We start from the raw sequence: 57,671 nt of genomic DNA on the forward strand, positions 1-57,671 counted from the left end.
GAAAAGCTAGAGTGAGCAAGGGGTTATCTGGGAATGAGCTAGGTTCAGTTATTCAGTTAAGCCAGCAACAAGTGTCTCGTTATGAGTTAGGAATTAACAAATTAAGTTTAGATAAATTAATTGAAATAGTCATTTTTCTAGATATCGATATTAATGAAATTACTAAATTGATCATAAAACAGGTTGAGTATGAAAAAAATGAGCTAATACCAAGTTAAAAATTTTTTATGATATTTCAATAAATTTCATGGTTAATCTGCTGTATTAAAAAGTGATTCTACCTACAAGGAACTGATTTCTCATTTATTACGTTGCCTAATAAAAATAAATTAATGGATTGTACTTACTGTTATAAGTATCGTTATGATGATAAATTCTTAAGAGTGAAAAATATTCAAGTCTATTTTGCACAACTGTAATTAATTGAATTAATATTTTTTCAAATTAAAGCGATTAATATCTTCTTAATAATTTTTTGTATTTTTATTTCATTTTTTAAGTGGGTAACAACAAGCGCCTATTAGTAAAAAATGGTGATTGATGAAAGTTTTTTTGTTTCATTCTGAACATAAAAAATGTATTGTAGTATGAAAAACAAGCTTACTTATTTTTTCTATAAGAGATAGAAGAGGGTAGGTAAGCTTTAAAAAAATGCACCTATGCTAATTTATTCTACCTACAATTTTTCTATTAAGTTCTACTATAGAAAAGCTGTACGGTTTCTATAGTGTTATCGATAACCTTGTGTTTAAATATGTAACACACTACAGGTAGGATAAGGTTAAAGTTTGATGTTGAAATATATAGGGATATTTTTCATTTTCTTACTTGTTGGGTGTACAGCTCCCACGTCAAATAATGGTTATTACGTCGATAAACGCTACCCTTCTCAAAATACCAGTGAACGCATCCAGTATGTTATTTTGCACTATACGGTGTCTGATGATAATCATTCTATTAAAATATTGACGAAAGGTAAGGTCAGTTCTCACTATCTAATTCCAAGTCATCCAGATACTAAAGAGGGTAAACCCATTGTATTGCAACTCGTTCCTGAAGAGTTAAAGGCTTGGCATGCAGGTGATAGCCGGTGGCTTTACCATACCAGCCTGAATGATTCTTCAATAGGGATTGAAATTGTGAATGCTGGCTTTCAGGGAGATAAAAAAGGGGACAAAAGCTGGCCTCCTTTTAATGAGTCACAGGTTACAGCCTTAATTCCGTTATTAAAAGATATTATGCAGAGGTATAACATTCCTCCCGAGAATATCATTGGTCATAGTGATATTGCACCGTTACGTAAGCAAGACCCTGGTAGAGCCTTTCCATGGCAACGCCTTTCACAACAAGGTATCGGGGCTTGGCCTGATCCTAAAACAGTGAGTAAGTACCTTGCAGAACGAAATGTGAATGAGCCTGCTAATATACTTCGTCTCCAGAAAGCGCTGAAGTTTTACGGGTATTCAGGTATTCCGTTATCAGGTCAGTTGGATGTACAAACGAAAAAAACCTTACGTGCATTTCAATTACACTTCAGACCGCGGGATATTGAGGGGTTAGCGGATGCAGAGACAGAAGCTATCGCCCTTGCATTGATTGAAAAATATCGCGATATATCAAAATTTAAAGCCTTTGAGAGAACGAGGCAGCTAGAACATGTTCCTACTACACAGCAAGGGGATTAGTTTTTTAAACACCCTTGGTTTTACAGTGTGTTACCAATAAAAGTGCGGGTTTCCCCGCATTTTATGTTTCTGAGATGCTGAAACTAGCGATTTGCCCCATACTCGCGGCTAATTTCTTTTGCCGCTTTGATGACCATCGCACCTAACTCTGTAATGCGGTCATCTGTGATTCGAGATAACGGCCCAGAGATAGATATCGCAGCAAAAGCCTCTTTGTGTTCATCATAAATACAGGCACCAATGCATCTTAAGCCTAAAGCATGCTCTTCATCATCATAAGAAAACCCTTGTTTCTTGGCTTGCTGTAAATTTTCTTTTAATGCAGAAGGGTTGGTTAAGGTAAAGGGGGTATAAGAATGTAACCCTTTACGGCTTAAAAGTGGAATGAGCTTATCTTCAGGTAAATTAGCGATAAACGCTTTACCTGCACCAGATGCATGTAAAGGGAGTTTGCCACCAATTGGCGCAGACATGCGCATTAATGCAGTACATTGTACTTGGTCGACAATAACGGCATCGTACTCAGTATGGTCAAGAATCGCTAAATTGACGGTTTCACCAGATTCATCCATTAAACGACGTAAAATAGGGTGAACTAACGCTAACAAATTCCGACTTTCTAAGAAACTACTACCAATAATAAAGGCGTTGGAGGCGATAACCCACAAACCTAAGTCACCCGTTTGGCGTACAAAGCCGTGCTGTTCTAAGGTCATTAATAGCCGGTGTGTTGTTGAGTTTGGTAAGCCCGCTTGTAATGCGAGATCAGTTAAAGCAATGCCCCCAGTAGATTCAGAAATATATTCCAACAGTGTGAGTCCACGGCTTAATGATTGAACTTGCCCTGCTGCGGTTGCACCACTTGCTGGCCCTTTTGCTTTTTTAAGTTTTTTTGTAATTGGTGCCGTTGCCATTAAGCCTCTCCTGACTGTAATGAAATTTGATTCTATTATGAACTAACTAAGCTGAAAATACTCATCGGATCAGTGAGGAAGTGATCGTCACATAACCTGAGAAACTCTCATCATAACAGTGAATTTCAAACACAAAAGTTATGGTAGGATGTTAAGTGTAAAAATTTGACTTATTTCTCAGTGTTTCCGATCAGGAGGGCAGTGCAGTGTCCGAAAAAGTGAATCAATTAGAACAAGAATTAAAAAAACGTATATTGGTATTAGATGGTGCGATGGGGACAATGATCCAGCAGCACAAACTAACAGAAGAACAATTTCGTGGTGAGCGTTTTGCGGATTGGCCAAGTGATTTAAAAGGCAACAATGACCTGTTAGTCCTCACTCAGCCTGAGATCATTCGAGAAATTCATAGTCAATATTTTGAAGCGGGCGCAGATATTGTTGAAACCAATACATTTAACTCCACATCTATTGCGATGGCGGATTATAAAATGGAAGCAATTTCCGCAGAAATTAATGAAGTCGCTGCACGTATTGCTCGTGAATGTGCAGATGAGTGGACACGGAAAACCCCTGAAAAGCCACGTTATGTTGCTGGGGTATTAGGGCCAACCAACCGAACTGCATCGATTTCTCCAGATGTGAACGACCCTGCTTTTCGTAATATCACCTTTGATCAATTAGTTGAGGCATATAGAGAATCAACTCGATCACTTGTAAAAGGTGGCGTTGATCTGATCATGATCGAAACTATTTTTGATACGTTGAATGCCAAAGCAGCTATTTTTGCAGTAGAAACTGAGCTTGAAGCGTTGGGCGTGTCATTGCCTATCATGATTTCAGGAACAATAACTGACGCTTCAGGCAGAACACTTTCAGGGCAAACAACAGAAGCTTTTTATAACTCATTGCGTCATGCGCAGCCGATATCATTTGGGCTGAATTGTGCATTAGGGCCAGATGAGTTGCGTCAATATATTGCAGAATTGTCACGAATTGCTGAATGTTATGTGAGTGCTCACCCTAATGCGGGGTTACCAAATGCTTTTGGTGAATATGACCTTGATGCACAAAACATGGCGCAGCAGATCCAAGAATGGGCAAAAGCAGGTTTCTTGAATATTGTTGGTGGGTGCTGTGGAACAACACCGCTGCATATTCGTAAAATGGCGGAAGCTGTAAAGGGGATATCGCCCCGTCAATTACCCAGTTTACCTGTTGAATGCCGCCTTTCAGGGTTAGAACCGTTAAACATTGGGGCAAAATCGTTGTTTGTGAATGTGGGGGAAAGAACCAATGTCACAGGATCAGCAAAATTTAAGCGTTTGATTAAAGAAGAAAACTACCAAGAAGCCTTAGATGTGGCTCGCCAGCAGGTGGAAAGTGGTGCCCAAATTATTGATATTAATATGGACGAGGGCATGTTGGATTCCCATGCGGCTATGGTGCGCTTTTTGAATTTGATCGCGGGAGAGCCCGATATTGCTCGAGTGCCAATTATGATTGACTCCTCGAAATGGGACGTTATCGAGGCAGGCCTTAAGTGCATACAAGGCAAAGGTATTGTGAATTCCATTTCAATGAAAGAGGGAGTTGAGGCCTTTGTTGAACACGCCAAATTATTGCGCAAATACGGTGCTGCTGTTGTCGTCATGGCATTTGATGAGGTAGGCCAGGCTGATACACGTGAACGGAAAATTGAAATTTGCCGCCGTGCCTACCAGATTTTGACGGAAGAAGTGGGCTTTCCCCCTGAAGATATCATTTTTGACCCTAATATTTTTGCTGTCGCGACAGGTATCGAAGAACATAATAATTATGCAGTTGATTTTATTGAGGTTTGTAAGGATATCAAAGAACAGCTTCCCCATGCGATGATTTCTGGTGGTGTTTCCAACGTTTCTTTCTCATTTAGGGGAAATGATCCTGTTCGAGAGGCGATCCACGCGGTGTTCTTGTATTACGCGATCCGTAATGGCATGGATATGGGGATCGTCAACGCGGGGCAATTAGCCATTTATGACGACCTGCCTACGGAGTTAAAAGATGCCGTCGAAGATGTGATTTTAAACCGCCGTGATGATAGTACGGAGCGTTTGTTGGAGCTGGCTGAAAAATATCGCGGTTCAGGCTCGGTTGAGCAGCAAGTTCAACAGGCGGAGTGGCGCAGTTGGGATGTGGAAAAGCGCTTAGAATATGCTTTAGTGAAAGGGATTACCGAATTTATTATTCAAGATACAGAAGAAACGCGCCAGCGTGCATCGAGCCCCATTGAAGTTATTGAAGGGCCATTAATGAACGGTATGAACGTGGTCGGAGACCTGTTTGGTGAAGGGAAAATGTTCTTACCCCAGGTGGTGAAATCGGCTCGTGTGATGAAACAAGCAGTGGCTTATTTAGAACCGTACATTCAAGAGCTTAAGCAGTCAGGTAGTAGTGCAGGGAAGGTATTACTCGCCACCGTAAAAGGCGATGTCCATGATATTGGCAAAAATATTGTTGGGGTAGTACTTCAGTGTAATAACTATGAAATCATTGATTTAGGTGTAATGGTACCATGTGAAACAATTTTAAAAACGGCGCGTGAGCAAAATGTCGATATTATTGGGTTGTCTGGTTTGATCACTCCATCTCTTGATGAAATGGTGCACGTCGCAAAAGAGATGGAAAGGCAAGGTTTCACATTGCCATTATTGATTGGCGGCGCAACAACCTCGAAAGCACATACTGCGGTAAAAATTGAGCCAAATTATACAGGGCCAACTACCTATGTACAGAATGCATCACGTACTGTTGGGGTTGTTGCTGCACTCTTATCTGAAACACAAAAAGAGGATTTTGTTGCGCGCACGCGTCGTGAGTATGACACTGTGCGTATACAACATGGGCGAAGAAGGCCGAAGACCCCACCCGTTACTCTGGATATCGCACGAGCGAATGCCGTGAATATTGACTGGCAAGCTTATCAGCCTCCTGTACCAAAATCGCTAGGCGTTCAAGAAGTTAGTGCCTCAATAGCGACCTTGCGAGAGTATATCGACTGGACGCCATTTTTTATGACATGGTCATTGGCAGGCAAATACCCGCGTATTTTAGAAGACGAAGTCGTCGGGTCTGAAGCTCGTAAGTTATTGAATGATGCCAATGAGATGTTAGATAGACTTGAAAAAGAGCATTTACTGATTCCCAAAGGTATTTTTGGCCTATTCCCTGCCAACCGTGTTGGTGACGATGTTGAAATTTATACGGATGAAACTCGTGCTAACGTTCAAGCGCGGAGTTTGAATCTACGCCAGCAAACCTTAAAAACGGATTTTCCGAATTATTGCTTATCAGATTTTGTGGCACCAAAAGATAGCGGTAAAGCAGATTATATTGGGGCATTTGCTGTTACAGGTGGCCTTGAAGAGGATGCGCTGGCGGATGAATACGAAAAACAGCATGATGACTATAATAAAATTATGGTCAAAGCGCTGGCGGATAGGCTCGCGGAAGCATTTGCAGAATATTTACATCAGCAGGTGCGTACCCAATATTGGGGCTATGCGGCGGATGAAAATTTGAGTAATGAAGAGCTAATCCGCGAAAATTACCAAGGTATTCGTCCTGCACCAGGGTATCCTGCTTGCCCTGAGCACACAGAAAAAGAGAAAATTTGGCAGTTATTAGACGTTGAAAACCAAGTGGGGATGAAATTGACAAGCTCCTATGCAATGTGGCCAGGGGCGGCGGTATCGGGCTGGTATTTTAGTCACCCAGACAGTAAATACTTTGCGGTGGCGCAGTTGCAAAAAGACCAAATAATGGACTATTCACAGCGTAAAGGGATGTCGGTAACGGAACTGGAGCGCTGGTTAGCCCCTAACTTAGGCTATGACCCTGAAGATTGATAAAACAGTGTATTGATTTTTCAGGTGTTTGGCACCATCTTATGGATAAAGACATTAAAGGGGTCCAATGATGAGCTATGAATTTATTATTGAAAATGAACTGCCACAATCTGTGGCATTTCCTTATCAGAGCCAAAACAGTGCGGCACCTGGCACTTTTCTGATGAGTGAAGATGCGGTTAGTGCCATGATGAGCATCTTACAAATTATGGATAAGCTCGATACAGATGAGTCCCTTGATGAGCACTGTTTTAACCAAATTTGGTTAAAAAGTGAGTTAACCCCCGCACGTGCAGAAGAAATTTATTTGTTTTTGGAAGAACGTTTAGCGGTAGAACCCTTGCCTTCGCAAGAAGAGATTGCGGCATTTCATCAGGCACAAGTGGATGAAAACAAGCTACTATCGCAAGAAAGTAGCAAAGAGGGCATGATCCCAGTCCATAAGTTCTCCACTAATGATGGTTGGTTAGTGACGACGAAAGAGTGCGAATGGATAGCAGAGGTATTCGCTCCCGAGTTGGTGAGTGAAAACCACTTTGTGGTGTCGCAAATTTCTGAGTTATGCAAAATTAGCCATCAAAAACTGGAGCATTTACTGATTGAATGGGGCAAATTTAATTTATTTGCTAGTAAACATGGTGGTTACCGTGTTAATTAAGTTTCTGATGGTTTAATCTTTGATTTAGGTGGTGGTCATTTTAGTCGTGAATGAACATCACCTAAGCTTTTCGACGAAATTACTTTCTAATCGTGTTTTTTCAGCTTGAATCCCTTATGAATTTTTTATTGGAGTGTTATGTTAGCAATATAACGCCAATGAATAGGTTGTGGTGATGAAATTACGGTATTTATTTTTAGTAGTTTGTTTGGGTATAACCTCTTTTGCTCAGGCGACTTCTGAAGCGCCTTCCACAAAAAATAAACCAGCAGAAACGACAGCGCAGAGTCGTGATGTGGTGCTTCCCGATGATTTTAAAGCTCAGTTAAGATCGGCTAAAGCAGGGGATGTTGATGCGATGGTGGATATTGGGCTTGCCTATATGGAAGGAACTGATTTTTTAAACATTGATGATAAAGAAGCTTATCGTTGGTTTAAAAAAGTGTCTGATTTGGGTAATACTGATGGGGATTATTATCTCGGTATGTTATTGCAAAATCAGGAAAAATATAAACAAGCTGAGCGTTGGTATCGGCGTGGTGCAGAAAAAGGGGATGCATATTGCCAATATGCGCTGGGCTACTTTTATGAGCATGGTTTAGGTGTTACGCAAAATTTCAAGCAAGCCAAAGCGTGGTATTCGGAAGCTGCAGAGCAAGAACATGCTAATGCACAATTTGCTATGGGGCTTTTTTACCATGATGGTCTTGGTGGGAATGTGGATTACCAAAAAGCTCGTGAATGGTATGAGCGAAGTGCCGTCAATAATATCGCCGCCGCCGTTAACAACCTTGCCGTGATGTATGAAAATGGTGAAGGTGTTGAAAAAAATGATGAAACCGCTATTTATCTCTATCGCCAAGCGGCCAATATGGGCTCTGCGATTGCGCAAAACAATATGGGTGACTTTTATCAGCAAGGCCATTTGCTCATCGAAAAAAATGGCTATCAAGCAATGTACTGGTATAAACGAGCCGCTCAGCAAAATAACGTTGATGCGCAACTGGCTATTGCAAGTGCCTATGAATCTGGAGATGGCGTCGGGAAAGATTTAGCCGAAGCATTTGTTTGGTACGAGCGTGCTGCACAAAATGAGTCACTGGATGCGGGTATGAAAGTGGCTGAATTTTATGAAAAAGGATTAGGTGGTATTGAGAAAAACCCAGCAAAAGCCATTGAGCTATACAAAGCGTTAGCCAAGAATGAGTCTGATGATGCGCAAATTAAATTAGCGAAGATGTATGTTGCTGGTGAAGTAAATGATGTGAATATCAAGGATGTCGTTAATTGGCTGCAGCTGGCGGAAAACGATAGCCTTGAAGCCAAAAACCAATTAGCGATTTTCTATTTAACGGGAACGGGTGTTGCGCAAAATACACAGAAAGCACGCCAACTATTGGAAAAAGTGGCTTTTAAGAAAAATAGTGATGCGCAAAATAACCTTGCGGTGATGTATGCCCGAGGTGAAGGCGGAGAGAAAAACATTTTTCGTTCTGTGATGTGGTTTGAGCGAGCAGCAGAGTTAGGGAATGAAACGGCAAAACGTAATTTATCGCTCTTGCAGAATAATAAAGAGGTTAAGGCCTCGATGCTGCGCTATACCGATAATATCAATCAATCGATGGAAAACTTGAAAAAGCGTTAAGTTTCCAATTAAAAGGCGATCATGAAGATCGCCTTATCGTTTTTTGATCGGATCGTGTGGATTATTCGAATAAGTTACTGTGTAATGTACGAACGATATCTTCCGCATCATCACCTGGAACTAACAAGCAAATATTGTGGCTGCTTGCTCCGTAGCTGATCATACGAATATTGAAGGACTCTAATGCACCGAAAATTTGTTTCCCGAGTCCATTCACTTGCGACAGTTCATTACCGATAATTGCCACTAACGCTAAGTTTTCTTCCACTTCAACACGGCATAATGCAGAAAGCTCTGTCATGAGAGCGTTGGTGAGTAAGCTGCCATTTGTCCCTGTTGAACCTGTGGTATCTAACGTTAATGCAACGCTCACCTCTGAAGTGGTAATTAAGTCCACGGAAATATTGTGGCGCAATAAGATAGTGAAAATTTCTGCTAAGAACCCACGCGCATGCAGCATTTTCAGGCTATGTAATGTTAATAATGTTTGTTTACGACGCAGTGCCAATGCCCTAAATTGCGGCGGATTCGTGGTTTTGTCACTGACAATTGTCCCACCCGCTTCTGGAGCTTTACTGGAGCCTACGAACACAGGGATACCTGAGCGTACCGCGGGTAGTAATGTGGCTGGATGCAGAATTTTTGCCCCAAAAGTTGCCATTTCTGCCGCTTCATCGAAGGCGATTTCATCAATACGCTGTGCATTTGCTACTACGCGCGGATCAGTGCTGTAGATACCAGGAACGTCTGTCCAAATATCGACACGAGATAAATTCAATACTTCAGCCAATAGGGCTGCGGTATAGTCGCTACCACCGCGTCCCAATGTGGTTGTTCGGCCTTTTTCATCGCGGCCAATAAAGCCTTGCGTAATCACGACTGACTCGCCTAAGCGAGTTTGTAAGTGTTGTTCTGAAAGGGCTTTTAACTGGTTGAGATCAGGCTCAGCACGTCCAAAACTGTCGTTGGTTCTCATGATCTTACGCACATCAAACCATTGTGAGTTGGCATTGCGTTGGCGTAGAACTTCAACAAAAAGCAGAGTCGACATCAATTCCCCATGGCTTACCATTTCATCTGTCAATGCATCTGAAGTGGCAAGAGATGCAGAATCTGCTAAATGGGCAATGTTATCAAGTAAGCGATTGATTTCTTCACGAATAACCTCTGCAGTCTGTAAGTTATCAATAATTGCATATTGAATATCTTTAACCTTTTGCAGTAGCGCATTGCGTTTATCAGCGTCACAACCTTCAGCCAATTCAATCAATAAGTTAGTAATGCCTGCGGAGGCGGAAAGTACCACAACGCGCACGTTGGGGTTGGAAAGAACAATATTTGCGCTGTTGTTCATTGCCTCAAAGTTCGCGACACTGGTGCCACCAAATTTTGCAATAACAAACTGATTGTTGTCTGACGAAGACGCTACGGTATTCATGGTGTCAATCCCTTTGGTTAAACCTAAACTTTATATAGATTTATCGGGTAAATAGAATCGCGTCAATCAAGAATCGAAGCAAATCAGTAATTCTAATGATGGGGGGGTTATTATCGGTTTTCGTCATACGCGTCATCCTTCAAGCTGCATGGGTGTTGACTACGTTCAGATAGCCGAATCACATACTTGTGTATGCTCATCGGTCTATCTTCACTTGTCGCCTACATGCAACTCGAATGATTTAGCGTATGTAGATTAGTCGCTTTTTCAAGCTGCATGGGTGTTGACTGCATTCAGATAGCCGAATCACATACTTGTGTATGCTCATCGGTCTATCTTCACTTGTCGCCTACATGCAACTCGAATGATTTAGCGTATATAGGTTAGTCACTTTTTCAAGCTGCATGGGTGTTGACTGCATTCAGATAGCCGAATCACATACTTGTGTATACTCATCGGTCTATCTTCACTTGTCGCTTTTTTTAAGCTAAATGGCATTGAAAGTGCGTATTTCATATAAAAGGGATAATTAAGTCTGGAAAAGTACGGCAGAATTGGGGAATATCAATATAACGCAGAAAACCGATAAGCCCTGTTTCCTTGACGGGTTACAATCTATTTCTATTGAAAATTGTTTGGAGAGTGTTATCCATGAGAAGTATTAATCCAAGCCAGACGGCTGCATGGCGGGCGCTAGAACAACATTTTGCGCAAATAAAAGATGTGCATATGCGTGATTTGTTCGAGCAAGATAAAGACCGCTTTACCAAATTTTCGGCAACGTTCGATGGTCAAATCTTAGTGGATTTCTCCAAAAATAGAATAACGCAAGAAACCTTAGACAATTTATTAGCACTGGCAAAAGAAACTGAGCTAGAAAGTGCCATTAATAGTATGTTCAAGGGTGAAAAAATCAACCGCACGGAAGACCGTGCTGTGCTGCATACGGCTTTACGTAATCGCGACAACACACCAATTTACGTAGATGGTAAAGATGTGATGCCTGACGTTAATGCTGTGCTGGAAAAAATGCAGCAATTTAGCCAACGCATTATTAGTGGTGAATGGAAAGGCTTTACGGGTAAGGCGATTACCGATGTTGTGAATATCGGGATTGGCGGTTCTGACCTTGGCCCATTCATGGTGACTGAAGCATTACGCCCTTATAAAAACCACCTGAATATGCACTTTGTTTCTAATGTGGATGGCACGCAAATCGCTGAAACGTTGAAAACAGTGAATCCAGAAACGACATTGTTCTTAATTGCGTCTAAAACATTCACTACGCAAGAGACAATGACTAATGCGCATTCAGCTCGTGATTGGTTCTTAGCATCTGCAAAAGATGAAAGCCAGGTTGCTAAGCACTTTGTGGCACTTTCCACCAATGGTGAAGAAGTCGCTAAGTTTGGTATTGATACCAACAATATGTTTGAGTTCTGGGATTGGGTTGGTGGCCGCTATTCATTATGGTCAGCGATTGGTTTATCCATCATTTTATCCGTCGGCTTTGATAACTTCGTTCAATTATTGAATGGCGCTCATGCAATGGATAAGCATTTCACCCAAACACCGCTGGAGAAAAATATCCCCGTATTGTTAGGGTTGATTGGCATTTGGTATAACAATTTTTTTGAATCAGAAACTGAAGCGATTCTGCCATACGACCAATACATGCATCGTTTTGCGGCATACTTTCAACAAGGCAATATGGAATCCAATGGTAAGTATATCGGCCGTGATGGAAACCCCGTTTCATACCAAACTGGCCCAATTATTTGGGGCGAGCCAGGGACGAACGGGCAACATGCGTTTTATCAATTGATCCACCAAGGGACAAAAATGATCCCTTGTGACTTTATTGCGCCAGCAGTCACACATAATCCACTGGGTGACCACCACGAGAAGCTGCTTTCTAACTTCTTTGCGCAAACAGAAGCGCTAGCATTTGGAAAAACGCGTGAAGTGGTCGATGCTGAATTTGCTGCACAAGGCAAATCAGTGGCCGATATGGAATATGTGGCACCGTATAAAGTATTTGAAGGTAACCGCCCAACGAACTCGATTTTACTCAAAGAAGTTACGCCATATTCATTAGGTGCGTTAATCGCGATGTATGAGCATAAAATCTTTACTCAAGGGGCGATTTTAAACATCTTCACGTTTGACCAATGGGGCGTAGAATTAGGTAAACAATTAGCGAGCCGCATTCTGCCTGAATTAGAAAGCAGTGAAAAAGTCAGCAGCCACGACAGTTCAACCAATGGCTTAATTAACAACTATAAAGCTTGGCGTTAATGGTTTATTGAAATTACGTCGTGAAATTAAGCGGGAAGTGTCGGTGGCTTCCCGTTTTCTTTATTAGAAGAAACATCAGAATAAGTTAATGTCAGCTAGATTATTAAAGTGTTAACGAATTTTATTTTTGTTTATAACATGTTATTAATTATGGAATCTTTCACTATTTTTTTACAATTTGTGTTGAATTTGTGACTTTTTATATAAATTGTTAGCTAACTTTAACCTTGTAGCAAAACAACGTGATATTCTACTTGGTAAGAAATACAGAAATCATAACCATGTTATTCATGGTGGAATTTACGTAATGGATGAAACGCTATTTACCTCGCAGCCAATTGAATGGATTGCGCAGGATGATGAAAGAGTTCCCGCTAACATGCTCGATTGGTTACTTGAACTTGGCTCCATGACAAAACGTTTTGAACAACATAGCCAGAAAGTGACTGTTATTCCATATTTAGAACGCTATGTATCGCAAGTGATGCTGAGTACGGAAGAAGCACAAAATTTACCTGCAAGTCATCGTTACTGGGTGCGCGAAGTGGTTATGTATGGAGATGGTACTCCGTGGTTGCTTGGTCGTACGGTCATTCCGGAAGAAACACTCACCGATGATGACCAGCAATTAGTGGATATTGGTCGGATGCCATTAGGGCGCTATTTATTTAGTCGAGATAACCTAACGCGTGATTACATTCATATTGGTCGTTCCGCAGAACGTTGGGTTCGCCGCTCTCGATTAAGGTTATCCGATAAACCTTTATTGTTAACCGAGATATTTTTACCAGAATCACCTGCATATCGTTAATTATCCAAACTATTTCAAATTATAGATTTTGGCAAAACACGACACTAATACACAAAAATCCGTGATTTGCTCAACTGAGTGGTGTGAACACCTACCTATTTTGAAGTATGATGGAGTGAGAAAAGGAGCACGACAAAGTGGAGGGAAGTATGACGCTAAGTAAATGGCATGCATACAGCCGTTTAATGCGTATTGATAGACCCATCGGTTCACTGTTATTACTTTGGCCGACGTATTGGGCACTCTGGATAGCTGCTCAAAGCACGCCCAATTTGCACATTTTGATTGTGTTTACTGCGGGGGTGTTTTTCATGCGCGCCGCAGGTTGTGTGATTAATGATTTCGCTGACCGACATTTTGATGGTCATGTGGAACGCACCAAACATCGCCCATTACCTAGTGGGGATGTGACGGAAAAAGAAGCTAAAATTTTGTTTGCAAGTTTAGTGGGTGTGTCCTTCTTGCTGGTTTTAACTTTAAATTTAATGACAATTTGGTTGTCCATTGCGGCGCTTGCTTTGGCATGGATTTACCCTTTTGTTAAAAGAGTCAGTCATTTACCTCAGGTTGTACTGGGCGCAGCATTTGGCTGGTCGATTCCAATGGCCTTCTCTGCGGTGGGTGAAACACTTCCGTTAGTATGCTGGGTATTGTTTTTCATAAATATTATTTGGTCAGTGATTTACGACACGCAATATGCCATGGTTGACCGTGACGATGATTTAAAAATCGGCGTGAAATCAACAGCCATTTTATTTGGCCAGTATGACAAATTAATTATTGGGTTACTGCAATTACTGATGGTCGGCTTGCTGGTGGCTGTGGGATCATTGGCTGCTCTGGGGAGCATTTACTATTTTTCTCTGGCGCTGGTTGTGGGGTTATTTGTTTATCAGCAAAAACTGATGGTCAATAGAGAGCGTGCTCCCTGTTTTAAAGCTTTTATGAATAATAACTATGTTGGTTTTATCTTATTTGTCGGAATTTTATTGAGTTATTGGTAAACAGGTTGTTGACGATTAACAGGAGCATGCTTTTCAGCTTTTCCTCTCAATGGCTGGAAAAACCCTAACCAAATGGCTAGGGTTTTGAGTGAGCAAATTACTAACGCTGCAGTACTATTTTAGACGATGTCGCGTGGGCAACTTTGCCGTTTGGAAAATAAACGTGGACCACAAGATAAATAGTATCCCCGATACTGGATTGTGCATTCTTTCCAAACTTTATAGTGTTTCCGTCGTCAGTAACAATTGAACCACTGGAAGTCTTCTTACCAACCAGATACGTTTGTCTCATACCGACATTTCCGTTCTGGTATTCACTGGTGGCTATTGATATCGGTTTGCCATAACCGAGGTGCGAATAATTTATCACCATATTGTACCCATATCCGGAGCGATTCCCTATTTGGTTGCCGTTATATATTTCTACTAGATGTGATGGTATTGCTTTAGCTACAGTGACCTTATTCGATTGAACTTGCGCACCTGTACTCGGTGTTCCGCTTGATGAGCGAGGGATGACATTAAAATAAATTTCACACCCTATATCTGCATCTTGTATGTGATAAGTTCTGCTTGTTGATATCGCCTGATGATTCTTGTTACGCAAACAGAACCACTCGAAACTGGTTCCACTCTCAGGATCGCTCGGGCTGTCCCCATCATGGTAGCGATAATTTCCAGTCAGTAATCCACCAGGCTCTGGCTGACCATCAATTTTCACATCATGAGCTTCTGGTGCCAGCCCTCTAGTCGTGAGAGTTGATGAAGTGAATATAGCGCCAGTTGCTGGTTCTGTGATTTTAGGGTCGGTTTGTGGCGTGACCTCGACCGACAGTTGTTTTCCATTGCCATCGCCGGGGACGAGTTTATAGCTATTTTGCGTGGCTCCTGGAATATTTTTACCATCGAGTTTCCATTGAAAAAGTGATGTTTCTAATGCATCCTTATCTGCATCCGTTATCTTTGGATCAGCGGTGACCGTGTCATTAACGGCGGGTGTCTTATTATTAAATTGAACATCAGTCACGACAGGTGCATGACCGATAACGGGAAGCGTTTGGGTATTGACTTCGATCACAGAAGCGGATGCGCCTCCTACGATGACCAATCCTGCTGCCAGCGTTATCAGACGAATAAGGGGGATAATTTTTGTCCTCTCTGCCATTTTATGAATATCCTCTTCTGTTATCGCAGTGTGTTATGGGTGCTTATTATCAAAAATACCGCAGCGAAATGTTTCGCTGCGGGGGATAGTGATTATTTGTTCGAAACGATAACCTGAATTTTACGTTTCTGCTCTGTGCCCTTAACCGTGTATGTTGCTGTGGTTGCACCTGAAATATCTGTGTATTTGCTCGAATTCACAGAGTCTTGAATCTGCCACTTGTAAGTCAGGTTATTATCACAAGTCCCGTGACAGGTGACATTTGCTTTCAGCGAATCACCAACCAGCGGTCGTGACCCAGCTCCAGTGAGACCCGAAATAGTTACTGATTTCACGATATTGCCATTCACTGTTGGGATATTAGTGCCGCCCACTATTGTCTTACCACCGATATCGATGAAGGTTGCTGCTGCTACGGCTACACTCTCTGACGGCTCCGTCTTAGCTGGATCCGTTTTTGCGACGGCCTTAACGGTAATGTTTTTACCTAACAACGCCGATGTCAGTTTCAGCGTGTCGCTCGTTTGCCCTGCAATAACATTTTTGCCGTCATGCCATTTATAGACGATAGACACTAGTGTATCGTTGTCTTTATCACTGAAGTCAAAACCTGACGCTTTCAACTCATCATTCTCACCTAATACACCGTCATTGTTCTTATCTGTGGCCGTGATGGTACCCGCTTTTAGCTCTGGTGCATGACCAATAACCGCAGTTGTTGCTGGGGAAGTTATCGAGATCGGAGTCTGAGTCGTGGCAGCGAGTGCCGATGTACCAAAAGTCATGCCTAACACGGCTCCCGCAATCAGGACAGATAGGTTGTTTTTGCGGATCATTGGGGTTTGTTGATTTTTGTTGCTCATCTAATTATTACCTTATATTTTAAATTAATTTAAGTTGCCCTATAGGCGTATTTATTGTGCGGTCACTCGCAACCTGCGTTTTTGCGTGTCTGCGGTGACTGTATATGTCATGGCTGTAGCGCCATTAATCGCTTGATACTGTCCTGATCCTTGTATTGTCTCCACTTCCCATTGCCAAGCTGTCGGCAAAATGCAGTTGACTTGGCACTCTGGTGTTGCTGTTAGGACATCCCCAACGACGGGGCGCTTTTTTATAACACTGCCGTTATGAAATATTTGTAATCCTACGGGGGCTGCCATCACTTCTATTTTTGTTGACGCTAGATTGATCCCCTCTACCTTCGGACTAAAAATGAGGGTGCCCGGCAATTTTCCAGTGGTGATGGTGGTGGTATAAACACCCGGTGCAGTTTCTTTCAACGCCTCCAACTTAACGCCACTTTGCGAAGGCGATAGTGATGACCCGCCTTTTTGTGTCGTGAAGGCGAACGGCAACTGAATCGATGAAGCCAATTTAGTCATCGGTGCATTCTGCTCATCCCGCATCGTCAGCGTTAATACCTCCGACTGACCGACATTCAGTACACCTGATCCAACAGTCAAACTTGAGTAGCGGTTAGAAAACCCTGCGTCGACAATCACTTTTATATAGGCCGGTTTTGATGCATTTCCCTTTCCATCCCATGCAATAGCACTTAGGGTATAAGTATTGCTTTTACCCGCCTGCCAAGCAGGTAGGCGAATTTGCCAAGCTGTTAAACTTTTGCCAACAGACTGTACTTTCCCACCGTTGGATGAAAACTTTGTCAGCATTCCCCATTTCACACGTTCAGCACCATATTTCGCTTTTAAGATAGCGCTCAGTGACTGTAGGCTGGCACCTCGACCACGGATTTCCTGCGGCAGTATTAAACTGATCAAATCCTGTTTACGGTATTCGAGTACAATGTTGTTATTGCGCTCAACCAGTGCCATTAGGCTGCCTGAGAGCGAACGCAGGCGAGCAACTGAACTCGATGATATTTGGTCTTTCCAAGGCACACCGAATGAATAGGTCAGTTGTGCCTGAAGTTGCAGATCATCAGTTCCTTGTCCTGTACGCCAGTCAGCCCCAAGGGTAATTAATGGAATAGGGGTGTAATTCAACCCTACAGTCATTGTTTTTGGCGACTTACTACGAGAGTCCTTACCTTTCATTGCCACTTCATCACCGAAATATTGTTCATATTTCAGTTTGCCACCAAGTTGTGGATAAGATGGCAACCAAGCACTGGCGGTCATATCAAATCCGTTGGCGGGGCGTTCATCGTAGTCGTCAAAATCCCGTGACTGATGCCAGTTGTTGAGTCGCAGATAACCATTGGTTGAAAAGCGTAGATTATCGGACCACAATTCTCCGCCAATACCGAGTCGGCTGTTCCCACCTGTAATATCAGCGTCATAAAAGGTGTTGACGCCATACATCCATTGGTCATTGAACCGACGAGCGCCCACTCCTAAGTTTAGGGTGGTGCGATCATTAAGGTTCCGACCTCCTAACTGAGTGAACACCAGCCAATCTGGGTTTTGATATACGGGTAACAGCATGTCGGCAGACAGCGTACTCTGTGACAGTTTATCTCCCGGCTGTATACTAATTTGTGCAGTACCATATTGATTTAACCAACTCTCCATGGTTGATGACGCTGTGCTCACCGCCATATCCTTGGCCTGTTTAGTCAGGTACTCCTCTGCACTTTGTGTGTTCATCGCTTGGAAAAAGTTAGGGGCAGTTTGGGCCAACCAGTTCTCAATTTCACTATCTGAGTCGTTTACTTGTACACCTTTCTTCGTCGTTTTATCTGTCGTATTGGCGATGTAAGTGCTTGGTACATCGATTTGATCTCCAGCTGAGAGTTGTTCAAAAGCGCGGGCGAAATTGCGTTTTTGATTTAATGTTTTTAATTCCTCCACCGTCAGATTGTATTGATGAGCCACACTGTGAACGGTCTCTCCTGTCTGCAGGTGGTAAGGCTTCACTTTCATTCCATCTACAAACCCAGTAGCAAAGACTGAACCAGTTGGTATGATGGATACGGACAGTAAAACGGGAATCAATAAGGGCATCTGAGATGATTTGATACTGTAACGGTTAATACCAAAAATCATTTATTTATTCCTTTTATTCCTTTTATTTCTTCCTTTAAGTTGTTGTTTCCATAATGAGGATATTTCCATTGTGAATAAATGAACTATCAAAGGTGCTAAACACCAATAATAGAGTGAGATAAGCAGATATTGAGTTGCTGTTATAAATTTCAGCTATGTAATCTAATGTCTCATTTTGATGATGGATGTTAATACTCGACTCAATGATTGCATTTCGTCTTACGGTGAAATTTATATATTTAGATTGATAATGTGAACGTACTTGTTTGGACTAAATAAGAAGTTATAGAGAGTGGGATTAATTAAGAAATGATAATTTATTATGAATTGAAATTATTTTTGATATTTACCATATTTCAAATTGCGTGTTTTTTTTGAATTTATTTTTATTTATCAATTTTTTATGTTGGGTTTTGGCGGCTTTTCTTTTATTGAAATAATATTGAATACACATAAAAATCGCCTATCCTTCTAGCTATCAATATTAGGTATTGGCTGTTTTGGTTAGTGTGGCGGAATTCGATACTTTTCCAGTGAGTCCTATATCTAGGAACCAAAAGTAAGCGCCATTGGTTTGGATTTCTTTAACCAAGCGATGCTCAGAGATAATACTAGATAAATAATTCAGCAACATCACCTTGATTAATCGAACTCAGTGGTTTCAAAAAACAATTCATCATTGGTGCGGCACTTCGAATTATTTAGGACATAGATTATTGTTAGCACTAGCTCTATTAAATCAAAGGGGTAATGTGAATAACATTACCCCTTTTACTTATTTAGTGCCAAGATTTCTAGTCTACATTTGTTTCAGCTTCTGTACTCTTCTCTATCGCAGTGGAAAACTCATCGTCTTGGCTAACACTTTCAATGGTTAAACGAATTTCTGGGGACATTAACCGCGCAAGAACCGCATACAGTTTTTTAGCGTTAGTGGTGAAGATATCATTTTCATTGTTATCGATATAGCCTTCTTCTCTAAGCGTATCAACGAGCGTTGAGAATACTGCTTTATCAAAGAACTCAGGGGCATTAATACCGTGAAGTACAGAGAGACGTTGTGCAAGAATACGGCTTTCTTTTTCCAACGTATTACGGCTTATTTCAGGGCTGGCATTGAGTAATGACAGCGTGATTGCGTAGCGTTGTAATGTTTCACGGATACCAGCGGCTAAGAGTTGTAATGGACGAATACGGCGTGGGTTCAATACCACCATTTCGTCGTCTCTTAGACAGATAAGTTTTTGATTATTTAGCTCATCAATCAGAGTATCGACTGTTTCACGCAGCTGTTCGTCGTTATAACGCATAAACAGTTCAGCTTTTAAGAACGGATAGATTTGGCTGACTTGATGGTGAATTTCTTGACGACTGATACGCTCATGGTGCAACACAATACTGGTGATCAGTGACGGTAACACCAATAAGTGGTGGATATTATTACGGTAGTAGGTCATTAATACGGCATTTTCACGAGGAAGAATAATAATATCCCCCATGCTGTCTTTTTCTACCTCGAATTTATCCATTTGCAACGCGTGTTCGAGCAGTTGTTCAGCCGTTTTATTTGGCGTAGTCGCATCGGCGGTGTATGGCACATTGCGTAATAATTGCAGATAACATTCCACTTGCTCAATTAACTGCTCACGGGTTAATGAACGTTGACGTGAGGCCAGTAAAGCCGTTGCGCACAAGTTGATAGCGTTAGCTGCGGCAGCATTATTGATATTCACCATGATGTTATCTGCTAACGAGCTGACTGTTGGGTTTAACCAAGTTGGGCGCTGCGGCTCAATAGGGTCAATCGAATCACGCCAATCTGGCACGCGTTGGTTAAGGTAATGAGAAAGGGAAATTGGCTGGCCAAAGTTCACATATCCTTGACCTAAGTTACGCAGCTTGCGCAAGCCGCGGATCATTGAAAATAAGCCTTCTTTCTCTTTTTCTGCACCGCGCAGCTCTTTTGCGTAAGTGCCTACTTCCATCACATGTTCATAACCAATATAGATAGGTACGATAGTGATAGGGCGCGAATCACCACGTAGCATGGCTTGCAGTGTCATTGATAGCGTTCCCGTTTTTGGCTGTAATAAACGGCCAGTTCGGGAACGTCCACCTTCAACAAAATACTCAATAGAGTAACCGCGAGCAAATAACTCACTTAAATACTCACGGAAAACCGTGGAATAGAGTTTATTTCCTTTAAAGGTGCGGCGGATAAAGAAGGCACCAAGGCGGCGGAAAATTGGGCCAGCTGGCCAAAAATTCAAGTTGATCCCTGCGGCGATATGCGGCGGGACTAAGCCTTGATGATAAAGAACATAAGACAGCAATAGGTAGTCCATGTGGCTTCGGTGGGAAGGCACATACACAATTTCATGGCCATCTTGCGCTAATTGGCGAACGCGCTCAGCATGCTGCACATTAATGCCTTGATAGAGGCGGTTCCATGTCCAGCTCAGTACACGGTCAGTTAAACGCACGGCTTCATAGGAGAAGTTCGCAGCAATTTCTTCCATCATATTCACCGCATTTTGCTGTGCTTTTTTCAGTGGAATTTTTTTACTGCGTGCTTCATCTTCGACTGCTTTTTCAATCGCTTTTGAGGTCAAAAGCTTATTGAATAGTTCATAGCGTGCGGGCAATTTCGGGCCGACAGCCGCAAGGCGTTGGCGGGAATAGTGAATGCGGGCGACACGCGCTAATTTATTCGCAATAATGGTATCTGTGCCGTGGTCTTGCGCCATTTTCCCGATGGAAACGGGGGGCGATAGGCGAACAAAGCTATCACGACCTAACCACAGGACAGCAAAGAATTTTTGCACCCCGTTTAATAGCTTCAGTGGTGGTGCAGGGGTATGCCCTTCACGACCTGGAGAGCGCCCAAACATAACCGATGCGGGGAGCATTTGAATATCCAGATTCGGATTGTTTTTATGCAAATCTAAATACGCATGGAATGTTTTGACGGAATCTTTACGCGGATCTGGTGAGTAATAACGAAATACGCGTGGGCCATCATCGATAAACACATAAGCAGGAAGCTTTGTTCCATTGATGTCGTTATCAACCAAAGGGTCAGGCAGACCGATAGCCAAGCATTGATGCCGTAGCGTTAGGAGGTCGGACTTAGAGTGATAAGGCAATACATACAGCGTTGGCCTGTTGGTATCAAGCTGCAGCTCTGTAATTGGGTCCGATGGAATTAGTTTACTTTTTACCAATAATTTAAGTGGTAAATTCAACGTGTTGTAATATATTTTACGCCATAGTGACATAAATGATTATAGCCTCTTGTTAACAATGCTGCGCAATCATACCAGAAATCCACTGGTAGATCTGTTACTGACGATTCACTTTGACTGTAAAAATCGATTATTGTTTGAATTTTTTAAGGAATAAATATGGCAAGTCAAACTAAGGGTTTTACCCGCGTGATTAAAGCAGCAGGGTACTCCCTTAAGGGGTTAAAAGCGGCTTGGATAAATGAAGCGGCATTTAGGCAGGAGTCTGTTGCCGCAGTCATTGCGATTATTATCGCCTTTTGCTTAGATATCAGTTACGTGGATAGAATATTGCTGATCAGCTCCGTTGTGCTGGTGGCTATCGTCGAGTTACTAAATAGTGCAATAGAAGCTGTTGTTGATCGTATTGGCAGTGAATATCATGAACTTTCAGGGCGCGCTAAAGATATTGGGTCAGCGGCTGTATTCATCAGTATTGGTTTAGCGTTATTTATATGGGCACTGATTTTATGGCAGCGTTATTTTTCTGCCTAGCCAATAAACGTTGTTTAGAGTCGAGAAAAGAGAGTCAATCGATAGCAAATGCCTAAATTCAGCAATTTAACTGTTTCAAATCTTCATTTACCTGTATATACTCACAGTTTGACTGTATAAACAAACAGGGGAACGGAATGAAAGCACTGACGGCTCGACAACAGCAGGTTTATGATCTGGTGCGTGACCACATTTCGCAAACAGGTATGCCTCCTACACGTGCTGAAATAGCAGCAAGTCTTGGTTTTCGTTCGCCTAATGCGGCAGAAGAACATTTAAAAGCCTTGGCTCGCAAGGGTGTAATTGAAATTGTTTCTGGGGCATCACGAGGCATCCGTCTACTTCTTGAAGAAGAGGCTGAAGATCAAGGGTTACCTTTGATTGGGCGCGTTGCCGCTGGCGAACCTTTACTGGCACAAGAACATATTGAAAGTCATTATCAGGTTGATCCTGAACTTTTTAAACCTCACGCAGATTTCCTATTACGTGTGAATGGTATGTCGATGAAAGACATCGGTATTATGGACGGTGACTTATTAGCAGTTCATAAAACACAAAATGCGCATAATGGCCAAGTGATTGTTGCGCGCATTGATGATGAAGTGACTGTTAAACGTTTTAAACAACAAGGTAATCGTGTTGAGTTAATCGCTGAAAATCCTGAGTTTGCGCCGATTGTTGTCGATTTACGCGAGCAAAGCTTCACCATTGAGGGTTTAGCAGTTGGGGTGATCCGTAATAGTGATTGGTATTAATTCTTAGATTATCAGGTAGGTAGCGGCGCGCTGCTTGTTTGATTTTTCCATTATTGCTGGCAGATTTCACATTGATGTATAGAGATCTGCCTGCTTTACTTAGTTCTTATCTTTTATATCCTTTTTTATACTACTTTTCGTATTCTTTTTTTATATAAGTAATGTCGTGGATTCTACAACGTTATTTGCTACTTTTTTTTGCAGTGATCGGTTGCTCATGGTCATGGCTACAGTGTGCGTGGTCTTTGCAGCTATCAATTTCATCACAGTTTTTACATAAACCATGGTTTTCCACAACAGTATGCCTTAAACGGAACTGATTAGTTTCCGCTAGGCTAATAATGGCGGCTTCTATTGTTGCGCAATCACTTTCAGTCACGCTGCCACAATGGTCACAAATTAGCATCACTGAGATATGACTTGGGTTATCAAAGTGATGGCAAACAACGTAGCTGTTGGTTGACTCTATTTTATGAATAAAGCCTTGCTCCATTAAAAACTCAAGCCCACGGTAAACAGTGGGTGGTTTTGCTTGTGGTTCAACTTCACGCAGCAAATCTAATAAATCGTAGGCACTGATAGCTCCGTGTTGTTGTGCAATAAGACGTAACACGGTTTCTCGCTGTGGAGTCAATCTAACGCCCCTTGATTGGCAGATACGCTCTGCCATCACAAGTATCTTATCTTCACTCATTTTTTTCATTTTTGACTCCAACTTCGAAAACTAAGTATCGACTATAGGAACAAGTTTATCATAGTTTTCTGACTGAAATAGCTTGAAAAGAGAAAGTAGAAGGGAGAAGGGCATGTACTCAACTGAATTTTGTTAGATAAAAATGAAAAATAAAAGAAATAATAAATGGAGAAAACAATGAATATATTTTTATTTATTAAAAATATATGATGGTATTCTATGGATACGATAATAAATATTAGGCAAAGAATTAAATCTCTGCCTAATATATTATGGGTTAGTATTTATATTCAATACCTAACCAATAGTTGCGACTTTCTTCAATATAGCCATTGGTATATTCATAAGACTTATCAAATAAGTTATTCACTGAGCTATTGACGGAAACGCCTTGCCCTAAGTCATAATCTAAACGCAGGTCAGTTTTAGCAAATCCGCGCACTTTACTTTCAGCATCCACATAGTTAAATGCCCAGCTTCTGGCTTCTTCAGTCACCGTAATACTAAACGGTTCGTAAGGGGTAAATTTTACCCAAGCAAAGGCTTTATGGGTTGGCAGCTCAGCCACATGCTTGACGCTGTAGTGTTTTGGATCGGCATGAATATACCCGTAGCTTAAACCTGCTTCCATCCAATCAGTAATTTGGCCTGTCGTGCCTAAATCAATACCGAAGTAGTCGACTTTTCCGCTATTGCGGTTTTGTAGTAAATCGCCACCATCGTTATTTTTTCCGATATGGTGTGCCATGATGGCATCCGATACATGATTATAATAAGCGCTAGTTGTATAGGTCCATTGAGGAGTAACGTATCCTTTATAGGTTAAATCGTAGGTTAGTGCACGTTCTGCATCAAGATGAGGATTGATCTCGAAGGAGTCTTTATTTCTGATTTTATTCTTTGTATAGCGTTCTTTTTGTGTAGGGAAACGACTTCTTTCAGAAATAGAGAATTGTACTGTGTCTTCATTTGCTAAGTGGTAACGCGCCATGACTTCCCAATTAAAGGCATTTTGGTTGTTGCTATCATAGGTTTCAATGCCAGTGACGACATTCTGCTTATTATAAATATAACGTTTTCCATCATCGCTTTTACGCCAGTCGTAACCAATACCACCAATAATATCTAGTTTATCAGTTGCAACCCATTGGTATTCAGCAGCAGTAGACCACGTTTGGTCTTTATAACGATCAAATGGGACAACCTTATTACCACGAGAACGGTGAACGTCTTCTTTCCAGTGTGCGGCGAATGACAACATATCGAGTTCACGCACGGTGAAATCAACACGCATGTCGGCACCGTTGCTGTAGTCATCGTAACGGCTGTAATTCATATTCCACTTTTTGTATTCGTCATAGCTAGTGCTTTTCACCTTACTTTTAGCATCAGTATATTGGTGAAGGGTATTTTTAAAGCTATCGTGATAAATCCGGCTTTGTAAGGCAATATCACTGGTTATCTGTGTTGTTCCGTTAAAGTAAATACTTTCTTTATCGTATGCAGGCCATTGCCAACGTTGTAATCCTTTTTTTACATCGGGAGCAATATCTGTAGCGCTATCTTTTTGTCCATCTTGTTTAATATAGGTCACCACATACTCATCGCTTTCTCGAGGTGTCCAACCTGCTTTAATCATTAAGCGTTTATCATCACTAGATGAGTTTGTTCTGCGGCCATGTGTGCCTGCAAAAGCATTATTATCATCAGAGCCAGGTAAGCCAGCAAAACGCTGCTTATACTGGCTACCACTGACTTGAATAAACCCTAAGTCATTGCGGCCACCTAATCGTGCGCTAATATTGTGGGCATTATCTGCACCACGAGCAAAACCTTGGTTTAAGCTGATATTGGCTTCAAACGGCTTTTTCGGTGTTGCGGTGGTTAAGTTAATTGCACCACCCATCAAGTTTGGCCCTTGCAGTAACGAGGTATAGCCCGTCGAAAGCTCAACACTCGCCAACTCGCTAGTCATAAAGCGGCCTAAGTCCAACGTACCATCATAGGGCACGTAGGTTGGGATACCATCAAAGAAGATAGGTACTTGGCGGCTATCGAAACCACGCACATTCACCTGTGTTTCGTTACGATTACCTGATTTTTGAATAGAGACTCCTGGCATGGTGCTCAATGCTTGCGCTACGTTGGTTTTATTCAATTGCTTCATTTGTTCTTCAGTGATGACATTGGCATCCGCTGCAAGTGGCGTACTCCAAACAGACATCACGTCAGTATTTTTCTCTGCTTTAGGGTCAGATGCGGCGTGCCCTTGTGCTGCGAATAAAGCCATCCCAACTAAATAGGTTATTTGTTTTATTTTCATTATGTCTTTCCAGTTTCATTAATTACGATATATTATTTTTTATATAACGATGTGCGTCATTAGCCATAAGTCAGTACAGCCTATGGGGGTAGGCTGTTTTAGCGAATGGTTTTTTAACGCAGACTTCTTAGGTTACTGCTTAAAAATCTTCACTTTTATATCTCGAGGTGCCGCATAATATGGTGCGGAAGTCACCAACAATGGCACGCCTGTTTGGGCGAATTCTTCAATGGTTTTTAAATTGATTCCACCCGCTAAAGACAACTGACAAGGCCGATTCTGCGCGTTAGCCAGCTGCTGTAATTGCTGAATTTGGTTTGTTGGCAATTTATCGAGCTGCACAATATCTGCTTGCGCTTTGATGGCAAGTTCAGCTTGTTGATAATCGTCGGCTTCCACAATGATTAACTTTTCGGGTGCATTTTGGCGTAAAGCTTGCACATGCGCATTCCAATCATCTGGATTTTCAAGGCACTGGCGATGGTTAGTAAACAGCAAAATACTTTCTGCGCTGCCTGTTCGGTGAATAATGGCGCCTCCTGCCAAAATCGCAGTTAAGGCAAGAGGCTTAGTGTTTGGAATGGTTTTTCGCGTACAAGCGAGTTGCCCATTAGGTTGATACTGGCGCAAAATAGAGACCATTTGCTGGGTGTAGTGGCTAACACCCCCGCACCATTCAAGGACGTTTTGCACCGCTTTCCAGCCTTGATGTAACGCTTCAATCGGCCCTGTGGCACGAATTAAAATACTTTGCGGTTCGACAATCTGCCCATCATGAAAATGGCATTCACAGGTAATCCCTAGCTTTTCTAGCATGCGTTTTGCAATGTGAATACCACTGACGCAGCCCCCTTGCTTGGAGGCAAATGTCATTACGCCAAGTTGTGAGTGCAGCCCCAAGGCGCGGGTGGTTAAGTCTCCATATTGAATATCGTCTAACAGCAGCTGGTCAATTAATGCATCAGGTAGATAAATCATAATGTCAGTTCCGATTCATCCACAACATCCCACGAGACCATCGCCCAGTCCCTTGATGGATAAGATATTTTCTTACCTGATGCTGTTTGAACATCGTAATAGTGGCGAAGAATATCCGTTTCTTCTGGCGTGATATTTTTGAGTGACCAATTGACACTATCTACAAAGGCTTCAAAGTTATCAAAGCCGCCTTTATTTGGGCTCTTAATAAAATCGACACGGGCATTGATACCCATTTGATGCAGGATGTTCACCGCATAAATATAGGTTGGCAAACGAATTACTTCACGGCCAATTTCACGGATAATATTTTCATCAATAAAGGTTGGGTTGATGGTATGCGTGGTGTAAACGCGCAGTTTTGTCTGGCGATTTAGCTTAAGTAGTGCCGCTTTTAAATCATCGACTAACGTTGAGCGGGAAGCGACGGATATATCCACTTTAGGCAGAGTTGCCCAACTGTCTTCCCAGGCAAGTTGCTCAAAGTGGGCATTGGGAATACCAAGTTCTTTAGCGCGAAGCCGTGCCATCTCTAGCATGCCACCGCTGTAATCAATACCAATAACCTCTTTAAATTCATTGGCAAGGCACAGGCTAATCGAACCTGGGCCACAGCCCACATCTAGCAAAGTGTGTGCGCCCGTAAAATCCATCAGTTCACGAAAGCGTACTAAATAGGGGTCATTAGGATTTGCACAATTTTGTGCCATTTGCTGGGCTTTTTTATCCCAATGTTCGGGTTCTTTGCGGGTTCTATGCGCTTGCTGCATATGCTCTTGGTACATTTTAGAAAAATCAATTTGGTTGATTAACATGATCCCTGACCTTAATAAGAAAACGTTGATGGAAGCTGGAAGTGAGCTTGAATACTGCGCTCATCCACATTATAAAGTGCTGCCAAGTTAGTAAGTGTTAACATACTTTTTGATAAGCCTTGTCGCGCTTTTTGTTGTTTGTCTAGCAAAATGACGTTGTCAGCGATGGCGGCGGCGTGTTGTGGGTGATGGGTCGACATCAACACGGTCATGCCATGGGCTTTCAATTTCTCAATTTGCTCAAGTAGGCGAATTTGGTTACCAAAATCGAGGCTAGCGGCAGGTTCATCCATAATCAGTAGCAAGGGTTTTTGTATTAACGCGCGGGCGATTAAGACTAATTGTTTTTCGCCGCCACTGAGTGTGCTGTAAAGGCGAGTCGCAAGGTGAGGGATGTTCAGCCGTTCGAGTTGTTGAAGAGCTTGGTTTTTTTCGCTATCACCAGGGACAGAAAATAAAGAAATATGAGGGGTTAAGCCCATCATAACCATATCTAATACAGTAAAGGTAAAAGGCGTATCGTGGGCTTGTGGTACGTAAGCAATCACTCTTGCGATGTCCCGCTGTTTTAGCGTTTTTATGGACTGATTATTGAGCGAAATTTCGCCATGGATTGCGGGTAGCAAACCTAATAACGTTTTCATTAAGGTGGTTTTGCCGCAACCATTTGCACCCAGCAGGCAAGTAATTTCCTTTTCAGGTAAGGAAAGATTGATGCCATCAATGATTGTGGTGTTGTGGTAGCCAATGGCAACGTTATTAAGGGTCATTATCGTCATTTGACCCGCCTTGTTTGCAATAAAATAGCCAAAAAGAACGGTGCACCGACCGCAGAGGTGAGGATCCCCAACGGTAGTTCAATGGCGGCAATTGTACGAGCGAGGGTATCCGTGATCAGCAGCATAATTGCTCCAATCGCCAGTGATGCAGGGAGCTGGTAACGAAAGTTAGCGCCTACTATCATCCGAGTGATATGGGGGACAATCAACCCTATCCAACCAATAATCCCCGCAATGGATACCGCACTCGCCGTGAGTAACGTGGCGCAGACGATAAAGATAGCGCGCATTAAACTCACATTAATACCAAGGCTTTTGGCTTCTTCATCCGATAAGCTCAGCAAATTCATTCGCCATCGTAATAATAGCAGGGGAATGATGCCGATTATCATTAATGGCAAGACGGACAAAAGGTCTTCTTGCGTAATGGATGATAACCCGCCTAACAACCAAAATGTAATTGAAGGTAATTGGGTGTAAGGGTCTGCCAAAATTTTCATCAAAGAAATGGCAGAGCCACAAATGGCGCTGATGGCAACACCGACAAGGACTAACGATAAAATTGGATCATGTTGGCGTGCAAGACGCGCAATAAAACACACGACGGCCACGGTGATTAAGCCCCCAATAAAGGCGGCTAACTGAATATAAATCAATGATTGTCCAAAGAAAATACCGACAACAGCGCCAACGCCAGCACCTGCTGAAACCCCTAAAATATCGGGGGAAACCAGTGGGTTGCGAAACATACCTTGGTAAGCCGCACCTGCAATGGATAGTGCTCCGCCAATAATAATTGCAGCTAATGTGCGAGGGAAACGTATTTGCCAAAAAACGGTTTCATTACGTGGGTCACTAACATCAACTTGAGAGGAAAATAAACTGGCAAATAGGCGGTACAGTTCATCGAGGGTAAGTGAATACTTACCACTCGTTAAAGCAATCACTAAGCTAACGAATAAAATGAGAATTAATAATAAGGGTTTAACCCCTTTGTACGTCATTCCACTCATGATTTTTCCATCAGTAAATCAACCTGCTCAGAGGTTAATGGTGAATGATAGAAAAGGTCAAAGAATTCAGCGATATCTTGCTTTATCGTCGCGGCAATATGGCCATCAAAGTGGCTTTGTAAACGGCGCATGCCAAGAAGGCGGTTAACGCCAGGAGGGCCATCTAACCAGCCAAATGGCATGCCCGTAAAGACAAGCAATTGCTGATTGGCGATAGCATCTAGCCCTTTCCACAGTGGTGAGGACGTCATAAATTCAATGGCTTCATCATATTGCGTTATAATAATATCAGGGTTCCATTGATAAAGTTGCTCCATGGAAATGGAGGTGAGCCCGCGAAAATTAGGGATATCCACGACGTTACGCAAACCGAGCATTTCTATCGCTTCGGTATGAATCGAGCCTTTAGCGCCTGTTTCTAGCCCTTTTGCCCCACGAGCAAGGTAAAAGCTTAATGGTTTTTGTTGGGGTTTATTAGCAAAGGCAACCGCATCATCCAGATAACGCTGGGCGAGTTGGCTGAGTTTTTGTGCTTGAGGTTCAACACCGAGAGTTTCACCAAGCTGAGTGAGTTGTTGGGGGGAGTCTTTTAATCCACCGGCAATCAATAAATAGGGAATATTGGTCTGTTTCGCCACTTTCTCTGCTTGTGAGCGATAAGTATCATCAATATTGCCAGTGTCTATAATTAAGTCAGGGTTATAGGATAAAAGTTGTTCTAATGATAGCGTACTGCCTCGACCCGCTAAGCGGCCGTAAACGGGAAAATTGCGCCATTGTTGTGCGAAAAGCCCAGTATGGCCTTTGTTTAGTGAAATCGAAGCAAACCCCACCATTTTTTCTGGGGCAAGAGCAAACATCAGTAAATCAGAGGGTGGTCCCGAGCTGATAACGCGCTGAATATGGCTTGCAAGAGGAAGTTCGCCAAAGAGTGCTTCTTCGACAAAGCGCTGGCCTTTAGCGAAACTAGGCAAACTGTAGAAAGCCGCAAGTAAGGCACTGGATTGAAGAAATTGTCTACGATTGATTGCCATAATAAATATGAACACACCCGTTATGATAATAGTTATATAGCGCGAAAATTAGCGGAGTCATAGTAGAGAGTCAACCTGAAAAGTCGAGTTGTTAGAAAAACTCGACATTTGTGTGATGTAAATCAGTAACAAACATTGCTATCAATAAAAAGATAGCTGAACATAGAGAACGTTAATTTAATGAATATCACTTTGGACTTATGAAGAAGAAAAGACCCTCACTGCAGGATGTAGCAGATCAAGTCGGCATCACGAAAATGACGGTGAGCCGTTTTTTACGTAATCCAGAGCAAGTTTCAGAGCCTTTGCGCGAGAAAATTGCCGAAGCGCTCGAAAGTTTGGGCTATATTCCCAATAAAGCCCCTGATATTTTGTCAAATTCAACTAGCCACGCGATTGGTGTTTTGCTTCCTTCATTAACTAACCAAGTCTTTGCGGAAGTGATCCGAGGGATAGAAGCGGTCACTGATTGTCATGGCTATCAAACCATGTTAGCTCACTACGGTTATTTACCTGAAAAAGAAGAAGAAAGGCTAACCTCATTACTCTCTTATAACATTGATGGCGTGATTTTGGCAGAGAGGACGCACACTGAGCGCACCTTACGTATGCTAAAAACGGCAGGCATCCCTGTTGTTGAGATTATGGACAGTGTTTCACCTTGCTTAGATGTTGCCGTGGGGATTGATAACTTTGAAGCTTCTCGCCAAATGACACATGCGATGATAGAACGAGGTTGTCGCAAAGTGGTGTATATCGGGGCGAGGCATGATGAGCGAACGTTTATCCGCTTAAAAGGCTACGAGCAAGCCATGTTAGATGCCCATTTAGAGTTCCGTAATGTGATGACACAGGAGAGCTCATCTTATTCGCTAGGGGCGAAGTTATTGCATGATTGTTTAGAGAAGTACCCCGATACAGATGGGTTGTTTTGTACCAATGATGACTTGGCGATAGGGGCGATATTTGAATGCCAGCGGTTGGGGATTCATATTCCACAAGACTTAGCTATTTCAGGTTTCCATGGGCACGATGTGGGTCAAGTGATGACACCGAAATTGGCCAGTATCCTTACGCCAAGAGATCAAATGGGGCGCAAGGCGGCAGAAGTGCTCCTAGCCCGCATGTCAGGTAAGAAGCTTACGGAGACGCACTTTGATGTGGGGTTTTCTGTCCTTACCGGCGAAAGCATCTAATTATTCCTCGTCATACTTCGCGCTGTCGCGTTGTTGCCTGCACTCGCCAACCCTAGTCACATACTTATGTATGCTCCTAGGGCTTGGCTCGATTGCCGCCTAGCGACACCACGAATTATTTAGAGGAATAGTGCGGCGTAATATAAAGCTAAACTACATTGTATACACTAAAAGTGTTAGCTGCTTTCGGCCACTTGGGTCACATACTTATGTATGCTCCTAGGGCTTGGCTCGATTGCCGCCTAGCGACAACACGAATTATTTAGGGGAATAGTGCGGCGTAATATAAAGCTAAACTACATTGTATACACTAAAAGTGTTGGCTGCTTTCGGCCACTTGGGTCACATACTTATGTATGCTCCTAGGGCTTGGCTCGATTGCCGCCTAGCGACAACACGAATTATTTAGAGGAATGTTTGAAGGGGAATGCTTGAAGAGAAAGAATAAATTTTAAATATACTTTTTGTTTTTTATTTACGAGTTTTGCTTTGTTCTTCACCTGCCTTTTCTGATTACAGATTGAGAGTGGTATCACAGATCTGTTCTCTTATTCGCCAATTTGATTGCAATAAATCCGTACTGATAATAATGTTACCCGTAACAACGTTACCGGTAACATATTACTGGATGATGAAAAGAATAGAACAACAATAAAGCCTAAGGAGTTTCCTATGAGTGATACCCAAAAACAAAACTACACATTTGTCCTAATGGGGGTATCGGGTAGCGGTAAATCTGCTGTAGCAAGCGGTGTTGCTCAGCAATTGCAAGCGGCCTTCCTTGACGGTGACTTTCTGCACCCTAAATCGAATATTTTAAAAATGGCATCAGGGCATGCTCTAAATGATGAAGATCGCCAGCCTTGGTTGGTGTCGCTGAACCAAGCCATTTTTGCTATGCAAAGAACGAATGAGATTTCGTTAGTGGTATGTTCTGCACTGAAGAAAGCTTATCGTGATATTTTAAGAGAAGGTAATAAGAACTTATTTTTTATCTATTTAAAAGGCGATGCTAGCGTTATTGAAGAACGACTCAAAGCGCGTAAAGGGCATTTTTTCAAGCCAGAAATGCTCAAAACGCAATTTGCTACTTTAGAAGAGCCAAATGAAGCAGAAACTGATGTGCATGCGGTTGATATTCGCCAGCCTCTTGAAGACGTCATCGGTAATACCTGCTCAACGATTACACAGGTTGTCGCAGGAGATAAAGTATGAATACCGTTGAAACACTCAGTACGCTCACGTTGGTGCTCACCGCAGTGGGCTCTGTTGTTCTGCTGCTATTTTTAGTGATGTACGCACGCTTGCATGCTTTCGTCGCGTTGATGATTGTTTCCATAGGTGCAGGACTATTTTCAGGGATGCCTGTGCAGCAAATCACGGAAACCATGCAGAAAGGGATGGCGGGAACATTGGGGTTCTTGGCAATCGTGGTCGCACTCGGTGCGATGTTCGGTAAGATTTTGCATGAAACAGGCGCATTAGACCAGATAGCGAATAAGCTACTTAACTTGTTTGGTGAGAAGAATGCCCATTATGCAGTGGGTGTTGCTGGGCTAATTTGTGCACTGCCTCTTTTCTTTGACGTGGCTATTGTTTTGTTAATCGGTGTGGTGTTTGCCGTCGCAAATCGTACTGGTCATAATGTTGTTCGCCTTGCTATCCCATTATTTGCCGGGGTTGCAGCCGCAGCGGCCTTCTTATTACCTGGGCCAACACCGATGTTGGTTGCATCGCAAATGGGGGCTGACTATGGCTGGATGATTTTAATCGGCTTGTGTGCCGCTATTCCAGGTATGATCTTAGCTGGACCTTTATTTGGTAATTTTATCAGCAAGTTTGTTCATATTGATATTCCTGCGGATTACCAAGCACCTAAAACAGAGCATGGCAAAATGCCAAGTTTTGGATTCAGCTTATGTTTAGTGCTGTTTCCATTAGTGTTGGTGGGTTTAAAAACGATTGGAACACACTTAGTTGAGAAAGGGACCCCACTTGAACATTGGCTAGAATTTATTGGGCACCCTTTTACTGCATTATTGTTAGCCTGTTTACTAGCAATCTATGGTTTAGGCTTCCGCTATGGTATGGATAAAGAAAAAGTCATGGCGGTGTGTTCTGCGGCTATCCAACCTGCTGGGATTATCTTGCTTGTAACAGGTGCTGGTGGTGTATTTAAACAAATTTTGGTGGATTCTGGTGTTGGCCCTGCGCTAGGTGATTCTTTAATTGGTGCTGGTTTACCTATTGCTGTTGCGTGTTTCGTTCTCGCGGGAGCTGTACGTGTGATCCAAGGCTCAGCAACAGTAGCTTGTTTAACAACAGTTGGTTTAGTGTTACCTGTTATCAATGAACTCGGTTACTCTGGTGCGCAGTTAGCCGCACTCGCAATCTGTATTTCAGGTGGTTCATTAATTTTAAGTCATGTGAATGACTCAGGTTTCTGGTTGTTCGGTAAATTTACGGGCGCAACAGAAGCACAAACCCTGAAAACGTGGAGTGTGATGGAAACGATTTTGGGCACGACAGGTGCGGTTATAGGAATGATTTTCTTTGTTTTTTTGTAAGTTAGCACAGTAAGAAATTATTGATATTCATACATCACGAAAGCCTTCACTTCACATTGAAGTGAAGGCTTTTTGATATTTAGTTCAATGTAATTTTAGGAATAATAATTTCGTTTCTCTGTTTTTTAGCTCCTGAAACAAGCCGAATATTTGTATCCGTAGGGGATAATGCAATATGTTGTGTAAAAAGAGGTAATAGCCCCATATCATGGGTGGAAAAGAAAATAATGGAATTTTTTAGGTTAAACTCATTGATGAGTAATCGGATAAATACTATCGCATCATGCGTTGCCATAAACGAAGTTGATTCATCTAAAAAGAGAATTTCAGGCCTTTTGAATAATGTAATAGCTAACATTAACTTCTGTTTTTCACCAGTTGAAGCTTGAACGTCACTGATGAACATATCATCCAATGTTTCTTTGCTAATATTCAGTCTTGGGCAGCATAATTTGATTATATGAATGATGATGGCATTGTCGAAAATGCCATGAAGGTTAAAGTTATCCCGGATGCTGCCATTAATAAAAGTAGAAATGCCAGAATGATAAGCCACTTTTTCTTGAAAATAACGTACGGAAATTTCATTGAGCTTCACGTCATTGATTGTTACTTCGCCAGTATAATTTGTTGATGTGCCATTCAGTACATTGATAAGAGATGTTTTTCCAGAACCAGATAGGCCTGTGATACCGATAATATCACCTGCTTTTGCTTCAATATTCAGGTCATTAATAATTGTTTTTCCATTGAAACTTATCGCTATATTTTTTGCATCAACACTGTTTATAGAGCCGATTAAAACACCTTCTTCTTTGTAATTAATGATAGCATTTTGAGTTAGCTGATTAATACTCGATTTAATATGAAATAAATGTGTTTTGGCTACAAAACAGCGGTTAATTGTACTTGTGATCGAAGCTGAAAGCCGGCCATTAATAATGAGTACTGCAATTATTGATGCCAGGCTAAGCGCTCCGCTGTCGATAGCTAGATAACAGGATACATACATGACTATCATCGATATAAATGAATTCATTTTAATGACTTCCATCCAATGATGATTTGCTTCGTTAAGCTGTAATTTTATTTTTTCATCTTCATTGGTTTTAGCATCAATATAGTATTTAAAATGCGAATCATTGATAAAGTTAAGCTCTTTTTTCTTCTGCTCTAATGAGTAAAGCATAGCGGACTTTTCATAATTAAGCGTATTTGCTTTTAACATATTTTTATATGATTTAAAACGAATATGTAGGCAAAGAAAAACTAGTCCTGTGTAATAGAGTAGGAGAAAAATGGAGAAAAACCCGAGCATACCTATGATGCATAAGGAAAATAAAGCTGTAAGGCCAATATCATAAATTATTTGTGGTCTAATTTCCCATATTTGTGAAATAGATGTTTCAATGGTTCTGATTTTGATGGCCGCATTTTTGCAATTAGATTTTCTCAATAAATTAATAAAATATCGATTACATATACCAATATTTAACTTAATCTTTTTTAGATTTTTTTCATGAATAAGATGTTTAAGAAAAAATTCAAATCCAACAACAAAAAGAAAAATAAAACTAATATAGATTAAAGATGTAACTGATTCGCTATAGACTAACCTAGAGTTAAAAAGGTTAGAGTATAAAGGCAATAATAAAGCGAAAAGGATTAAAGGTAGAGAAAATAAGTTTGAGTTAGGTGTTAGTTTTATCAATGATGAATATATTCCATCTTCACTTAATGGCCTTTCACTAGCTCTAAAGAAAAATAAATTTTTATTTTCAAGAAGTTCTTTATTAATAATTTCATTGGTCGTCAGGTTTATAAATTTATTTCCTTGATTTTTAATGACTATATACTTATCTTCAAAAATTTCCATTATGAATAATGTTGGCTTTGCAGTATCGTTATTATAATCTATAGCAGCATATTGGTATGTGAAAAAATCATTATCAATAAATTCATTAATATGTGTTAAAATATATTTTTGGTCATAGGATAATGATGATGACATCAGTGGCTCACCCAGTAAAAAAAAATATTTCTTAATTGCTTCATGAAAATTATGTTCTTTCATTATCGTTACTCTTCAAATAACATGTGTTAATATTTTCAGTATCTTCAATAGGTGAATTGGCCGTTACATTAACTTTTTGAATGTTTCGTTTAATTAATATTGTGTTATAGATAGTGTAAGTTAATGCTGCATCTAAGTTTAAGTTATGACCATAACTACAATAAAGGTCGATATTTTTAGTTTGAGTTTTTTTTATTGCTGTTAAAACCTCACTACTGAATATCAATGATTTCATCATTTTTAAGTTAACATATTCACCTTCACCTGCACCTTCACCTTTATCTTGATAATCAACATTCATTAAAACTGCTTTATTTTTATTTTTATTTTTTTCCTCTGTTAATGCGCTTGCTAAGACGTTTGCTAATAGTACTGACATGAGGAGTATCATGGTTGCAACGGCTGCTGATAAAGCAGAAATGAAACCTAACATATAATCACCATACGTTGAATGAAATATTATCGCTAATTAATGCCGTTAAGTAACTCAGAACTGATACTTTCTTACTTGATATATAAACCATGACAGGTAAACCATCATGTTCAGGTAAAATAACAGTATCTTGTATAGGCGTTATTTGGATTGAATAAAAACGTTCATTACTCATCCGTTCTTTATCTGCAAAAGAGTCTGCACTAATTTTTGTCACTTTTCCAAGAATGATTTTCTTGAATCCAGGGGAGTTCACAATCACCTTTGCTGGAAGCTCGAGACTAATGAATGGTCGATATTTAGCAAGTACTTTTGCATCAATAACCCGAGAGTCTTGATTCTTTTTGATCACCATAACAACGTTTGAAGCTTCAACATAGGATCCTTGCTCCAGATCTTTTTCTATACTTAATACAATACCATCAGTTGGGGATAGGACACTATTTGCTCTAATTTTGTTTTGCAGTAATTCCACTTGACCTATATTTTCTAGCCTTTCTTTTTTCAGTCGATTAAGTTGATCTTCATTATCCTGTATTTCACTAATTAATTTAGTTGTATATTTTTTTTCTGATAATGCAATTTCTCTTAGTAACCCTTGAGCATTCAACTCCCCTGTTGTTACTAATGAGGTTGTTCTGCTGATATCTGCATTATTATTCAGTTTTTCTATTTCAGGGGCTCCAGCTGAAGCCAATAACTTTCCTTTTCTTTTTAGAATTGTAATTTGATTTTTTAGCTCAATTAAATCTTTATTTTGAGCAATATACTGCTCTTTTAGGTTATGGATCTCCATGTGTAATAAAATATTTTCATATAACCCTTTATAAGCACTGAATGTCTTACTTTTTTTATGGGTGGTTCTAGCAAGAAACTCTGATTCATTATTAATATCGCCATCTAAAATATTATTTAATAATTTTTTGTTTTCCTCTAGTTCACTAATTCTGTCACTAGCAAAACTAACTAAATTGGTGAGTGTTTTCTCTTGATGAAAAGTATCCAAGTTAGTATATGAAAATAAAATTTGGTCTTTATTAACATTATCACCTGTTTTTATATTAAATTGATTAATAAAACCCGATGCAGGGCTTACAATCTCTAAACGATTAGATGTGCCAGAAATAACCCCCTCACCAGGAGAAGAAACATCAATTTCAGCAAAAATTAAATATGTTATAAATATGGATATTATGCCTATGAAAACACGAATTTTTTTCGATGTACGGAAAATGTTACTGATGCAGTTTTTTAATTTCATTTATATTTCCAATTAGTTGTATATATTCCATCTTATTTTTCATATCTGAAATCGTTAGTTCTGCAATACGCCTTTCTATTGTCAGTATATCGAATAAGGTATTGACCATTTCGTAAAATGACGACTGTGAAATACTATATTCTCGCTCTTGGCTTTTTATAATAGAGTACATAGTATTACGTTGCTCTTGGAGTCCTGCCAATTCTGATTCGTTAGAGGATGATATCAATTTTAAATTTTTTATTTTTGCAGTGAGTTCTTGATATTTATAATCAGCTTTTTTTTGTACGGCGGAATATGTTTTTAGCTGAGCTGATTCGGAAAAAATTTTGTCAATATCAAAAACATTAACTTTGAGATCTAATCCAATATAAGACTCATTATGACTTCTTTTTTTCTCGGCATACTTTTCTTCTGCAATTAAATTAATACTGAACAGGGAATTTTGCTGATAAGCATTTTCTTTTATGGCATCTGCTTGCATCTTCAGCATGTTGTAATCTATATTTTGATTGGTATGGTCATTATCAATAAAGGTTGACTTTAAATTTTTAATTAACCTACTAGGAACATTAACACCTTCTTTAGGAAAGGTAATACCAGAGATCACTTCAATATTCGATTTATATTGTTCGATTTCCTTTTCAATGTTTTTTCTTTCTGTCTCAATGCGTTGCATTAGCAATGTTGCTTGCTCAACATCACTGATTTTGGCAACGCCACTATTATAGCGTCGGTTAATTAGGTTAAAGATATCTTGTGCATTATGATGTAATTTTGTTGTGCTTTTAGTTAATTCAGATAGGAAATGAATGCCAATTAAATTTCCCGTTACTGCTGTATAAAGCTCCTCTTTTTCTTTATTGAGTGCAAGCTCAGAAATTTTTAGCTTGAGATTCTTCTCTGAAAATCGATGCATTAGAGCGCTGTCATAAATCAGTGATGTTGCCGTCAAGCTTCCATCTGCTGGCTCTTTGTTATTTTTAATCTTGCTAGTAGCAGATACTTTGGGTAAATAAAAATATTCAGTTTGTTTGGCTCGATATCCTTCAGCTTCTAGTTCTAGCTCTTTTATTTTTACTGAAGTTGAATTATTTAATACTTTATCAATAAATAAATTGAAGCTTTCACTATTTGCAAAACAATGATTGATAGAAAAAATAACCATAGAAATAGCTAATGTATAATATATTTTACGCATGCTTTAATCCATCGATAGCAATGCTATCATTTTGTTTTTATTTTCAAGGGATTTTTCTTTCATCCATTGCGTGGTTTTATTGATTTCTAATATAATTTCTGCCATTTTGGCATTATCAATTTTTCTCATGTTTTTTTCTTCAGTTAAGTGATTTTCGAGTATTTCTTTCCAATCATCATGAGATGTTTTAATCGATTTCAAAACATTAAGATTTTCCATCGTACAAGATGATAACGTTGCTAAGTGAACAGATATTTCCTTGGCTAAATCATTGTTTTCTGAAATGGAAATTATTTTTTCAGCGATATTAATATTGATATCTTTTAATGAAGCCAGCTTTTGTTGAATATCATCGATTTCGTTGGTGTATTTTGAAATAGATTCCTTTTTCTCTTTTTTCTGTTCCTTTTTATAAAAGAAATTAAAGAAATTTAGACTAATCAAAAGTAAAACTGAGATGGCTACACCAAGAATTGAGGTTAAAAAAGCAAATGACATTGAATTTAGTGCCATAGAGATAGACGAAATCATGGCATTCATTTTTTCCGAGACATCCCCATCGCCACCGAGTGATGCAGAAATCGCAGTTATCATCCCTGTTAAACCGATAAATGTACCAATTAGCCCTAATGACACACTAACAGATGCAGAGAGTTTGGTTTGGTTAGATAGAAAAATATAGTTTTCCTGTTCATTCCGTTTGAAAGTTTTGTGATACAAGAAAATAATTAGCGGATAAATATATATACCAATCATGGCATAGCTTATCTCGGGCGCTAATAAAAGACATTGTGCTATCATTTCTTTAACTTCTTTTAGTAAAAAAGAAGCTGAAAAAGTCACCGCATAAAAGAATAATCCAATATAATACATATTATTTGTAATCCCAATAGATACATGAATTCCATCCTGAACAATACTCACTCATTCCTTTTTCAAAAAGTACAGTTTTATTTAATTCAAGATTTTTTATTAATGATGCTATATAAATAAGGTTATAGATGTTTTTATCTTCACTTTCAGATATGTTATTATCAACATACCCTTTCAATATTATTTTGTTACCAATGCTATTTTTAAATTCCTCAATTAGTACTTGAGCGTTATCTTCTTTTAAGTTAATGCCTCCTTTGAAATAAATAACTCTTTTTTTTATATCAATATGAGCACTTTCAAAATTAAGGTTTTCATAGTTTATATATGAGATAACGTTTTTCATGCCACTGAATATAAAAACCATAGAAACTAAAATTATAATACATAGTGTTCCACTTAATCCATCAACCATGGGGGCGAGTTCTTCATCCGAGCCATCATAGTCCTCTTCTTTCATTTTGTTTTTAACTCCATGAGCATTCTTTACTGCGAGCTATTATAGGTATTATTATCTTTAGCTCATAAGATAATCAGCTCAAAATAATGGAGTATCAGTTCATATGGCGCTGTGAGTCTAATTATTTTTTATAAATCCTATATAATGTAAAAATAGAAATATTTATTTTTTAAATTAATAGAAGATTAAGTGGGAAAATGGAAAGTATAAATAATTCGTCAGATAAAAAAGATATAGTGATTAAATCCTTTAAAGTTCAAGGGTTAGATCTCATTGTTATTAAACCAGATGGAACATCGAGTAAAATTCCTAATGGACTATCTGATATTATTTTGGGGAATATTACCTTAACAAATGAAAATGGTAACTCAATATCTCAAGATGAAATTATATCTTCAATAAAAATGAATATTGGTGTGGATTCAGTATATATCAAAGAGCAGTTCTCCAGTGACTTTGTTGAAATGAACGATAATGAAGAAATTGAGGATGACATAGAAAATGATTCACAGAAATTTATTGAAAAATTAGATGCTTTAAATAAAAAGAACGAAGAGTTAGCTGAGATTGTAAGCGGTTTGGAGTTGATAAATGAAAACCAAGAGGCGCAAATAAATGCGTCATTGGCAAAGTTAGCTGAAGCGAATAGCCAATTAGAACAACAAGCAAAAGCGAAAGCACAGGCGGCTGATAAACAAGAGGAGGCTGCTACACAGCCTTCAGCTCCCCCTTCACTGCCGCCTGCGCCACCGTCTTCATCAGTGTCAACAAGCTCTTCTGCGAGTAAACCTAAAGATAATAATGCTGCTATTCTTCCGCCTTCGACAGTACATATATCAGGGAAATTGAGTGAAGAGAGCGATTCAGGCAAAGTTGGGGATCACATTACTCAAAATAATACCCCAACTTTTACGGGAACTGTTTCATTAGACTCAAATGCCTATTTAATGATTGGTGGTACACGCTACCCCATTACCGCCGATAACAATGGTAACTGGGTATTGCAAATTACTCCCCCGCTCAAAGATGGGGTACATGATTATGAATTAGGAGCATCGCGAGGTAATGAGGCACCTATACTGGTTAAAGGGCAACTGACAATTGATACAGCGCTTAACACATTAACTGCTGATATTGATGTGCATGCTGACAGTGGCACGTTAGGAGATAAGCTGACGCATCATTCACAACCGACATTTACTGGTGTATCGGAAGCTGGGAGCACTGTTGTTCTTACAATTGATAAACAGGTACTAACGACTGTCGCGGATGAAAAAGGCATCTGGCGGGTGACAGTAGGAAATTTGCTTCAGGATGACCAATATACATACCATGTGACAGCAACGGATGCTGCTGGGAACCAAAATACGACCACGAACACGTTGACAATAAAAACCACGGCACCAGAAATTACCGCTACTCTTGATGGGGGCAATGGTTTTTTAACCAATCAGACGCAGCCAATATTAATGGGGAAAACGGAAGCGGGATTAACGGTTAAGGTATCTATTGATGGTCAAGAGTACAGCGCGCAGGCAGATGACCAAGGAAATTGGTCATTACAAATTCTGCAAGGGTTGCCGAATGGAAACCATTTGTTTAGCGTCAAGGTAATGGATGCGGCGGGAAATCAGAGTACGGTTACCGATAGTATAGTGGTAGATACGCGAAAGCCTTCTGCTACGGCAAAACTCACAAGCGAAAGTGACAGTGGAAAAGAAGGGGATAATATCACCCAAGACCCTCAACCTGTATTGACGGGTTCCACGAAACCTGATTCAGCGATCCGCATTATTTTTGATGGCAATTCATATCCAGTGACCACCGAAGCTGATGGTTCATGGCATTTGACTCTGCCAACGCTCACTCAAGATGGAAATTACGATTATCAAGTACATGTTACTGATTTAGCGGGAAACGAATCCTCATTCAATGGGTTTTTTACCCTTGATACGACAGTAGAAAACGTTACCGTTGGTTTAGATACTCAAACAGACAGCGGCGCGGTAGGGGATAAGCTAACTAACAATAAACAGCCTATTTTTTCAGGTACGGCGGAGGCAAACAGCAAAATTACCCTCAATATTGCTGGTCAAATACTGACTACGGTTGCGGACGAAAACGGTGTTTGGGATATTTCTGTCAAACAACCGTTACCAGAAGGGTTATCTAAATACCAAGTGACCGCGGTTGATGCGGCGGGAAATCAGAAAACGGTAGAAGATACGGTCATCATAAAAACATCCTTGCCCAATGCAACGACCATTTTAGAGGGAGGGCATGGCTTTCTAACAAACCAAACCACACCAACGTTATCAGGAAAAACCGAAGCAAATGCGACCATTAAGGTAACGATAGGAAAGCACGAGTACAGCAGTAAAGCGGATGAGAATGGGGATTGGTCGTTACAAATCTCTGATGCGTTGACTGATGGCTCCCATTTATTAACGGTCAAGGTAACCGATAACGTGGGTAACCAAAGCGTATTCATGGAAAATGTCCAGATTGATACCGTCCCTCCTTCTGCGGACGCAGGCATGAAAGCTGAAAGCGATACAGGTGTGATTGGGGATAACATTACACAGAAGATACAGCCATTTATTTGTGGTATGACGAAGCCTTATTCAACCGTAATAATTAATTTACCTAGTTATGCGGGAGGTACGCGAGAGCGAATTGCAGATGAAAATGGCTATTGGGAAGTTCGCCCTACCGTTCCACAATCTGATAATACAAGCACGTATACTGTCACAGTCACTGATTTGGCAGGTAATACCTCGTCATATCAAGGTCAATATACCATTGATACTCAAATTGCATTGACGGTGGATTTGGATCCTGCGAGTCAGAGTGATACCGTATTTGATGGGCAAACAACGCATTTAGCCCGTCCACAGATTAGCGGGACATCAGATCCAGGGGCTAAAATTACAGGGCAGTTCAAAGACACGACTAAAATTGTATATGCTGATCAAGATGGGAAGTGGTCATTAGTATTTGATGTTGATGCAAATACTGATACAAGTAATACGTACACGATTACGGCGAGTGATATCGCAGGTAACGAGAAAACAATCACCAAAGATTTTAACTTTTTACCCATCCTTGTCGGTGCAGAAAGAAGCCCTGAGCTGACAGCCAAGTTACATATTGACAGTGACAGCGGTATACAAGGTGATAACGTTACAAATGTTAATACACCTAAATTTGAAGGGATTGCGACAGCAGGGGCATCAATTACCTTAAATATTAATGGTGTAGATTACCCAGCCACCGCGGATATGACCACAGGTGAATGGACAGTTACGACCAAACCATTGCCAGAAGGAAATCATAGTTATGTGGTTACCGCGACACACTCTGGTTATAGCAAACCAACGGAAGTACACGGACATACATTTGTTGATACTATCTCTCCTAGTTCTATTATTACACTAACCCCAGAAACAGATTCTGGTACACAAGGTAACTTTATTACCAGTAATCGCAATCCTGTATTTACAGGTAAAAGCGAAGTGGGTTGTACAGTTACATTGACGTTAAATAATCAAACTGTTTCTATGCTTACAGACAGTAATGGGGAATGGTCGTTAACGTTGCCAAATGAGTTACCAGAGAGTTTTTCAGGGAGGTTTGAGGTATCCATTACAGACGTTGCAGGTAACCTCTATACAGAAGAAGGCCAACTGGTTATTGATAATACGATGCCTGTCCTATCAGATATCAAATTTACATCTCCATATAATAATTATTATAGCACCTGGTACTCGAATGACAAAACGCCAACTTTTACGGGTAAAGTTTCCCCTGGGTCAAGTTTAGAGTTTTCATTTGATATGGCATTTAACGGTAAAACATATCCGCAACACTTTACAATTACGGATATTGATGAAAATGGTAATTGGTCTTTCACCTTTCCTGAAGGAATGATTCAAGGGAATACAAATTATTATTATCGAATTAACAATATGGAGTTTAAAGCGACATCGCCGTCAGGGGGGGAAACAACGGAGAAATTTCACCCAAGTGGTATACATATTAGGGATGCTGCTATCACTATTACGGGGGGAGTCGCTGCACAATCCAGCTCAACGGGAAGTGAAGATCAGCATTTAACTTTTTCTCGCAACCCTGTATTACAAGGCTCAGTTACTAATGGTGAGAAGATGAGTGGGTATATTGATATTGGAAACAAGCAATATAAATTATCATTTTCCAGTGATAGTAAGAAATGGTATGTCGTTCTACCTTCAGATACACAATTACTATTAGGTGAAAATAACTACACTCTTACTATGACTGACATATATGGTTCTAAGTTTGAATATTCATCTTATGTTACTGTTTCAGATTTTAAATATTGGTTAGATCCAGACTGTGACTCAGGGAAGCTTGGTGACCATGTTACCAATACTACGAAACCAGTCTATAAAGGGATTGCTGAGATTGGTGCAAAATTATCCGTAAAAGTTAATGGAGTATTATATCTAATTGATGTTGATAACAATGGAGAATGGAGTTTTGAAGTTCCAATAACAGGGGATGGGGATTATCAAATTGAATTTATTCAAGTCAATAATGGGGTGATTGTCGCGAAAGATACGCTCACTATTGATACGATAGCCCCTGAATATATAGATGGAAGTGTTTATTCTGGAAATGCCCATCCAGGTACTTTAGTCGCGAATAATAATGAATTTCATATTTTCTTAAATTACAAAACGCCAGTTGATTATTATACGATTGAAATCAATAACCAAACAATTACACATAATCGGGTGGAAAAACCCTTTGATGGAAATAGCACGCAAATTGGCGGTGTATTAAAACTACCTAATGGTGTGCATCATGGTAAAGTGATTGCTTATGATAAAGCCGGTAACATATTAGAACACGATATTATAATACCTGTATTAGCGGGAGACCAAGCAATTAATCCCCCTAAAATTTCAGTGGGTTTACATGATAAATTATTAATATCTGAATCAGATAAGCATGTGGCATTTAACAATAATACCCTGAAGTTAATTGGAACCACAACACCTGGTAGTAATATCGAAGTCATGGATGCACAAGGCCATTTATTAGGAACAGCTCAAGCGAATAATGACGGTGTATGGGAACTACAATTATCTGAAAGTCTTATTCCTATTGGGATCTTACATGATGAAAGTATTCAGTTGGTCGTTAATGTAAAAGATCTACTCGATCGCGAAAGTCAATTAAACTTTAATCTTACTTATGATAATCAACCCCCCGAAATTACAGGCGCTGTCGACGATGTTTTATTAGAAGATATACAGCAAATCAATATTAATACACCTACCTTTAGTGGCGAAACGAAAGCATATGCAGATGTTAAACTGACGATTGGTCCCCACGTATTTACAACAACAGCAGGTTCTGATGGAAAGTGGCATTATACTATTCCCCCAGAAACGCCTCTCGATGATGGTTCTTATTTATACAAGATAGAAGCAACCGATGTTCTAGGGCAAGTCAGCACACAAAAAGTCAATGGTAATTTTATCGTCAAAACGACGGCATTTATTTCAGGTGGTTTAGATCCCAATGAAGATTCTGGCATTCAGGATGATGGAATTACCCATTTCAATAAACCTAAATTTGAAGGTATTACAGAACCGAATGCGATTGTACGACTTATCTTTGATAATAAAATAGCTTTTGCTTATGAAACGATAGCCGATGATCAAGGTCAGTGGGTAATAGAGGTTACTTCTAAATTAGAAGATGGCCCTCATGATTATGTGATCACGACTAAAGACCTACAGCAAGGCATTTCTGGTCAAATCGGCGGTAAGCTGACCATCGATACAATAGCACCAGAGGGGCTTATTGGTGGCGTTGTTGATCACCAGGATCTCATGATTAAAGACCATATTCTGACTAATAACACAACACCCACTTTCAGTGGATTTGCCGAACCAGGGGCTAATTTGCAACTGATGTTTGGCCAATCTGTATTTGTCCTAATTGAAGTAGACAAACAAGGCCAATGGACATACACCTTTCCACAACCGTTTCCAGATGGCGAGTATGAATATACTATCATAATGGAAGATATTGCTGGAAACCTCAGCAGTACTGGGCTAACCGGTAAAGTTGTGATTGACACGACACCTCCGCTGTTGACATTGGATATTGCAGGACTAAATGCAGATAAAGATAAAAGCCAGATAGCGGTGGATCACAATAAACCTATTTTTAGTGGGACGAGTGAGGAATATGTCAAGATTGTATTGATGATTGATGGTAAGCCATATAAAGAGGTCACTGTTGATGCATCAGGGGAGTGGAAAATAGCCGTCACAGATGAATGGGAAGATAAAGCTTATCAGTATGAAGTGATAGCTGTTGATGGTGCAGGTAATGAAGTGAAGAACTCCGGGACAATTACCGTTGATACGGTTGCCCCAACGCTGGTGGATTCGGGGGCGGTTAATCCAAATACATTGAAGACTGAAGAGTCTATCGTAACGAACTCATCGACACCGACCTTTAAAGGCAGCAGTGAAGCTGGCTCGGTGATCACGGTAGAGATAGGCGGGAATTCGTATAAAGACATTCAAGTGAATGGAAAAGGGGAATGGTCGTTTACGGTTCCCCCCTCCGTACTGCAAGACGGATTGCATAAGTATACGATAACAGCAACCGATGTGGCAGGGAATCAATCCGCTCCGCAAAAAGGGACAATTACCGTTGATACGGTTGCCCCAACGCTGGTGGATTCGGGGGCGGTTAATCCAAATACATTGAAGACTGAAGAGTCTATCGTAACGAACTTATCGACACCGACCTTTAAAGGCAGCAGTGAAGCTGGCTCGGTGATCACGGTAGAGATAGGCGGGAATTCGTATAAAGACATTCAAGTGAATGGAAAAGGGGAATGGTCGTTTACGGTTCCCCCCTCCGTACTGCAAGACGGATTGCATAAGTATACGATAACGGCAACCGATGTGGCAGGGAATCAATCCGCTCCGCAAAAAGGGCAAATTACCGTTGATACGGTTGCCCCAACGCTGGTGGATTCGGGGGCGGTTAATCCAAATACATTGAAGACTGAAGAGTCTATCGTAACGAATTCATCGACACCGACCTTTAAAGGCAGCAGTGAAGCTGGCTCGGTGATCACGGTAGAGATAGGCGGGAATTCGTATAAAGACATTCAAGTGAATGGAAAAGGGGAATGGTCGTTTACGGTTCCCCCCTCCGTACTGCAAGACGGATTGCATAAGTATACGATAACGGCAACCGATGTGGCAGGGAATCAATCCGCTCCGCAAAAAGGGCAAATTACCGTTGATACGGTTGCCCCAACGCTGGTGGATTCGGGGGCGGTTAATCCAAATACATTAAAGGCCGAAGAGTCTATCGTAACGAATTCATCGGCACCGACCTTTAAAGGCAGCAGTGAAGCTGGCTCGGTGATCACGGTAGAGATAGGCGGGAATTCGTATAAAGACATTCAAGTGAATGGAAAAGGGGAATGGTCGTTTGCGGTTCCCCCCTCCGTACTGCAAGACGGATTGCATAAGTATACGATAACGGCAACCGATGTGGCGGGGAATCAATCCGCTCCGCAAAAAGGGCAAATTACTGTTGATACGGTTGCCCCAACGCTGGTGGATTCGGGGGCGGTTAATCCAAATACATTGAAGACTGAAGAGTCTATCGTAACGAACTCATCGACACCGACCTTTAAAGGCAGCAGTGAAGCTGGCTCGGTGATCACGGTAGAGATAGGCGGGAATTTGTATGGCAACATTCCGACGAACGAAAAAGGGGAATGGTCGTTTGCGGTTCCCCCCTCCGTACTGCAAGACGGATTGCATAAGTATACGATAACGGCAACCGATGTGGCAGGGAATCAATCCGCTCCGCAAAAAGGGACAATTACCGTTGATACTTTAAATAGCAGTTTGCCTCCAACAAAGTCTAATGAACTGGCGTCCGCTTTCATGCAGTTACCAGAGGTTGATAATAATTTGTCGACAGAAGATATTCACTTTTAATAAAGCCAAACACCACCTTATTTTAAGGTGGTGTTTGGCTGTTGGCAAAGCGAGTTATCAGCTAAAATCAATAAATTATTTTGCTCAATAATTTTGATAAAAGACAATAAATGTAGGCAGATTTATCCATTTTGTAGATACCGATGGAGAGTAAAAATTATAAAAGAGGAGAAGGTTGGCTACGGTAGTAATTTTTAAACGTTGACATGAAAAAAGGGACATCATCATAACCTACCTCATGTGCAATACGTATCATGGGCATTTTATTAACTTTAGATAATATCATGGCCTTATTCATTCTCGACATTAAACTGATTTTAGAAAAACTCGTATATTCACTTGCAAGGCGCCGTTTTAGTGTGGAGGCACTCATGTGTAATTGTTTTGCGACAGAGTCTAAAGTACAGCACTGTTTTCCAGTACTGTGAAAAATTAAGTCATACACTTTGTCTTTTATTGATACATTTATGGATTCATGGAGAGAAGGGATGAATCCATCGACTAATAGAAAAAATGATAAAATAAAGTTCAAGTAAATCTTAATCTTATGTTTATCAGTGGATGTTGATATTTCTTTTTTGATAGATAAGAATGCGTTTTCAATGATAGGATTTTCATGCAAATTAGTAAAACAGACCCGATTATTCAGCTTTGTTTTTTTTTCGCTAACCAAAAACTCAGTATGTTGTAGGTAAAAGTATTTTAACATTTCATCGGTGATAGGGAGTATATCAACGGTGGAAGGGTGAGAATTATCATTGTTGATAATCTCAATAGACTTGCCTTTAGGAAGAAAACAGATATTTGAGGGAGTGAGTGTTTGCCATTCCCCATTTTCGATGCGTATATTAATTTCATTTGTAGTGACTTTTAGTAATAGGGAGTGCATCAGATAAAAGCTATTTTTTGCTATATCAGGTAAAGAGTTAATATATGAGTAAAATGATTTTTCACAGAATGTAGTCGACATAAAATAAACCTAAAAGTATCATTCACAGAAATCAGCCATAAAATCCTATAGGTTTGATTGGGATCTATCTCGGCTGTGAGTAGTCAATAGAACACATATCTAAGGTTTTTATTCATCGCTTATTAATAGTGCTTGAACATACAAATATGTTATTCATTGAATGAGATGGGATACTAGTTTTATATCGCATGAGTTTATTTAATTAAAAATCGTTATTTTTTATGTTTTATAAGCCGAAAAAAAAATCAAAGATAATCATGTGTTATCTGATGAAATCCATTTCAATATACTGTTTTTATTGTGATTTTTATTATTTTAATAAATCGGAATTTAGTTAAATATAAATAAGTCAGAAGAAATCCAAATTGGAATAAGAATAGTACAAAGAGTGATGTGCCCCTCAGTAAGAGATTTCTCTAATATTGAGGGGAAATTTAGCGCTAATTCTGAAATTTATTATTGGGGAAATAAAGACGCTGCTAATTCAATATTTGATTTAATTGGCTATATAGCCCTTGTGCGCTCTTTTTATAACCATCAACAGACAAATGGACATTATCCGGTCGCGCTAAATCTTGCGCTGCCCATGAGCGAATTGAGCAAGGGCCACCCATAAAGGCTTGCCAGTCCCAAAACAGCGTGTTTTCTTGCGCAGCGACGGTTTTTTGAATTTGAATCACATTCAGTAAGTTCACGGGCATTTGTGCTTGGCAACTTGCCGCCTGACTAAATTTTAGTGAATCATTCGGGCCGACCAATAGAATTACACTATTTGGCATTTGCTGGCGGATTAAGCGTATTTTCGCCCGCAAATTTTGCTCATAAGCGGCTAAATCTAATGTGTCATTAAATGCTTCGTTGGTACCGTAGGCCAAAATGATCATATCAGGGGACATTTGTGCTAACGTTTCGCTCCACTGAGGCTGCCATTTATCGACCATCGTTAATGTCGCGCCGTTAATTCCCAGTGCAGACACCATCACGCCTGGTTTTGTTGAGCGCACTAACCAACCGCCAATTTTTAGGTTGTTATCTTTGCTCACGGAAATCTGCGCAGGTAACTGGGTATTTACTGGCGTTGAGAAGCGCCACTGGTTCCCTGTTGCAGGTAACGCCACATTTGGGGAAGCTGCGGGGGATACACGCATTTGTGAATCATTTGAACCTTGATATAGCGCCTGTAACTGATAAGCCCCCAGCGCGGGCTGTAATGGTTTTAACAATACATTGCTGTTCACTGCTTGGGGCTCTGCAATAAAGCCCCCTAGTGGGTAATCAAAGCGTTCATCTTTACGGCTTGAAGATAGCGACCACTCTTTTTTCTCGCTCATGCGGTTAATGGTTGCAGTGCGTTGACCTGGTACTGAAATTGGTGGGATAAAACCAGGGCCTGCATCACCGTAGCGTTGCTGAAATAACGTTCTCAGATTGCCACTGAAAAAATCAGCAGCAGTATGAGAGTCACCAATTTGGACAATGTGCACTTGCTGGTTGCCTTGGTGCAATTTATTGGCAAATTGACGCAGGTTTGGTTCTGCGTTATTTACAAGTTGCCCTCGCTCAACCACGTCCTGACCTTTCGTCGAGCTCGGTGTTCGCGTTTTGTCTGATGTGTTCTGGCAAGACAATAAGCCTAATGACAGCAGCGCAATAACGCTACCAGCCAAAATTTTGGACTTAGCTTGACGCAGGTTGTTCAGTTTCATGAGGTTCCTTTTCTTCCTCTACGAAGTGGATCAGAGAAAATACTTTTTCCGCGATGAGCTGTTGGCCTTTTCCGCTGAAATGAATGCCATCACCACTTCGTAATTTAATTGTGCTGCTTTCATCGCCGATATAGTCAGAGTAGGTATCGCCTTTATATTTAAAGACATCATTGACGGAGAAGTAGATTTCACCGTTGCTCTCGACTTCAGATTGGTAGAGGCTTCGTAAGAATTTCATACCATCAGATAGCGTATTTTTACGCATATTAGGGGGGCCAACCCAAATAACATCAACATTGTGCTGGCGGGCGGTGGATATTATATCACTAATCCGCTCACGGTAAACATTTTCCCAATCTTCACTCTTAAATTTGACGTATTTATAACCTGTTTGTGGTGGCATATCCCAAGGGTCATTAGGCCCTAAAAATACCACTAATACTTTAATATTTGGATTGTCATTCAACGCTTTGGCAATAGTCTGCGGCCAGTTGAAAAAGCGTGGGTAAGCGAGCCCCGTGCTCTGCTTACTTAAATTAATGCTATCGATATTATACTTTTTCAACAGCATATTTTTCACATGAGGAGCAACGCCTTGCATCATCGAATCACCAGCAAATAATACCTTCTGATCTTTTTCGATATTGGCGATGTGTTTGGCAACAATCGGCTGATTATTTTTGATAGCCAAGCCGCTAAAATTAACCCCTTTTGCTTTTTCTCTGGCTTGTGGGCGTTTCAGTAATTCAGGGAAAGTGACAGACAAGCTTTCTGCTGGGTAAGTGTAGCCATGAAGAAAGTGCAGACCCACTTGGAAATCCGTTGGAAAGACTCGTTTTTTGCCTTGGTTTTCCAGCGCGAGCTGCGTCGCTTCTTTCTCTTCTTTGGCCTTTTGCCCTGATGCATGATAAGCAAATGTTGTTCCCGCTTCTAACGCGCCATCATGCAAAGAAGCCCCATAATCCCAGATAGGATTACCTGCCATTTTTGCCCATGGGGTATCTTGGTGGTATTTCTGCTGCCAGAAACGCTCTAGAGAGCTTTGGTTTAACCAAATCAAGAGTAAACCTGCCACTAAGACAATTAACAGCACCTGAACCATTTTAACGAGGGTCTTTTTAAACTCAGAAGTTAGCATAAATGAACCCCGGCATTCCTGAAGGCGAAAGCATAAACATAATCGTTAAAATAATGGCAAGGGGAATAGGGTAATAATACCAAGGCACGCTTTGATAATGTTTCGCGACAACATGGTAGCCTTGCACAAAATAAGGATAAGCAATTAATAAGACCCAGAACGCAATTAACAAACCAAGGCTGGCTTGAATAGAAGCAATAAAGCCTGGCGCAATGATTTGGTTGAGCATTAATATTGCGTCATCAAAGGATTGACTGCGGAAAAAAATCCACGCAAAACAGACAAAATGGAACGTAATAATCCGCGAAACCCAAATGGATAGCGTTTTGTTAGGAATAACTTTTGTCCACCCCAACTTTTCCATGCACAAAGTCTTAAGGTTGAGTAATACAATCCCTAAGCCATGAATTGCACCCCATACGACAAATGTCATTGCCGCGCCATGCCAGAGCCCTGAAATGACCATTGCAAGGAAGACGTTAGTATTCATTCGGCTGAAACCTTTGCGGTTGCCACCAAGGGGGATATAAATATAATCGCGAATAAAGGTGGATAAACTGATATGCCAACGAGCCCAAAACTCTTTTAAATTAGCGGCTAAATAAGGCGCATTAAAGTTAACAGGTACTCTGAAACCTAATAATAAGGCAATCCCAGTGACAAGGTTGGTATAACCTGAAAAGTTAAAATAGATATTCCAAGCATAAGCGTAGGTGGCTATAAGGATATCTCCTGCGCTATAACCGACTGGCGCATCAAAAATAGGGTTAACATAGTTTTCAGATAAATAAGAACTAAATAAGAAAAGTTTTACCAACGCTAATGAAATTAAGAGGATGGCTTTGCGGCTATCTAGAATTGTGCGAGTTTCAGCTTGGATTTGCGGAAGAAAGTTTTTCGCACGGTTAATCGGGCCAGCAACGATGCTTGGGAAAAATGCAAGGTATAGTGTTACATCAAAAAAATCGGCTTTTTGAATCTCTTTTCGACACACTGAAACCGTATAGCTGACGGAATGAAAGGCATAGAAAGAAAGCCCCAACGGCGCCAGTATTTCTAAAATAGGCAGCCCAACGCTAAAACCGAATTTATCTAATGTTTGTTGGATGCTTTCTTGAAAGAATGAATAATATTTAAAATACGTAAAGCACCCGATAATACCTGTAGCGAGAATGACATAAATCCAACGATTGGAGAGCCAGTTCGTTATCCAATTAGTTAATAAGTAGATAAAAAGGGTATAGCCAAATAAAATATAAGCAAAGTCAGGACTAAAAGAATAAACAAAAAAGTAACTAGCAGTAATTAAGAGCCCATTTTGTAGTTTTGCGCTGGGCTGACAGCCCCAATAAATAAGAAAAAAAATTAAAAAAGAGCCAAGAAACTCAAACGAGAAGAAATTCATATTAGACTCAAAGATGTTAATTATTTTGGTAGAAGATAGCCTATGATATTTATTATCTGGTTCTATGCAATCAGAATATTGCTCGTCATAGTTAAAGCGGTGACTTTGTTGGTTGCGTTCAGCTACCCTAGTCACATACTTATGTATGCTCCTAGGGATATCTTCTCTTGCCGCCTTGCCACCACTTTATCTATTTAGAGCAACCCTTGAGATCTGAAAAAATCAAAAATCAAAAATCAAAAATCAAAAATCAAAAATCAAATAAATGCGACTCAAAAAGAATAAAAAAAATCCACTTAGCAAAGTGGATTTTTTTATGTCTTGTACCTGGTGATACAAAAATTTAGATGCGAGTGGATGCTCTTTTTTGAGCTTGTGTAATCAATTCTTCGTTACTCGCGTACATTTCTTGTAGATAGCGGTTATAGGATGAACCTAACTCGGAGTACCCTTTCATATCGTTGATAAGTTTATTGGTATCTAACTCATCTTTTGATAAACGTTGCTTAGCTCGCGATGTACGTAGAGACTCATAAGCATTGTGGGTATTCATATTTTTCATATAGGCGGTTACTGTTTCTTCTACAGTTGAGTAGGTCGAATAACCTTTAATCTTACCTTTGTTGGCCTTACAGCCGCTACCGCAGCGCATACCAAATAAATTACCATTTTGTTGAGCGAGTTGTGATGTACCCCAACCAGACTCTGTTGCTGCTTGTGTTGCAACTAAGTGCGTCGGCATGATGTCAACACGACTAAGTAGTTTGTCCCAATTAATGCGTTTTGGGTTACTACACTTCACACCATAGCTATCACAAATTTGGCTAAGACGGCGCAGTTCTTGAGCGCTCCACTTCTTATTTGCACGAACGGATAACAACCAATTACGTTCTTCCAAAATTTGCTTATTCACTTTTTCAATTACAGGGACAACCGTTTTCAAAAATGCTTTCTTTCGTGGCGTACCAGAGGGATATTTTCGCAAATCAGGCAGTGAGGTTTTAGCCTGACTGACATTTTGCACAGTGCTACTTGAGTAGTCTTTACTGAGCATTTTGCTGGTACTGGTGGAGCCGAGACTTAAGCTCGAAAATAATAATAAAAATAAGAAAGCGAAGACGGCTTTTGTCCTCATCGTTCGAGAGGGCATTTGCTTCTCCTAAGTTTCTCTGAACAAAATTCGAGCGAATAGTAGCAGAATAATTTTTCACGAGCTACATTTATCAAGCCAACATTAGCAAAACTACTGTATTATTTTGTTGTGTTTTTTATGTTTTTGTGTTTTAAATGATTTTTAATCAGATTTCAGTCATTAATGGTATGTTCATGTATGTGTATGTATAAATAAATCTTCAGTGTTTCCTTTGCCATTCTTCTCACTTAAGCTAAATTAGATTGAAAAACGAACAAATGGCACAGTTATTTTATGGTTACTTTGATTAAAAAATAAGCGATCGGTAGGTTGTTTTTTAGCCAAAATAAGAAACTCATCCTTTTCTTAGATGTGATAGAGAAGACCTAAGCTAAATAAAAATGACGTTCGATAACGAAAAAAAGTGCAAAGAAATGACTTTTTTTCTTGCCAAATAATGGATGGAGATATGAGAAATTTGACGCGTTAAAATTGCAGGAAAAACGGTTTATGGTTGCAATATTTGTTGCTGTAAATCCTGTTTTTTTGCATCTTCAGCTAACCAAGAAAAATCGTTCTTAGTCCAATACTGAATAGGAATGGGTAAATTCGCCATATGTTTTGTGGGGAGCAAGCGCAGTTGTGCCAGTAAGGATAAATCATACTGATGGTATTGGTTTGGTAAGGTTAGCATTAAGCGTTGCGTGGGTACCACTTGCATAGGAAGTAGAGGGAAACGGCTATCACTTATTTCGTAGTCCCTTGTTAAAACAAGAAATTTTTCAGGTACGCGTCGGTAACTGTTCCACCATAAGCCATCTACACTATCAAACATCTTCTGGGTCGTTTTTTTATCCGTATTGCTTAATTGTTCAAGGGCTAACGGTAAAATATCTTCCATTGATTGTGAGTAAATTGGTAAAGAAGCTGCACGTCCCTGTAGAATTAAAGTCATCGCAAGGCGTGCCCCGAGGAGATTCGAGTAAAGGTCTTCAGGTGAAAATGCAGAAATACCCTCAGAAAAACCTGGGACAGATTGATAACCATACCATTGTGCGATTTCATGCCAAGCCGCTAGCTGAAAAGCAAGCTTCGCGGCAAGATAAGCGCTGAGGGTATAGCGTTGTTCAGGGGATTGCGGCGGTGTGAAAGCGCTAAAATGGATTTGCCGGCCTGCAAGTTCATCACTGAGTGTTAGTGACCATGCTTCACCGAGGCGCGAATAAATTTGGCTGAACAAATAGAATGTATAATCTGCGGTATCCCTAACATGGGAGATATCAATAAATCCGCCTTGCTCAGTATAGAGTAAGCCAATTTTCTCATTGCTTATCCCCATCAATGCTGCAGACGCACCCAAAAAGCTATCATTATAATGGTGTTCGCCAAGTTTATCGGCTTCGACAATATTATCGATAGTATAAAATGGAACGGGGAGCCCCCACAGTTCCGCTTGTAGGTTATAACCGAAAGCGCAGCAGGCGCGTAAGCCTTGTGGAGGAGGCAATGACGTTACCACAGGCCAGGCTTGAGGTGCTTCTTCGAATGAATATGTGGTTAACACAGGTTTTATGGCGGAAAGCTCAAGTGGCTCACGGCTTTGGCAAGCGGCTAAAAATAGTGTAAAACTTAGAGCAGTCAACCACTTACCCATTAAAATGCCTCTCCCACCTGAAAATAAACCCCAGAGCTGTTACGGCCCATGCCAAAATCTAAACGCACATTCATTCTTGGTTTAAATTCAAATCGATAACCTACACCGACCGTTGGTAGCCAGTGCCCTTTACCTAAGTCCGATGATGCATCACTCATCGTCCCTGTGCCTAACCAACCGACAACACCATGGCGCCAATCCAGCTTCTGGCGCACTTCTATTTGGCTAGTGAATATATTGTTATCGCGATAACGCCCTTCGTAATAACCACGCATGCGGTTGCCATTACCTAATAGGGAAAGCTGGTTCCATGGTACATTCCCTGTCGCAAAGCGAGCATAGTTATCAAGGGCAACAACGGTGTTTGGCGTTAGCTCATGATAGTAGGCATATTGTAACTGTGTGGTTTGAAAACGCGTATCGCTACCAAGGCTTGGTGCAAAATAAGTATAAACTACCTCAAAAGTTTGGCCTTTATGTGCGTTGGGTAAAAAATCGCGGGTATCAAAGCTATAGTAAGCGCTGATCCCTGAATTTAAGACTGACCGTCCACCCACGGATTTTGCAAAGTAGGTTTTTGCACCATCATCAGGATCACTGGCATTGATGGATGAAAAGTTCCAGCCAAGGCCAACATAGGTAGCATCGGTTAGCTTATAAAGTGCTCTTGGGGTAATTTGAAATTCTTGAGAATGGTACTTTTCTTTATTATGGTCATTCTTTCCTGCCGCATAGCCTTTTCCCCAATAATAGGTTGGCACGTTGTTTATTGTGCCAGAGACAAATAGCCGCCACTGGTCATTATCGAGAAAATTATAATTGGTGAAATTTAAACCAAAAGCACCTGTAGAGGAGGCAAAGCCACTGAGCCCAATCGAA

General features: G+C 40.5%; 41 protein-coding genes (2 of these 41 running past the window's edge). 14 read left to right on the forward strand and 27 right to left on the reverse strand.

Annotated elements, in window-relative coordinates; genetic code table 11:
• Both M1F05_RS02040 and M1F05_RS02045 read left to right on the forward strand, forming a co-directional pair.
• Positions 1–218: the 3' portion of a helix-turn-helix domain-containing protein gene (locus M1F05_RS02040; protein WP_225820633.1), read on the forward strand. Its footprint begins 52 nt before the window's first position; only the last 218 of its 270 coding nucleotides appear in the window; the start codon falls outside the window, past its left edge; its stop codon occupies positions 216–218.
• Positions 219–791: 573 nt separating this feature from the next.
• The gene (locus M1F05_RS02045) at positions 792–1,685 is read left to right on the forward strand and encodes an N-acetylmuramoyl-L-alanine amidase (protein ID WP_206086215.1); all 894 of its coding nucleotides are present in this window, start codon (positions 792–794) and stop codon (positions 1,683–1,685) included.
• Positions 1,686–1,768: 83 nt separating this feature from the next.
• On the opposite strand, the gene iclR is transcribed toward M1F05_RS02045, so the two are convergent.
• A complete protein-coding gene (gene iclR / locus M1F05_RS02050; RefSeq protein ID WP_206086216.1) occupies positions 1,769–2,599 on the reverse strand; it encodes a glyoxylate bypass operon transcriptional repressor IclR in 831 nt (276 codons plus the stop codon).
• A gap of 206 nt (positions 2,600–2,805) precedes the next feature.
• On the opposite strand from iclR, the gene metH reads away from it, so the two are divergent.
• The 3 genes from metH (at position 2,806) to M1F05_RS02065 (ending at position 8,792) form a co-directional block, all read left to right on the forward strand.
• Positions 2,806–6,489 carry a methionine synthase gene (metH, locus tag M1F05_RS02055; protein ID WP_206086217.1) on the forward strand — a complete coding sequence of 1,228 codons (3,684 nt, stop codon included), beginning with the start codon at positions 2,806–2,808 and terminating at the stop codon, positions 6,487–6,489.
• 67 nt (positions 6,490–6,556) lie between these two features.
• Positions 6,557–7,147, forward strand: a complete 591-nt coding sequence (locus tag M1F05_RS02060) for a hypothetical protein (RefSeq protein WP_206086218.1) — start codon at positions 6,557–6,559, stop codon at positions 7,145–7,147.
• Between the two features lie 175 nt (positions 7,148–7,322).
• On the forward strand, positions 7,323–8,792 hold the full coding sequence (locus tag M1F05_RS02065; RefSeq protein WP_206086219.1) for a tetratricopeptide repeat protein: 1,470 nt from the start codon (positions 7,323–7,325) through the stop codon (positions 8,790–8,792).
• A 61-nt stretch (positions 8,793–8,853) separates the two neighbouring features.
• Here M1F05_RS02065 and lysC read toward each other — a convergent pair whose 3' ends face one another.
• Positions 8,854–10,230: a lysine-sensitive aspartokinase 3 gene (gene lysC, locus M1F05_RS02070; protein WP_206086220.1), complete on the reverse strand. Its 1,377-nt coding sequence runs from the start codon at positions 10,228–10,230 to the stop codon at positions 8,854–8,856.
• 651 nt (positions 10,231–10,881) lie between these two features.
• Here lysC and pgi point away from each other — a divergent pair.
• The 3 genes from pgi (at position 10,882) to ubiA (ending at position 14,343) form a co-directional block, all read left to right on the forward strand.
• Entirely contained in the window at positions 10,882–12,528 is a 1,647-nt protein-coding gene (gene pgi, locus M1F05_RS02075) for a glucose-6-phosphate isomerase (protein WP_206086221.1), read from the forward strand.
• A gap of 298 nt (positions 12,529–12,826) precedes the next feature.
• Complete coding sequence (gene ubiC / locus M1F05_RS02080) at positions 12,827–13,339, forward strand: chorismate lyase (RefSeq protein ID WP_206086360.1); 513 nt, start codon at positions 12,827–12,829, stop codon at positions 13,337–13,339.
• Between the two features lie 149 nt (positions 13,340–13,488).
• On the forward strand, positions 13,489–14,343 hold the full coding sequence (gene ubiA, locus M1F05_RS02085; RefSeq protein WP_206086222.1) for a 4-hydroxybenzoate octaprenyltransferase: 855 nt from the start codon (positions 13,489–13,491) through the stop codon (positions 14,341–14,343).
• Positions 14,344–14,443: 100 nt separating this feature from the next.
• Here the strand turns inward: ubiA and M1F05_RS02090 are convergent, their stop codons facing one another.
• From M1F05_RS02090 to plsB, 5 genes are all read right to left on the reverse strand, one after another.
• Positions 14,444–15,508 carry a hypothetical protein gene (locus tag M1F05_RS02090; protein ID WP_206086223.1) on the reverse strand — a complete coding sequence of 355 codons (1,065 nt, stop codon included), beginning with the start codon at positions 15,506–15,508 and terminating at the stop codon, positions 14,444–14,446.
• Positions 15,509–15,600: 92 nt separating this feature from the next.
• Positions 15,601–16,371: a ZirU family protein gene (locus tag M1F05_RS02095; protein WP_206086224.1), complete on the reverse strand. Its 771-nt coding sequence runs from the start codon at positions 16,369–16,371 to the stop codon at positions 15,601–15,603.
• 51 nt (positions 16,372–16,422) lie between these two features.
• A complete protein-coding gene (locus M1F05_RS02100; RefSeq protein ID WP_206086225.1) occupies positions 16,423–18,519 on the reverse strand; it encodes an inverse autotransporter beta domain-containing protein in 2,097 nt (698 codons plus the stop codon).
• Positions 18,520–19,003: 484 nt separating this feature from the next.
• Entirely contained in the window at positions 19,004–19,156 is a 153-nt protein-coding gene (locus M1F05_RS02105; RefSeq protein ID WP_412990642.1) for a transposase, read from the reverse strand.
• Positions 19,157–19,313: 157 nt separating this feature from the next.
• A complete protein-coding gene (gene plsB, locus M1F05_RS02110; protein WP_206086227.1) occupies positions 19,314–21,797 on the reverse strand; it encodes a glycerol-3-phosphate 1-O-acyltransferase PlsB in 2,484 nt (827 codons plus the stop codon).
• Between the two features lie 126 nt (positions 21,798–21,923).
• Here plsB and M1F05_RS02115 point away from each other — a divergent pair, with 126 nt between their 5' ends.
• Together M1F05_RS02115 and lexA are read left to right on the forward strand one after the other, a co-directional pair.
• A complete protein-coding gene (locus M1F05_RS02115; RefSeq protein WP_206086228.1) occupies positions 21,924–22,298 on the forward strand; it encodes a diacylglycerol kinase in 375 nt (124 codons plus the stop codon).
• Between the two features lie 137 nt (positions 22,299–22,435).
• Positions 22,436–23,053 (forward strand): transcriptional repressor LexA, encoded by a 618-nt coding sequence (gene lexA, locus M1F05_RS02120; protein WP_206086229.1) that lies wholly within the window; start codon positions 22,436–22,438, stop codon positions 23,051–23,053.
• 181 nt (positions 23,054–23,234) lie between these two features.
• Here the strand turns inward: lexA and zur are convergent, their stop codons facing one another.
• From zur to M1F05_RS02155, 7 genes are all read right to left on the reverse strand, one after another.
• A complete protein-coding gene (gene zur / locus M1F05_RS02125; protein ID WP_206086230.1) occupies positions 23,235–23,756 on the reverse strand; it encodes a zinc uptake transcriptional repressor Zur in 522 nt (173 codons plus the stop codon).
• 268 nt (positions 23,757–24,024) lie between these two features.
• A complete protein-coding gene (locus tag M1F05_RS02130) occupies positions 24,025–26,070 on the reverse strand; it encodes a TonB-dependent receptor plug domain-containing protein (protein ID WP_206086231.1) in 2,046 nt (681 codons plus the stop codon).
• 132 nt (positions 26,071–26,202) lie between these two features.
• Positions 26,203–27,048, reverse strand: a complete 846-nt coding sequence (gene modD / locus M1F05_RS02135) for a ModD protein (RefSeq protein ID WP_206086232.1) — start codon at positions 27,046–27,048, stop codon at positions 26,203–26,205.
• Positions 27,045–27,863, reverse strand: coding sequence for a class I SAM-dependent methyltransferase (locus M1F05_RS02140; RefSeq protein ID WP_206086233.1), 819 nt, complete (start codon positions 27,861–27,863; stop codon positions 27,045–27,047). Before M1F05_RS02140 ends, modD begins: the two co-directional genes overlap by 4 nt.
• Before the next feature lie 11 nt (positions 27,864–27,874).
• Positions 27,875–28,642, reverse strand: coding sequence for an ABC transporter ATP-binding protein (locus M1F05_RS02145; protein ID WP_206086234.1), 768 nt, complete (start codon positions 28,640–28,642; stop codon positions 27,875–27,877).
• A complete protein-coding gene (locus tag M1F05_RS02150; RefSeq protein ID WP_206086361.1) occupies positions 28,639–29,646 on the reverse strand; it encodes a FecCD family ABC transporter permease in 1,008 nt (335 codons plus the stop codon). The genes M1F05_RS02145 and M1F05_RS02150 overlap by 4 nt, the downstream gene beginning before the upstream one ends.
• Before the next feature lie 5 nt (positions 29,647–29,651).
• Positions 29,652–30,689, reverse strand: a complete 1,038-nt coding sequence (locus M1F05_RS02155) for an ABC transporter substrate-binding protein (RefSeq protein WP_206086235.1) — start codon at positions 30,687–30,689, stop codon at positions 29,652–29,654.
• Positions 30,690–30,889: 200 nt separating this feature from the next.
• Between M1F05_RS02155 and gntR the strand changes: the two genes are divergently transcribed.
• The 3 genes from gntR to gntU all read left to right on the forward strand — a co-directional run bounded on the left by gntR (position 30,890) and on the right by gntU (position 34,452).
• Complete coding sequence (gntR, locus tag M1F05_RS02160; protein WP_206086236.1) at positions 30,890–31,885, forward strand: gluconate operon transcriptional repressor GntR; 996 nt, start codon at positions 30,890–30,892, stop codon at positions 31,883–31,885.
• A 672-nt stretch (positions 31,886–32,557) separates the two neighbouring features.
• Positions 32,558–33,100, forward strand: coding sequence for a gluconokinase (gene gntK, locus M1F05_RS02165; protein WP_206086237.1), 543 nt, complete (start codon positions 32,558–32,560; stop codon positions 33,098–33,100).
• Positions 33,097–34,452, forward strand: a complete 1,356-nt coding sequence (gene gntU, locus M1F05_RS02170) for a gluconate transporter (RefSeq protein ID WP_206086238.1) — start codon at positions 33,097–33,099, stop codon at positions 34,450–34,452. Before gntK ends, gntU begins: the two co-directional genes overlap by 4 nt.
• A gap of 79 nt (positions 34,453–34,531) precedes the next feature.
• Here the strand turns inward: gntU and M1F05_RS02175 are convergent, their stop codons facing one another.
• The 6 genes from M1F05_RS02175 to M1F05_RS02200 are packed head-to-tail and all read right to left on the reverse strand — an operon-like array spanning position 34,532 to position 40,754.
• Positions 34,532–36,526: an ATP-binding cassette domain-containing protein gene (locus M1F05_RS02175; RefSeq protein WP_272516363.1), complete on the reverse strand. Its 1,995-nt coding sequence runs from the start codon at positions 36,524–36,526 to the stop codon at positions 34,532–34,534.
• Positions 36,513–36,959, reverse strand: a complete 447-nt coding sequence (locus M1F05_RS02180; protein ID WP_206086240.1) for a hypothetical protein — start codon at positions 36,957–36,959, stop codon at positions 36,513–36,515. The genes M1F05_RS02175 and M1F05_RS02180 overlap by 14 nt, the downstream gene beginning before the upstream one ends.
• 4 nt (positions 36,960–36,963) lie before the next feature.
• The gene (locus M1F05_RS02185) at positions 36,964–38,220 is read right to left on the reverse strand and encodes an HlyD family efflux transporter periplasmic adaptor subunit (protein ID WP_206086241.1); all 1,257 of its coding nucleotides are present in this window, start codon (positions 38,218–38,220) and stop codon (positions 36,964–36,966) included.
• Entirely contained in the window at positions 38,195–39,421 is a 1,227-nt protein-coding gene (locus M1F05_RS02190; RefSeq protein WP_206086243.1) for a TolC family protein, read from the reverse strand. The genes M1F05_RS02185 and M1F05_RS02190 overlap by 26 nt, the downstream gene beginning before the upstream one ends.
• Before the next feature lie 3 nt (positions 39,422–39,424).
• Positions 39,425–40,345, reverse strand: a complete 921-nt coding sequence (locus M1F05_RS02195; protein ID WP_241016894.1) for a hypothetical protein — start codon at positions 40,343–40,345, stop codon at positions 39,425–39,427.
• A complete protein-coding gene (locus M1F05_RS02200; protein WP_206086244.1) occupies positions 40,296–40,754 on the reverse strand; it encodes a hypothetical protein in 459 nt (152 codons plus the stop codon). Before M1F05_RS02200 ends, M1F05_RS02195 begins: the two co-directional genes overlap by 50 nt.
• Positions 40,755–40,951: 197 nt before the next feature.
• Here M1F05_RS02200 and M1F05_RS02205 point away from each other — a divergent pair, with 197 nt between their 5' ends.
• Positions 40,952–48,787 (forward strand): Ig-like domain-containing protein, encoded by a 7,836-nt coding sequence (locus M1F05_RS02205; RefSeq protein WP_206086249.1) that lies wholly within the window; start codon positions 40,952–40,954, stop codon positions 48,785–48,787.
• A gap of 157 nt (positions 48,788–48,944) precedes the next feature.
• Here M1F05_RS02205 and M1F05_RS02210 read toward each other — a convergent pair whose 3' ends face one another.
• The 7 genes from M1F05_RS02210 to M1F05_RS02240 all read right to left on the reverse strand — a co-directional run.
• Positions 48,945–49,757, reverse strand: a complete 813-nt coding sequence (locus M1F05_RS02210) for a helix-turn-helix domain-containing protein (protein ID WP_206086251.1) — start codon at positions 49,755–49,757, stop codon at positions 48,945–48,947.
• Positions 49,758–50,236: 479 nt separating this feature from the next.
• Positions 50,237–51,463 carry an SGNH/GDSL hydrolase family protein gene (locus M1F05_RS02215; protein WP_206086253.1) on the reverse strand — a complete coding sequence of 409 codons (1,227 nt, stop codon included), beginning with the start codon at positions 51,461–51,463 and terminating at the stop codon, positions 50,237–50,239.
• Positions 51,435–52,601 (reverse strand): DUF459 domain-containing protein, encoded by a 1,167-nt coding sequence (locus tag M1F05_RS02220; RefSeq protein ID WP_206086254.1) that lies wholly within the window; start codon positions 52,599–52,601, stop codon positions 51,435–51,437. Before M1F05_RS02220 ends, M1F05_RS02215 begins: the two co-directional genes overlap by 29 nt.
• Positions 52,588–54,006 carry an MBOAT family O-acyltransferase gene (locus M1F05_RS02225; RefSeq protein WP_206086255.1) on the reverse strand — a complete coding sequence of 473 codons (1,419 nt, stop codon included), beginning with the start codon at positions 54,004–54,006 and terminating at the stop codon, positions 52,588–52,590. The genes M1F05_RS02220 and M1F05_RS02225 overlap by 14 nt, the downstream gene beginning before the upstream one ends.
• Positions 54,007–54,349: 343 nt before the next feature.
• Entirely contained in the window at positions 54,350–55,156 is an 807-nt protein-coding gene (locus tag M1F05_RS02230; RefSeq protein WP_206086256.1) for a protein bax, read from the reverse strand.
• A gap of 490 nt (positions 55,157–55,646) precedes the next feature.
• A complete protein-coding gene (locus tag M1F05_RS02235) occupies positions 55,647–56,792 on the reverse strand; it encodes a DUF4056 domain-containing protein (protein ID WP_206086257.1) in 1,146 nt (381 codons plus the stop codon).
• On the reverse strand, positions 56,792–57,671 hold the 3' portion of the coding sequence (locus M1F05_RS02240) for a BamA/TamA family outer membrane protein (RefSeq protein ID WP_206086258.1). 266 nt of this gene lie beyond the right edge of the window; the window shows 880 of its 1,146 coding nt (coding positions 267–1,146); its start codon lies off the right edge, out of view — the gene reads right to left on this strand; it ends in the stop codon at positions 56,792–56,794. The genes M1F05_RS02235 and M1F05_RS02240 overlap by 1 nt, the downstream gene beginning before the upstream one ends.

Source organism: Providencia sp. PROV252, from assembly GCF_033676005.1.
Classification (GTDB): domain Bacteria; phylum Pseudomonadota; class Gammaproteobacteria; order Enterobacterales; family Enterobacteriaceae; genus Providencia; species Providencia vermicola.

Excerpts from the sequence above, each read along its gene's own strand:
- modD (WP_206086232.1), bottom strand. The coding sequence starts at position 27,048 with ATGATTTATCTACCTGATGCATTAATTGACCAGCTGCTGTTAGACGAT.
- M1F05_RS02225 (WP_206086255.1), bottom strand. The coding sequence starts at position 54,006 with ATGAATTTCTTCTCGTTTGAGTTTCTTGGCTCTTTTTTAATTTTTTTT.
- M1F05_RS02175 (WP_272516363.1), bottom strand. The coding sequence starts at position 36,526 with ATGAAAGAACATAATTTTCATGAAGCAATTAAGAAATATTTTTTTTTA.
- M1F05_RS02180 (WP_206086240.1), bottom strand. The coding sequence starts at position 36,959 with ATGTTAGGTTTCATTTCTGCTTTATCAGCAGCCGTTGCAACCATGATA.
- lexA (WP_206086229.1), top strand. The coding sequence starts at position 22,436 with ATGAAAGCACTGACGGCTCGACAACAGCAGGTTTATGATCTGGTGCGT.
- M1F05_RS02095 (WP_206086224.1), bottom strand. The coding sequence starts at position 16,371 with ATGAGCAACAAAAATCAACAAACCCCAATGATCCGCAAAAACAACCTA.
- M1F05_RS02100 (WP_206086225.1), bottom strand. The coding sequence starts at position 18,519 with ATGATTTTTGGTATTAACCGTTACAGTATCAAATCATCTCAGATGCCC.
- M1F05_RS02185 (WP_206086241.1), bottom strand. The coding sequence starts at position 38,220 with ATGAAATTAAAAAACTGCATCAGTAACATTTTCCGTACATCGAAAAAA.
- M1F05_RS02065 (WP_206086219.1), top strand. The coding sequence starts at position 7,323 with ATGAAATTACGGTATTTATTTTTAGTAGTTTGTTTGGGTATAACCTCT.
- ubiA (WP_206086222.1), top strand. The coding sequence starts at position 13,489 with ATGACGCTAAGTAAATGGCATGCATACAGCCGTTTAATGCGTATTGAT.
- M1F05_RS02205 (WP_206086249.1), top strand. The coding sequence starts at position 40,952 with ATGGAAAGTATAAATAATTCGTCAGATAAAAAAGATATAGTGATTAAA.
- M1F05_RS02230 (WP_206086256.1), bottom strand. The coding sequence starts at position 55,156 with ATGCCCTCTCGAACGATGAGGACAAAAGCCGTCTTCGCTTTCTTATTT.
- M1F05_RS02060 (WP_206086218.1), top strand. The coding sequence starts at position 6,557 with ATGATGAGCTATGAATTTATTATTGAAAATGAACTGCCACAATCTGTG.
- M1F05_RS02235 (WP_206086257.1), bottom strand. The coding sequence starts at position 56,792 with ATGGGTAAGTGGTTGACTGCTCTAAGTTTTACACTATTTTTAGCCGCT.
- M1F05_RS02190 (WP_206086243.1), bottom strand. The coding sequence starts at position 39,421 with ATGCGTAAAATATATTATACATTAGCTATTTCTATGGTTATTTTTTCT.
- M1F05_RS02130 (WP_206086231.1), bottom strand. The coding sequence starts at position 26,070 with ATGAAAATAAAACAAATAACCTATTTAGTTGGGATGGCTTTATTCGCA.
- iclR (WP_206086216.1), bottom strand. The coding sequence starts at position 2,599 with ATGGCAACGGCACCAATTACAAAAAAACTTAAAAAAGCAAAAGGGCCA.
- M1F05_RS02140 (WP_206086233.1), bottom strand. The coding sequence starts at position 27,863 with ATGTTAATCAACCAAATTGATTTTTCTAAAATGTACCAAGAGCATATG.
- pgi (WP_206086221.1), top strand. The coding sequence starts at position 10,882 with ATGAGAAGTATTAATCCAAGCCAGACGGCTGCATGGCGGGCGCTAGAA.
- M1F05_RS02215 (WP_206086253.1), bottom strand. The coding sequence starts at position 51,463 with ATGAAACTGAACAACCTGCGTCAAGCTAAGTCCAAAATTTTGGCTGGT.
- lysC (WP_206086220.1), bottom strand. The coding sequence starts at position 10,230 with ATGAATACCGTAGCGTCTTCGTCAGACAACAATCAGTTTGTTATTGCA.
- M1F05_RS02220 (WP_206086254.1), bottom strand. The coding sequence starts at position 52,601 with ATGCTAACTTCTGAGTTTAAAAAGACCCTCGTTAAAATGGTTCAGGTG.
- M1F05_RS02200 (WP_206086244.1), bottom strand. The coding sequence starts at position 40,754 with ATGAAAGAAGAGGACTATGATGGCTCGGATGAAGAACTCGCCCCCATG.
- zur (WP_206086230.1), bottom strand. The coding sequence starts at position 23,756 with ATGAAAAAAATGAGTGAAGATAAGATACTTGTGATGGCAGAGCGTATC.
- gntU (WP_206086238.1), top strand. The coding sequence starts at position 33,097 with ATGAATACCGTTGAAACACTCAGTACGCTCACGTTGGTGCTCACCGCA.
- plsB (WP_206086227.1), bottom strand. The coding sequence starts at position 21,797 with ATGTCACTATGGCGTAAAATATATTACAACACGTTGAATTTACCACTT.
- M1F05_RS02090 (WP_206086223.1), bottom strand. The coding sequence starts at position 15,508 with ATGGCAGAGAGGACAAAAATTATCCCCCTTATTCGTCTGATAACGCTG.
- M1F05_RS02115 (WP_206086228.1), top strand. The coding sequence starts at position 21,924 with ATGGCAAGTCAAACTAAGGGTTTTACCCGCGTGATTAAAGCAGCAGGG.
- M1F05_RS02155 (WP_206086235.1), bottom strand. The coding sequence starts at position 30,689 with ATGGCAATCAATCGTAGACAATTTCTTCAATCCAGTGCCTTACTTGCG.
- M1F05_RS02145 (WP_206086234.1), bottom strand. The coding sequence starts at position 28,642 with ATGACGATAATGACCCTTAATAACGTTGCCATTGGCTACCACAACACC.
- M1F05_RS02210 (WP_206086251.1), bottom strand. The coding sequence starts at position 49,757 with ATGTCGACTACATTCTGTGAAAAATCATTTTACTCATATATTAACTCT.
- M1F05_RS02150 (WP_206086361.1), bottom strand. The coding sequence starts at position 29,646 with ATGACGTACAAAGGGGTTAAACCCTTATTATTAATTCTCATTTTATTC.
- gntR (WP_206086236.1), top strand. The coding sequence starts at position 30,890 with ATGAAGAAGAAAAGACCCTCACTGCAGGATGTAGCAGATCAAGTCGGC.
- gntK (WP_206086237.1), top strand. The coding sequence starts at position 32,558 with ATGAGTGATACCCAAAAACAAAACTACACATTTGTCCTAATGGGGGTA.
- M1F05_RS02045 (WP_206086215.1), top strand. The coding sequence starts at position 792 with ATGTTGAAATATATAGGGATATTTTTCATTTTCTTACTTGTTGGGTGT.